Source organism: Spirosoma fluminis, assembly GCF_054778895.1.
In genome coordinates, this window is sequence record NZ_BAAGZD010000030.1 from 1 (window position 1) to 52,751 (window position 52,751).

45 protein-coding genes and 1 pseudogene are annotated in these 52,751 nt (G+C 48.7%); 32 read left to right on the forward strand and 14 right to left on the reverse strand.

The window, feature by feature from the left end; translation table 11 throughout:
- Positions 1-89 precede the first annotated feature (89 nt).
- Entirely contained in the window at positions 90-551 is a 462-nt protein-coding gene (locus ACYVBJ_RS20545) for an SMI1/KNR4 family protein (RefSeq protein WP_460984183.1), read from the reverse strand.
- Positions 552-1,157: 606 nt separating this feature from the next.
- Here ACYVBJ_RS20545 and ACYVBJ_RS20550 point away from each other — a divergent pair.
- Positions 1,158-2,069, forward strand: coding sequence for a hypothetical protein (locus ACYVBJ_RS20550; protein ID WP_460984184.1), 912 nt, complete (start codon positions 1,158-1,160; stop codon positions 2,067-2,069).
- On the opposite strand, the gene ACYVBJ_RS20555 is transcribed toward ACYVBJ_RS20550, so the two are convergent.
- On the reverse strand, positions 2,059-2,181 hold the full coding sequence (locus ACYVBJ_RS20555) for a hypothetical protein (protein WP_460984185.1): 123 nt from the start codon (positions 2,179-2,181) through the stop codon (positions 2,059-2,061). The two genes, ACYVBJ_RS20550 and ACYVBJ_RS20555, sit on opposite strands and share 11 nt — an antisense overlap.
- Before the next feature lie 181 nt (positions 2,182-2,362).
- Here ACYVBJ_RS20555 and ACYVBJ_RS20560 point away from each other — a divergent pair, with 181 nt between their 5' ends.
- The 6 genes from ACYVBJ_RS20560 (at position 2,363) to ACYVBJ_RS20585 (ending at position 7,290) form a co-directional block, all read left to right on the forward strand.
- Positions 2,363-2,788 (forward strand): EthD family reductase, encoded by a 426-nt coding sequence (locus ACYVBJ_RS20560; RefSeq protein ID WP_460984186.1) that lies wholly within the window; start codon positions 2,363-2,365, stop codon positions 2,786-2,788.
- Between the two features lie 218 nt (positions 2,789-3,006).
- Positions 3,007-3,843 (forward strand): alpha/beta hydrolase, encoded by an 837-nt coding sequence (locus ACYVBJ_RS20565; protein ID WP_460984187.1) that lies wholly within the window; start codon positions 3,007-3,009, stop codon positions 3,841-3,843.
- Between the two features lie 345 nt (positions 3,844-4,188).
- The gene (locus ACYVBJ_RS20570) at positions 4,189-5,124 is read left to right on the forward strand and encodes a PLP-dependent cysteine synthase family protein (RefSeq protein WP_460984188.1); all 936 of its coding nucleotides are present in this window, start codon (positions 4,189-4,191) and stop codon (positions 5,122-5,124) included.
- Positions 5,125-5,364: 240 nt separating this feature from the next.
- The gene (locus ACYVBJ_RS20575; protein WP_460984189.1) at positions 5,365-5,709 is read left to right on the forward strand and encodes a cupin domain-containing protein; all 345 of its coding nucleotides are present in this window, start codon (positions 5,365-5,367) and stop codon (positions 5,707-5,709) included.
- Between the two features lie 340 nt (positions 5,710-6,049).
- Positions 6,050-6,469 carry an LIC_13387 family protein gene (locus ACYVBJ_RS20580; RefSeq protein WP_460984226.1) on the forward strand — a complete coding sequence of 140 codons (420 nt, stop codon included), beginning with the start codon at positions 6,050-6,052 and terminating at the stop codon, positions 6,467-6,469.
- A gap of 500 nt (positions 6,470-6,969) precedes the next feature.
- Positions 6,970-7,290, forward strand: a complete 321-nt coding sequence (locus tag ACYVBJ_RS20585; RefSeq protein ID WP_460979688.1) for a hypothetical protein — start codon at positions 6,970-6,972, stop codon at positions 7,288-7,290.
- A 124-nt stretch (positions 7,291-7,414) separates the two neighbouring features.
- On the opposite strand, the gene ACYVBJ_RS20590 is transcribed toward ACYVBJ_RS20585, so the two are convergent.
- From ACYVBJ_RS20590 to ACYVBJ_RS20620, 7 genes are all read right to left on the reverse strand, one after another.
- Complete coding sequence (locus tag ACYVBJ_RS20590; RefSeq protein ID WP_460984190.1) at positions 7,415-8,155, reverse strand: nuclear transport factor 2 family protein; 741 nt, start codon at positions 8,153-8,155, stop codon at positions 7,415-7,417.
- A gap of 366 nt (positions 8,156-8,521) precedes the next feature.
- Positions 8,522-9,433 carry an SAM-dependent methyltransferase gene (locus ACYVBJ_RS20595; RefSeq protein WP_460984191.1) on the reverse strand — a complete coding sequence of 304 codons (912 nt, stop codon included), beginning with the start codon at positions 9,431-9,433 and terminating at the stop codon, positions 8,522-8,524.
- Positions 9,434-9,482: 49 nt separating this feature from the next.
- Entirely contained in the window at positions 9,483-10,565 is a 1,083-nt protein-coding gene (locus ACYVBJ_RS20600) for a fatty acid desaturase family protein (RefSeq protein WP_460984192.1), read from the reverse strand.
- Complete coding sequence (locus ACYVBJ_RS20605; protein WP_460984193.1) at positions 10,555-10,902, reverse strand: winged helix-turn-helix transcriptional regulator; 348 nt, start codon at positions 10,900-10,902, stop codon at positions 10,555-10,557. The genes ACYVBJ_RS20600 and ACYVBJ_RS20605 overlap by 11 nt, the downstream gene beginning before the upstream one ends.
- A 483-nt stretch (positions 10,903-11,385) precedes the next feature.
- On the reverse strand, positions 11,386-12,210 hold the full coding sequence (locus ACYVBJ_RS20610) for a sterol desaturase family protein (RefSeq protein ID WP_460984194.1): 825 nt from the start codon (positions 12,208-12,210) through the stop codon (positions 11,386-11,388).
- 80 nt (positions 12,211-12,290) lie between these two features.
- Complete coding sequence (locus ACYVBJ_RS20615) at positions 12,291-12,833, reverse strand: DUF4833 domain-containing protein (RefSeq protein WP_460984195.1); 543 nt, start codon at positions 12,831-12,833, stop codon at positions 12,291-12,293.
- 100 nt (positions 12,834-12,933) lie between these two features.
- On the reverse strand, positions 12,934-13,152 hold the full coding sequence (locus tag ACYVBJ_RS20620; protein ID WP_460984196.1) for a hypothetical protein: 219 nt from the start codon (positions 13,150-13,152) through the stop codon (positions 12,934-12,936).
- Between the two features lie 305 nt (positions 13,153-13,457).
- On the opposite strand from ACYVBJ_RS20620, the gene ACYVBJ_RS20625 reads away from it, so the two are divergent.
- Positions 13,458-14,165: a head GIN domain-containing protein gene (locus ACYVBJ_RS20625; protein WP_460984197.1), complete on the forward strand. Its 708-nt coding sequence runs from the start codon at positions 13,458-13,460 to the stop codon at positions 14,163-14,165.
- Between the two features lie 59 nt (positions 14,166-14,224).
- Here ACYVBJ_RS20625 and ACYVBJ_RS20630 read toward each other — a convergent pair whose 3' ends face one another.
- The gene (locus ACYVBJ_RS20630) at positions 14,225-15,898 is read right to left on the reverse strand and encodes an MFS transporter (protein WP_460984198.1); all 1,674 of its coding nucleotides are present in this window, start codon (positions 15,896-15,898) and stop codon (positions 14,225-14,227) included.
- A 184-nt stretch (positions 15,899-16,082) separates the two neighbouring features.
- Here ACYVBJ_RS20630 and ACYVBJ_RS20635 point away from each other — a divergent pair, with 184 nt between their 5' ends.
- The 4 genes from ACYVBJ_RS20635 to ACYVBJ_RS20650 all read left to right on the forward strand — a co-directional run bounded on the left by ACYVBJ_RS20635 (position 16,083) and on the right by ACYVBJ_RS20650 (position 21,030).
- Entirely contained in the window at positions 16,083-16,718 is a 636-nt protein-coding gene (locus ACYVBJ_RS20635; RefSeq protein WP_460984199.1) for a 7-carboxy-7-deazaguanine synthase QueE, read from the forward strand.
- Positions 16,673-18,664, forward strand: coding sequence for an OmpA family protein (locus ACYVBJ_RS20640; protein WP_460984200.1), 1,992 nt, complete (start codon positions 16,673-16,675; stop codon positions 18,662-18,664). The genes ACYVBJ_RS20635 and ACYVBJ_RS20640 overlap by 46 nt, the downstream gene beginning before the upstream one ends.
- Before the next feature lie 258 nt (positions 18,665-18,922).
- A complete protein-coding gene (gene trxB / locus ACYVBJ_RS20645) occupies positions 18,923-19,879 on the forward strand; it encodes a thioredoxin-disulfide reductase (protein WP_460984201.1) in 957 nt (318 codons plus the stop codon).
- Positions 19,880-19,965: 86 nt separating this feature from the next.
- On the forward strand, positions 19,966-21,030 hold the full coding sequence (locus ACYVBJ_RS20650) for a peptidoglycan DD-metalloendopeptidase family protein (RefSeq protein ID WP_460984202.1): 1,065 nt from the start codon (positions 19,966-19,968) through the stop codon (positions 21,028-21,030).
- 133 nt (positions 21,031-21,163) lie between these two features.
- Here the strand turns inward: ACYVBJ_RS20650 and ACYVBJ_RS20655 are convergent, their stop codons facing one another.
- Positions 21,164-22,588 carry a glycoside hydrolase family 30 protein gene (locus tag ACYVBJ_RS20655; RefSeq protein ID WP_460984203.1) on the reverse strand — a complete coding sequence of 475 codons (1,425 nt, stop codon included), beginning with the start codon at positions 22,586-22,588 and terminating at the stop codon, positions 21,164-21,166.
- Positions 22,589-22,770: 182 nt separating this feature from the next.
- Here ACYVBJ_RS20655 and ACYVBJ_RS20660 point away from each other — a divergent pair, with 182 nt between their 5' ends.
- From ACYVBJ_RS20660 to ACYVBJ_RS20680, 5 genes are all read left to right on the forward strand, one after another.
- Complete coding sequence (locus ACYVBJ_RS20660) at positions 22,771-23,247, forward strand: MarR family winged helix-turn-helix transcriptional regulator (RefSeq protein WP_460979705.1); 477 nt, start codon at positions 22,771-22,773, stop codon at positions 23,245-23,247.
- Between the two features lie 59 nt (positions 23,248-23,306).
- The gene (locus tag ACYVBJ_RS20665; protein WP_460984204.1) at positions 23,307-24,644 is read left to right on the forward strand and encodes a TolC family protein; all 1,338 of its coding nucleotides are present in this window, start codon (positions 23,307-23,309) and stop codon (positions 24,642-24,644) included.
- A 23-nt stretch (positions 24,645-24,667) separates the two neighbouring features.
- Positions 24,668-25,723, forward strand: coding sequence for an efflux RND transporter periplasmic adaptor subunit (locus ACYVBJ_RS20670; protein ID WP_460984205.1), 1,056 nt, complete (start codon positions 24,668-24,670; stop codon positions 25,721-25,723).
- Between the two features lie 100 nt (positions 25,724-25,823).
- Positions 25,824-28,955 (forward strand): efflux RND transporter permease subunit, encoded by a 3,132-nt coding sequence (locus tag ACYVBJ_RS20675; RefSeq protein WP_460984206.1) that lies wholly within the window; start codon positions 25,824-25,826, stop codon positions 28,953-28,955.
- Positions 28,956-29,088: 133 nt separating this feature from the next.
- The gene (locus tag ACYVBJ_RS20680) at positions 29,089-29,391 is read left to right on the forward strand and encodes a GIY-YIG nuclease family protein (RefSeq protein WP_460984207.1); all 303 of its coding nucleotides are present in this window, start codon (positions 29,089-29,091) and stop codon (positions 29,389-29,391) included.
- A 2-nt stretch (positions 29,392-29,393) separates the two neighbouring features.
- Here ACYVBJ_RS20680 and ACYVBJ_RS20685 read toward each other — a convergent pair whose 3' ends face one another.
- From ACYVBJ_RS20685 to ACYVBJ_RS20695, 3 genes are all read right to left on the reverse strand, one after another.
- Entirely contained in the window at positions 29,394-29,972 is a 579-nt protein-coding gene (locus ACYVBJ_RS20685; protein ID WP_460984208.1) for a TetR/AcrR family transcriptional regulator, read from the reverse strand.
- A 154-nt stretch (positions 29,973-30,126) separates the two neighbouring features.
- Positions 30,127-31,428, reverse strand: a complete 1,302-nt coding sequence (locus ACYVBJ_RS20690) for an amidohydrolase family protein (protein ID WP_460984209.1) — start codon at positions 31,426-31,428, stop codon at positions 30,127-30,129.
- Positions 31,429-31,507: 79 nt separating this feature from the next.
- Complete coding sequence (locus ACYVBJ_RS20695; RefSeq protein WP_460984210.1) at positions 31,508-34,609, reverse strand: amidohydrolase family protein; 3,102 nt, start codon at positions 34,607-34,609, stop codon at positions 31,508-31,510.
- Between the two features lie 1,092 nt (positions 34,610-35,701).
- Between ACYVBJ_RS20695 and ACYVBJ_RS20700 the strand changes: the two genes are divergently transcribed.
- From ACYVBJ_RS20700 to ACYVBJ_RS20770, 15 genes and pseudogenes are all read left to right on the forward strand, one after another.
- Positions 35,702-36,775 (forward strand): hypothetical protein, encoded by a 1,074-nt coding sequence (locus tag ACYVBJ_RS20700; protein ID WP_460984211.1) that lies wholly within the window; start codon positions 35,702-35,704, stop codon positions 36,773-36,775.
- A 41-nt stretch (positions 36,776-36,816) separates the two neighbouring features.
- Positions 36,817-37,521, forward strand: coding sequence for a hypothetical protein (locus ACYVBJ_RS20705; protein WP_460984212.1), 705 nt, complete (start codon positions 36,817-36,819; stop codon positions 37,519-37,521).
- Between the two features lie 210 nt (positions 37,522-37,731).
- Positions 37,732-39,570 (forward strand): YjbH domain-containing protein, encoded by a 1,839-nt coding sequence (locus ACYVBJ_RS20710; RefSeq protein WP_460984213.1) that lies wholly within the window; start codon positions 37,732-37,734, stop codon positions 39,568-39,570.
- 17 nt (positions 39,571-39,587) lie between these two features.
- A complete protein-coding gene (locus ACYVBJ_RS20715; protein ID WP_460984214.1) occupies positions 39,588-40,394 on the forward strand; it encodes a polysaccharide biosynthesis/export family protein in 807 nt (268 codons plus the stop codon).
- A gap of 11 nt (positions 40,395-40,405) precedes the next feature.
- Positions 40,406-42,736 (forward strand): GumC family protein, encoded by a 2,331-nt coding sequence (locus tag ACYVBJ_RS20720; RefSeq protein WP_460984215.1) that lies wholly within the window; start codon positions 40,406-40,408, stop codon positions 42,734-42,736.
- A 67-nt stretch (positions 42,737-42,803) separates the two neighbouring features.
- Complete coding sequence (locus ACYVBJ_RS20725; protein WP_460984216.1) at positions 42,804-43,472, forward strand: sugar transferase; 669 nt, start codon at positions 42,804-42,806, stop codon at positions 43,470-43,472.
- 11 nt (positions 43,473-43,483) lie between these two features.
- A complete protein-coding gene (locus ACYVBJ_RS20730) occupies positions 43,484-44,257 on the forward strand; it encodes a WecB/TagA/CpsF family glycosyltransferase (protein ID WP_460984217.1) in 774 nt (257 codons plus the stop codon).
- A 165-nt stretch (positions 44,258-44,422) separates the two neighbouring features.
- A complete protein-coding gene (locus ACYVBJ_RS20735) occupies positions 44,423-45,496 on the forward strand; it encodes an NAD-dependent epimerase/dehydratase family protein (protein ID WP_460984218.1) in 1,074 nt (357 codons plus the stop codon).
- A 73-nt stretch (positions 45,497-45,569) separates the two neighbouring features.
- Positions 45,570-46,883: a flippase gene (locus ACYVBJ_RS20740; RefSeq protein ID WP_460984219.1), complete on the forward strand. Its 1,314-nt coding sequence runs from the start codon at positions 45,570-45,572 to the stop codon at positions 46,881-46,883.
- Positions 46,880-48,184: a hypothetical protein gene (locus tag ACYVBJ_RS20745; RefSeq protein ID WP_460984220.1), complete on the forward strand. Its 1,305-nt coding sequence runs from the start codon at positions 46,880-46,882 to the stop codon at positions 48,182-48,184. The genes ACYVBJ_RS20740 and ACYVBJ_RS20745 overlap by 4 nt, the downstream gene beginning before the upstream one ends.
- Before the next feature lie 49 nt (positions 48,185-48,233).
- On the forward strand, positions 48,234-49,460 hold the full coding sequence (locus ACYVBJ_RS20750; protein ID WP_460984221.1) for a glycosyltransferase family 4 protein: 1,227 nt from the start codon (positions 48,234-48,236) through the stop codon (positions 49,458-49,460).
- Between the two features lie 70 nt (positions 49,461-49,530).
- On the forward strand, positions 49,531-50,079 hold the full coding sequence (locus ACYVBJ_RS20755; protein ID WP_460984222.1) for an acyltransferase: 549 nt from the start codon (positions 49,531-49,533) through the stop codon (positions 50,077-50,079).
- Positions 50,060-51,265, forward strand: coding sequence for a glycosyltransferase (locus ACYVBJ_RS20760; protein ID WP_460984223.1), 1,206 nt, complete (start codon positions 50,060-50,062; stop codon positions 51,263-51,265). Before ACYVBJ_RS20755 ends, ACYVBJ_RS20760 begins: the two co-directional genes overlap by 20 nt.
- A gap of 13 nt (positions 51,266-51,278) precedes the next feature.
- The gene (locus ACYVBJ_RS20765) at positions 51,279-52,436 is read left to right on the forward strand and encodes a glycosyltransferase family 4 protein (protein WP_460984224.1); all 1,158 of its coding nucleotides are present in this window, start codon (positions 51,279-51,281) and stop codon (positions 52,434-52,436) included.
- Between the two features lie 105 nt (positions 52,437-52,541).
- Positions 52,542-52,751: pseudogene (locus ACYVBJ_RS20770) on the forward strand (IS982 family transposase); the annotation flags it as partial.

The window sequence follows — 52,751 nt, forward strand, 5'->3', positions numbered from 1 at the left end:
AGCGCGAAAACAATCTGCGCTTCGGTGAATTTGGTCTTCTTCATAAGCGATTATTGGTTGTTAAAGTACCGAAAAATCGCCCGATCTCTCTACTTTAGGTTGGTCCAGTTTACTGGGAGGAGGTCAAGGCATACGAATACACTAAAAATATTAGTTTCAGCAATTGGGAGCAAATGGCCCGTGTGACAAAATGCATTCCATTCAACCTCTATTGTGTTTGGTATATAATCATTATGTACATCTTCTATTTTATCAATAGGGTAAAATGCTGCGAAGTAGCCCATGTACTCTGGTAAGTCACACAGTTGAAAATGGGTACCTTGATAGCTAATCAAAAAGTCTATTTGTTCCTTAGATAAACGAACATTCAGCTTCTGCTCTAAAGTTTTTATTTGTTCCATGGTGGCCAGTTGCTCTGGAACGGATTTAATAAGTTTATCGAATGCCGTGTGTTTCATGTTTTGAAGGTTGGTACTACCAGCAATTTGCAAATTTTTAGCTTTGTCAATTAGTTTCCCGGTGACAAGGTGCTCGCCGGTTGGGAAGCTCAACAGCCCAACATGGCAAGGGTGTAAAGGTTGACGCTACGTTTGTTTGTCTATCTTGTTCACTCATCCATCAGCCCTCGGGGGCGTTGTACGGAGATGCTCCCTACCTCCCCTTGCTTTTGTCCTATTTTTGGGCTAGCTTGTTGGCGCGGGGAAGCTCGCTTACAAAGCACCAGACAAGCTAGCCCAAAAATGCACGGCCAACCGCTTCAGCCCATCCCCCGGACTGGATGGGTGTAACCGGACAGTCAAGCTGTCGGTCGAGCCGGTCGACCGTCGTACAACAAGCGCAAGGGTGTAAGCCGCTGTCGCTACGCTCCCCGGCTTCAGCCCTTGCGGTCGTTGGGTGATTTATCTGAGTGGGCGTGCTCGGCTGCTTCGGTCGACAAATCGCACTTGATTGATAGGAAGCTTTTACGTCATAACTTGTGCTTTGGTCGACACGCCAAACACTTCGATGGATTCTATTTGACAACCATGCATACTTTTTGTTGACAAAGTGACCACTTGATAAACGGAGTTGTATCAAAGTGCATTAATGGCTTACTTAAGTTTGACAACAGTAAATATGAATGCGAAACAAGAATTTGCTTCTGATTAATATTGATTATGAGATACGTAAATTTTCTTCTTGATTCCTTGAAAGAAATGTTGGATATGCATCCTTACTGCCATTCCGATAACTATCATGTAATTTATAGTGTGCTCAATCATATTGATCCGACATATAGAGGAAAAAATGTTATTATTCCCAAAACAACGTATAGTATTCACGAGTCTGTTTTCAAGCCAGAAACAGAACAAAGAATTGTTGAACTTATTCTGCTTCTCAAAAACGAGATTGTAGATACAAACTGCATTGCACAGATAACATCTATGAAGACATCGTTACGTAACTGTTATAGATATGTTTCTACTTATTCAAGCGATAAAAGAAATCAAACCATAGTCTCAGTTACTGAAATAAGAGATGTAAATAATAAGTCAAAATGTATGATTGATGTTGAGGCAATTTTGTATTGTTGTCAGAAAACAAGCATACTCAACACAGAGACTTGGCTGAGATTGTTTAATATTTTCAGCAGATTATCTGATCCTTTAAAATACAAGCCGGTTAGGGAACCAATGTTAAGCTTAATAGTAAATGAAGATTTAGATTACAGCGCCGAATCCTTTATTTCCGATGTTATTGATAGCATAATAATTAATCAAAGTTCATCATTTATTGATGCGAAAGAAATTTTATCTACGTATCAAGACATTGTTGATACTTTGAAGAGTATAAATGTTACAAAGCGGAAGATTGACAAATCAAAAATTATCAGCATGAATAAATCTTCCTCTCGACCAAAGCTAGCTATGAATAGCAATGGGTTACGCGAGAAGAGTTATGTGGAAAGAAGCCAGAATGAGAATGATTATTTTAATGACGGTTCTTATGGCGATAATAATTATAGAGAAGCAGGCAGATATATTTCCAGTCCCAGTTACGAGAATATGAGAGAAGATTCTATGCCATAAGCAGGTATAGAATCTCGCTCTGCGTGGGGTCACTCACGGGCGACAGGGGGCAGGCCGCTGAGGTCAGCCGAGTCAGCCCAACCGGCAGGGGGTGTAAAGGCGGGCGAGTCATTTGCCCGTTTCAGCTAGCTTGCAGGGCCATCAACCCCCTGGTTCGTTGGGCGACCAGCCAAAGTAGTTGCTTCCATTTGCGGTTCGGAGTGGCAATGTGATTCTTCTGGTATTTGTCTCGATAAAAGCAAAATTTTGTTACGTTGTAATTAGATTTACTTTGAACACTTAAAACCACCAGTATGAAAAGTAAACTTGTATTAGCTGTCGCAGCCCTTGGCTTATGTTTTTCAACATTTGCCCAACAAAAAAACGCTCCTAAATCCGAAAGCAAAGCAGACGTTGCCGAAAAAGGGTTAATTAAAGTGTCCGTTTTTTACCCGTATGCAGAAGGTAAAACCTTCGATATAGATTATTACGAGAAACGTCACATGCCCTTTGTAGCCGGTTTGTTAGGGTCTAATCTGGTACGCTATACCATAGAAAAAGGGGTATCGAACGGAATGCCCAACTCGCCATTGCCTTTTATGGCAATCGGCAGTTTTTACGTTAAAAGTCTACCTGAATATCAGGCGGCTATTGCGCCGAATAGAGACGCAATACGGGCAGATTTCCCCAAGTATACCAATATCACGCCTACTATACTGATCAGTGAGGTGATAAAGTAATTTTCCAGGTTGCACAAATACCTATGCAATTCAAACGATGAACCGGAGTGCGTAATTTGGTACAAGCCTCGACATTTGTAATTCTATTGGGCTTTGGCTCATAATTCAAGCTGACGTTTTTCACTTGTCTCTTCTTCGCCAATAGCCAAATCGTTATTAGCAATTTTGAACGAGACATTCCTTGATTTATACACTTTTACCAGATTTTCGTCAATGTTATGAAGTACTTTATCGTATTCTTTATATTTCTTACATTACAGGCAACAGCCCAAGTACCAAAGTTATACAATCATATTGCCAACGATGTCCATTTAATTCATTCCCGGGTACTAAATCAAGACCGTCAGATATACATTAACGTTCCAAAACTCGATTCTACGGATATAGGTAAGGCATTGCCTGTGCTGTATCTCTTGGATGGGGAGAACCATTTTCACATCGTTTCTGCATACGTAGAATATCTGAGGCATTGGAAAGTTATTCCTCCTGTAATAGTAGTAGGGATTGTTAGTTTAGACCGGGTAAAAGACCTTACGCCCACTACTAGTTTAATCGACTTTGACGGTAAAGTTGATTCTAAATACAAGACATCTGGTGGCAATGAACAGTTTCTAAACTTTATTCAGCAGGAATTGATGCCTTATATAGAGACTACTTACAAAACAAGTTCTTTCAAAATATTTGCCGGACATTCCTTCGGTGGTCTTACAACTATTAATTGTATGCTTACGCGCCCTGCTATGTTTAATGCTTACATTGCGATAAGTCCTTCGCTATGGTTCGGCAATAAATATTTATTATCGTTGGCAGAAAAAAAGCTACCAAAATTACCAATAAGGGATAGAAAACTTTTCTACAGCGTAGGAAATGAAGACGGAGATTTTCGAAATGATTTATTGAAGTTTGATAAACTCGTTAAACAGAACCGTTTGAAAACATTCCAACACAAGTATAAATATTACCCTGATGAAGACCACATGACAGAGCCAATTCTTGCCTATTATGATGCGCTACGATTTGTGTATAGTGATTGGAAAGAGAATGCAGGGAAGTGATATATTTTGAAGAAGTAAGTAACCTAAAAAACTATCATAACCAGGGTATTACGATAAGTGTGGTACTACGTTACCGACTAGGCAGACGAATTACTGATCAGTGAGGTGATAAAGTAAGTTTCCAGGCTGCTACAGACGGCCCCTGCAAGACGAATTTGACAAGCCCATCGGGTTGCGCGCGGTTATGCTAGCCAATTTTCGGTGACTGTTCATAGGCTTCTACATACGCACACGTTGCATATGTCTGGGCACCGCTACCGGGTTCGATACATTCCGAGGAACATACAGCCAAGTCTTTCATACCGACAGAGCAGATTTTGACCCGTGGTAAGCCCTTATAACCTTATGCCTTCAACGACACATTCTGCCCTTTCGGCGATTGGAAATACACCATTCGTGCGCTTACGTAACATCGTTCCCCAACCGTGTGCCGCTATCTACCTGAAATTGGAATACCTGAACCCTACCGGTTCCTTCAAAGATCGCATGGCACAGGCAATCATTGAAGAAGCGGAACAACGGGGTACGCTCCGGCCTGGCATGACCGTAGTCGAGTGCACGGCCGGGAGTACAGGCACAGCACTGGCCTTCGTCTGTGCGGTGAAAGGGTATCGGTTTCGGGTGATCTCGTCAGATGCTTTTGCGAAAGAGAAATTGCAGTCAATGCGGGCTTTAGGAGCCGAAATTCAGCTTGTACCGAGCGAAGGCGGCCAAATTACGCCCGACCTGATTCCACGGATGATTGGCTTAGCGTCGGAGCTTGGCCAACATCCGGAGAACTACTGGACGCGCCAGTTCGAGAACCGCGATGCCATAGAAGGGTATCGAAAAATGGGGCAGGAAATTATTCAACAGTGTCCAGCCGCGGTGGATGTTTTTGTGGCAGCTGTTGGCACCGCAGGCATGCTTACCGGTGTGTCCCAGGAACTGAAACAGGCCCGTTCTCAAACAAATGTAGTGGCGCTTGAACCGGCCGAATCGCCCGTGTTGACGCAGGACACCAAAGGAAACCACAGTATTGACGGTGTGGGCGTGGGTTTTATTCCCCCAATGTTGTCGACTGATCATTACGACGAGGTACGTGCTATACCTGAAGCCCGCGCCCGCGAAGTAGCAAGGCTCCTGGCCGCTCGTGAAGGTATCTTTGCCGGGACATCTACTGGGCTTAACGTAGCCGCAGCGCTGGATATCGGTTGTCAGTTGGGTCCTGATCACACGGTTGTGACGGTTGCCTGTGATTCGGGAATGAAGTACTTGGCCGGGGGCTTATTTGGCGGGTAGGAGCTTCACCGCCCATGGGTCAGTTTTCCGCTGACAAGTCGCGGGATGAACGTACCATACCAACCAGTTACGTTTTCTACCATCAGTATGCAAAAGTGCTGAGCGCTCCATCCAATGATGTGAATGTTCTGACAAGATATAACAAAGACTGTCTGACCCGACTTGTCTGGTAAACAAGCTAAAAGTGACCCTGGGCAAGCCAAACGGCTCAGATCGTTACCTACTAAATTAACACTGCTTATGAATATTGCTCCCCTTACTGTTATTGATATTCAAAAATTAACAGATGCGGTCAAGACCAATTACGCCAATTCCTCTTTAGCGCTGGTCAATGACCACGTAGTAAAGGTGAGTGTGATGACCCAGAGCTATTACTGGCATTATCATCCCAATTCGGATGAGACCTTTATCATGATCGAGGGCGTTTTGTTGATCGACCTCGAATCAGAAACAATCGAGCTACTGCCGGGGCAATTGTTTACCATTCCTAAAAACGTTGTCCACAGAACCCGGCCGAAAGGTGAGCGTTCGGTTAACCTAACCGTTGAACATGCCCAACTTGAAACGGTGCAGGTGGCTATATAAACAGGAAGCCGGCTCAATGGTAGTAGCCAGACGGCAATCCTGCCTTCCCCTGTCATTTGTTTTGCCGATGGTGTCGGAGCCTGAAGGATGGCACAAGGAACGCAACGAGTCGGCGGCTTATACATGTCTGCACGAACCATGTTCCCTGAAAAGTTGTGGGCATCAACAGGGATAACGTTCGGTACGTAAAACAGGGTGAGTCCTGTCAGGTATGTTCACCTCGTTTCTAGAACAGCAGTAGTTACGCAAGTCTGCTGAACAGATTGCAAGTCCCTCATCCGGGGCCTCAATACGTAGTAAGAAAGGATAAAAGCGGATTGGGTGATTTAAAAACAAGATGATGCTGGCAAAATATCTTTGGATTACAGGATCAGCCGTAATGGCTCTGTTAGGATGTATTCACTTATATCTCACGTTTTTCACGAACGCATTTTCTTCGGGAAACGGAAAAATGATTGACGACATGAAATCGTCTTCTCCCCTTCTGACCCCAGATATAACCATGTGGAAATCGTGGATTGGGTTCAATGGCAGTCATAGCGCGGGCGTGATTTTTATCGGCGCGATCAATCTGTATCTGGTCCTTCGCTATTTCCGAGTGCTGCCATCCGACCACCTCTTCTTTGTTATCAATATCCTTACCATTGGCTTTTATGTCTGGCTGGCCGGAAAGTATTGGTTCAGTGCTCCCCTGATTGGGCTGTTACTAACATTAGCCTGCTACCTTACTGCCTACATCCTGACTTTTATCAGTAAATGATGTGAGGTCTGAATATTAAGCAAGCTAATTCTCTGCAATTCAGATAACTAAATAGGATTTTTTGTCATCCCGACGAAAGGAGGGATCTTCAGGCGAGAATTATATTTCCTCCGGCTCTCGAAGATCCCTCCTTTCGTCGGGATGACATAAGTCGCTCATTTGAGGCCAGAGGATAATACATATCTCACGTTAACAGTAATCCGATACGCTGTTCGCCCGCTCCAAGTGTCCACCCGAACGCGTTTGCATTATACTACGTAGGCACATACAGCATAGGTATGATCGTTTGCCATACCTGAATTCTTATCTAACTCACCCTCAGGCAATTTTAAGGTAAATTTAAAGTGAGATTAAGTCCTGCTTAAGGTACATAGCTTTGCTTTGTAACGCCATCCTGCAACAGGAGTGAGGGCAACATTCGGAAGCGTCAGGCTTCATATTCCCGTCGGAAGCTGTAAACCAGGTCGCTTTTATTTATCAACCCTTTAATTTATCAAGTTATGAAAAAAGTAGTAGCCGCCAGCGCCTTCTTCATCGCGCTCGCCACGTACACAGCCAATGCCCAAACGACCAACACAACCAATTCATCGACCAGCGGCACTTCTGTAGGTACCCAAAGCTCGACCAGTACGACTGGAACCACTTCGGGAAATCAGGGAACCATGAGCAGCGGATCGATGTCCACAAATTCTTCGGCTACGAGAGATACGACCCGGAAGTCGGGATCGAGCTCGTCTTCGGGTACGACAAGTGGCAGCACTTCAACCCCTGCCACGCAAACTCCGCCCAGCACGACAGGTGCTAAACCACCGCGCCGGTAATCTTATCTTCGCTTTATCCAAAAAAACAGGTTTGGTCGCAGGCTTCCCTCATGCAACCAAACCTGTTTTTTTGGTATATGCCAGCTACCTGATAACCCAGTTGGCAACGTATTGAATGGATTAGCTACTCGATGAGCTGTTTTACGGACCAGTGTTCAACGAGCTTCTGCTCCTGTACCCGGAAGATGTCAAAATACATTCGCAGCTCCGTGTTCACGCGCCCCTCCGACTGAACAACGACAAAATCACCGTCGCCAATAACGCGATGCAGCGTTCTGGCCGGCTGGGTATGCCCCCATTCCAGTAAATACCGGCTTAATCCATCCAGACCGTTACCGATTTCGGGCGTGTGCTGGATAAGATCAGGGACTACAAAATCGGACAGTGCCGCAAATCGTCTCTCAACGAATACGTCCTCGAAAAATCGGGTCACCAGTTGCTTGTTAATTGGGGTCAGCTTGGCGTCATCCGTCGGCATGGGTCCATCCATCAGCGCATGGCCATTTAACGACGTTTCGGGGTAATCCTCAACGGCATCCCAATGTTCGGCGATCTGTCCGTCCTGAAACCTGAACAAGTCAACAACGGCTTTCTTCCTGCCGCCCCAATCAATACTCAGGTTCGTAACTACATAATCCCCTTCGGCAAGTAACCGCATAAACGGGGTTGACGAGCTGGCCGGTTTGGGCAGTTGCTTCATGTAGGCCAACGCTTCGAGCACACCGGCTTTCCCCGGTTTCAGGGCTGTACTGTGCTGGATATAGTCGTCGGCAAGAATTTGACTGGCAAATTCAAGATCGCCCTGCCCAACGGCTCGCCGATAAAAATCACGTATGATGGTTTTATTAGTTACTGCTGCTTGCATGATCTGTCGTCATTTAAGTGTCTTATTCGACATGAGGGCTCGATGCGATACGAACTGGAACCAGTACGCACAGCAAACCCAGGATGAAACGTTTGTTTTCATCGACTAAAAAATGAATAGAGGAATGGATGTACAGGTCGCCTAAAAGAACCTGCCGTTGCTGTAGCTACAGCAACGTAAGAGAGCCGTCCGCCCAGGTTGAGGTGCGGATAGTCGGCGGTGGAGCGTATGTGATGAGATTACGTTTCAGCGAGACAAACGTACTATTTTTTTTGAATACAGGAAATTACGTTAGCCAGGAGAAACCAACGCAGCACCCGTTGCTTTGGTTGAATAGAGCAAACACTGCTCCCCAACCGGGTTGGGTCACGAGGGGGTAACCTTCTCGAATACCAGTCGATAATGATCCATCGTTTCCTGCTGAAAACACACCCGATTCGGGCTAACTCTGAATACGGCGATCAGGTCCCGGAAGGACTTGTTGGTTAGCAGCCGGGGCAGCAATGAAGCATACAGCCTGTATTTACGCGGGTGAAACGCCCGGAAGCGCTTCCGCCACTGTCCGATTGTTTCAATATAGTCGAGCCGGCCGCTGCTTTGAGACAGCAGCTTGAAGTTTGGAGCGGCATTGCGAATGACCTGCTCCGGCCCGTAGGGTAACCAGGAACCCGGAAACTGCGCAATCATCAGCGCCAGGGCGTACGAAGGGGAATCTTTGGGCGCTTGCAGACTGATTTTCTCGAATGGTATCATATTCTTGCTGAACACCATCGTTTGCATGTAGAATCGTCCCCCAACAGGCAGCAGATCGTTCAGCGTACCGAAAAAATCAGCGTACACCTGATCCTGTTTACCGGCCTGGTACTGTTCAACGGAACAAAAATGCTCCATACCCCCGATGCAGCTAATCCCGTCGAACGTACCGTAATCGGCCGGGGTGATCTGCCGACAATCCTTTACGTCGACCTGCAGACCATTGACCCGGCAAGCCTCGGCCTGACCACGCGAGAGCGTAACGCCACGGGCATCGGCACCGCGCTCCCGAAGATAGTTCAGAAACGGGCCCCAGCCACAGCCCATGTCCAGCACCCGCGATCCGGGTCTCACCTGTAGGCTATCGGCAATGAATTTATGCTTTTGCCGCTGAGCTTCCTCGAGGGTCATCGAGAAATCGCCGTTGTACATGGCCCCGCTATAGTCGCCGGTTTCGCCCATGCTCAGCCGGAAAATTTCGTCAATGGTCGTGTAGGTAAAGTCTAAATCCTGTTGGGTTGCCATAGCTTAAAGAGAAAGGATTGAGGATGAACATGACATGCGGTTGCCCAATCTATACGGGCCGTCCTAATTTCTGGAGTACCCGGTAATGCGACGAAAGGGCGGACCCGAAGCTTGCGTTCTCCATATAAGGCAAGCCAAACTCTTCGGCCGTTTGCTTGACAATCGCGGTAATGGCCGGGTAATGAATGTGGCAGACTTTCGGAAACAGGTGGTGTTCGATCTGGCGATTCAGCCCCCCACAGAAAAAAGCCGCCACCGCGCTCTGGGGCGCAAAGTTGGCCGTTGTCTGCATCTGATGAACGGCCCAGGCTCCCTGCATATCGCCTTCTTCGTTGGGCAACGGGAACGTAGTACCTTCCACTACGTGGGCTAGTTGAAAGATCAACCCCAGTACCAGTCCTTCGGCCAGGTGCATCACAATAAAACCAATAATGATCTGCCACCAGGCTGCGTCAAGCACCAAAAAAGGTATAACCAGAAAGAACACGTAATAAATGGCCTTGGAGGCAAATAGCTTGATGTATTCCCGACGGGGATGCGAAGACGTATCGTGCTGCCCAATGCGTTTCTGAAAAAATTTAACGTAGTCCTTCCGAAATACCCACGAGAGCGATGCCAGCGCGTATAAGGGGAAGGTGTACCAGTGCTGATACCGGTGCCAGGGACGTAATGTTTCGTCGGGGTCAAGCCTGACCAGCCCCGGTGCTACCTCAATATCTTCGTCATGACCGGGAATATTAGTATAGGTGTGGTGCACTACGTTGTGCGTGATCCTCCAGACGTAAGGGTTGGCGCCCAGCAGGTAAAAACTTCCGCCCATTAATCGATTGACCCAGTCGTGGGCCGAAAAGGCACCGTGCAGGGCATCGTGGGATACATTGAATCCGATAAAAGCGGCAAACATGCCTAGTAAGATAGCCATGCCCAGCATCGGCCAGATCGTAAACTGATTGGACAGAATCAACCCGTAGAGTACGGCATACCCCGACAGAAAGAAAATGGCTTTGGCCCACATAGCCCCGTTGGCGTGGGGCGAAAGGGCCTGTTCACTGAAATACGCGTCCACTCGCTTTCGAGCCGTAACGAAGAATGTGGAGCGGGTGGTGTTCTTAAACTTTAGCTTATTGCTCATCGGTTGATTCCTGGTTAAATAATTTGCCTAGTTCCTGCACCGCCTTTATGATAGGCAGGGCTAACTGGCCTTTTTCAGTAAGTGCATACTCGACTCGTGGCGGCACCTCGGCGTATACCTTGCGCGTCAACACGCCGAGAACAACGAGTGCTTTTAACTCGCCCGCCAGCACTTTATGACTTATGTCGGGTAGTTTTTCGTTCAGCTGACTATAGCGAAGCGTACGTTTATCGAGCAGCAGGATGATGTACAGCCGCCATTTGCCATTCAGAATGGTCAGGGCTTTATGAATTAATGCGGGGTCGAAGGGGTCTTCGTTCTGATCGGTTTGTGGCATCGCGTGTAGTCATATACCGGACCGAATCAGGAAAGCCCAAGCCGAGACAGTGTAAAGTAGTGCCGTTGATCGTCCATCGAACGTCCTTAGCGAAGTTGGCTAAAGCCAATGGTGGATCTTGTCAGCAACAGGGGTAAGCGTAAGTTAAAAATTAAAAATAGGCGTTGAACTAAGGGGTAACAGAAAATGGAAGCGTAAAAAGTGAGGGCAATCCGCTGTCGTGTATAGTCTCGACAGCACTGTGAAGCATGAAGAGATGATCAGAAAAGAAGTAGCACTATAATTAGTAACTAACTTTCAGGCTAGTAAGTTTCTTTTTTGGGTAACCACTGAACGAAGAGCAAGCTGTGTTAAAGGTACTGGAAAGTGGCAATAAATAACGGGTACCCTATCCAACTTAGCGGAAACCGGTTTTTTCAGCTGGCCTTTTCCTGGAGTCAGCCAGCTATAAAAAACCGGTTTACATCCTAAAAAAATATACTGTCAGGGCGGGCCGAACAGAATACCGATCACCTCGCGGGCGGATTTGCTCTTCCGAACGTCCTGCCAGATAGCCGCCCACTCGTGAAAATTAAGGTAGATGACATTATACGACTCGACAGGCTTGGTCAATCCGTATACAGGTGGCTCGGTTTCTTCCTGGAACGTACCAAATAGCCGGTCCCAGATGATGAACGTGGTACCAAAATTTTTGTCGATGTACTGCGGATTGCGGCCGTGGTGAACCCGGTGGTGCGAAGGCGTAACAAACACATACTCCAGCCAGCGGGGCAGTTTAGGCACTACCTCCGTATGAATCCAGAACTGATACAGCAGGTCGAGCTGGTAGCAGGTGAAAATAATGGCCGGATGAATGCCCGTTAGCCAGACCGGCACGAAGAACACGATTTTCAGGTATTGGGTCCATGAATTCCGGAAGGAGGTGGACAGATTCAGGTGCTCGGAGGAATGGTGCGTTACGTGCGTTGCCCACCAGATCCGTTGCTTATGGGCTACGTAATGAGCCAGGTAATTACACGCGTCAATGCCCACGTAAGCGACCAGCCAGACCCACCCGGTGTTGGGCAAGCGCCAGGGAAGGTGTTTATAAACAAACCAGCAGAGTCCTACCGTGATCGCTTTCAGAACGGCGTTAATGACCAGACTACCGATTCCGATTCCGAGCGATGCCTTGAAGTCACGGCTATCGTATCGACGATGATCGTCGTGGCGAGTGAACCACCACTCCAGGGCTACACAAACCACAATAAGTGGCACGGCATACAGCAAAACAGGCTGTGTGCCAGGGTTTACTTCAGGAAATTCCATGATTTAATGGGGATAAAAAGCCGCCACGGCCCGGCCCGTCAGACCAGTTCTACAGGCGCGTTATGGTGTATGCGAGAGTGTTATAAAGTAATCCGTTCGTGAACCGGCGTACCCCGCTGGGGGTCGATGCCATACATATCGATGAACTGAACCCGCGGGATCACGCCAGACTCCGGGTCGACCTGCACGAATACTTTCTGAAGATGAGCGCTCCGCCCGTTGATGGAGGTAAAGGCCATCGGCTTACCCTGGCTGTACACTACGTTAATGGGGCGTTTTCGAAACGCATTCAGGCATATATCGTACCCCTCGGCTGCCGACTGGCGATGTTTATAGCCGTAGGCCATTTGCCACTGAAACAGAGTAAGGTCTTCGCGCTGCCCTTTATCCGCGTAACGAATCCAGTAGACCGTCACAGGTTTTCGGGCATTCAGCCGCCCGTCGGTTGTCAGATTGGCGTCATACACAATCGTGTTGGCGTCTTTGCTGCGCTGGATGTAGAATAACCGCTGCTGAGAACCTGGGGGCGTTGGAAAAGCCGGTTCGCGGGCCTGAGCCGGCGAATGGCCCTGTACGAAAAAGCCGGTTAGCACGGCCAAAAAAATTACTGATTTCAGGTTCATAATCGCTGTCGGTTTACTTGTACGCTGCGGTTTGGGCAATAGCGGGCCCTTCCGCTTTTTACGCGTGGATGAATAATTCGGAAAGGAGACAAAATTGACCTTAGCTCATGCGTTTAGCACAATGCGCCAGGCGGCACGTAGCACAGGCTGAGGACGAAGACACGGGCACTCCTAAAACCGACCGCTCGATGGCGCTGCGTTCCAACTGATCGGATGGACTGGTTGGGGGAATATCAATCGGTGATTGCCGTGCATAGGCAGATGGCCTGGTGGTGGATGAGGCTGACTGGACGGTTACGTTCAGGTTGTATGACTGCATGATTTCAATGGTGTTTACTGTTGTTTAACAGCCGTATGACAACCGCTACAGCTCCTCCCCCTATCCGGTAGCCAAAAAGTTTTCAATGCCCTTCCGACAAACGTTTCCGCCGACCTAGCAGCAGCGTCACCTGCCCAGCCGCCTGAACTGAGGCCCGCGCAATAGTCACATTTTTTTTTGCGCAGCATGTAGGGGGAAGCGCACAACGAGCTGTCTTTATCCTGCTGAGCGATTAGAAGCTGGTGTTTACCCGCCGAATCTCAGCCTGAATTGAGTAGTAACCAGTAATCCAATCACGCAAAATCATGAACCGCTTTTTTTCGTATTTAGCCAGCTTATCGCTTCTCTTTTTCGCCCTGACGTCCTGCATTCGCGAAGACGTTGGCCCGTACCAGGACGGTCAGCAAACGTATGCCCTGACCAACTTCAACCGCCTGGATATGGGAAGCGCCTTCACCATTACGGTTGTACCCGGCACTACGTTCAACATCATCGCGAACGGTGACCGGCGTAATCTCGACGATCTCGATGTTTATGTACGCAACAGTACGTTGATTGCTCAGTATCGAAACAACCGCAACCGCAAATACGGCACCAGCTTTACCATTACCATGCCCACATTACGGGGCGTATCGTTCTCGGGGGCCAGCCAATCGACCATCCGGGGGTTCTCGAACCTCGACCAGCTCGATATTGAGCTGACCGGTGCCTCAAAAGGGAATTTTGACATTGAAGCCGCCCGGACCACCATGCGCCTTTCGGGGGCTTCGGTGCTGCGCGTAGATGGAGAGAGTGAGACGTTGCAGGCCGACCTGTCAGGTGCTTCAAATCTGGATGCGTTTAATTACCCCGCGCAACGGGCAGACGTTGAAGCATCGGGGGCCAGCAAAGCCAGCCTGAGCGTAGGATCATCGCTGGTAGTCAACGCCAGTGGAGCCAGCGTTGTGCGTTACCGGGGTAATCCAACGGTTCAACAGCACGTAAGTGGAGCCAGCAAGGTGCAACCCGATTAATCAGCCGGGCTCGACTCGTTGTTTATCAAGTGAAGAAGCCCTGTTCTGTGAATAGGGCTTTATTGCTGGCCTTCGAGGGTAGCGGCACTTGGAGCGGCAGCGGGTGGAGCCAGTGGGTTATCAATCCGATCGGTCTGGGCCACAAAGTGCGTAACCAGCGGTGGGTTCGGGCCCAAGTGGAATTGCTTGACCATCCGTTCAATCGCCACGTCTTCCTGCGTAAACCGCTGATGCTGGCGGAGGTGTTCCGCCCACGACGCGACCATGAAAAACTCGACCTGCCGGGCGGGCTGGGCAATATCTGTAAACACCCCCACCCGAAGCGCCCCGTCGCGCAGCCGGATGCGTTTCAACTGCTCAACCGCCCTCAGAAAGCTGGACAACATGGCCGGATCAATCCGATATTCGATCATAACAATTACCGGCCCTTCGTTGGGGCTCACCTGAGCGTGATCGTCGGGGTCAGCCCAAGGGTTAGCGGGCGAGAGATTCAGGCGTTCGCTCTGCCGGATCGGGAATGGGAAGACCAGCAGCGTACTGACCAGCAGCCAGGCCGCGGCCATCAGTAAAGCGGTCTCCAGGCTGAACCGACTGGCCACGCTCCCCCACACCAGGCTCCCGAAGGCCATTCCGCCCTGAAACACCAGCAGGTAAATGCTGAGCACCCGGGCCTGCACCCACTTCGGCAGGTGCAATTGCACCGATACGTTAAAACTCGTAAGGGTCAGCAGCCAACTGACGCCCGCTACGTACATCATGGGATAAAGGAACGTAATGGAGGGCAATAAGCCCAGTGCTACCGTAGCCATCGAAAACCCAATCAGGCCGACAATGATCCGTTTGTTGGTCGACAGCAACTGCCGAATAGGATCCATAAGCAGCGCCCCGGTCACCGCCCCAGCGCCCAGGCAGGAAAGCATGGCCCCGTAGGCACTCGCATCGAGGTGAAACTTTCGCGCGATCACCAGCGACAGCAAGGCCCACAAGGCACTACCACCGAATGTAAAGGCCGAAGCCCGAATCATGATGGCGTGAATCGACGGCGAAAACTGAACGTACCGAATGCCAGCGCGGAGCGCACTCACAAAATTCTCGCTCGGCAGGTTCGATGGGGTATCCGTTCGCTTCCATTGATACAGCACCCAGCAGGTACCCAGAAACGATAAGCTATTAAGCAGAAAAACGTAGCCCGGTGAATAGTGAGCGATAATTAGTCCCCCCAGCGCCGGACCAACCGCCCGGGCGGCATTGATGCTCACGCCGTTGAGCGTCAGCGCAGCGGGCAGTAAATTCCGTGGTACCATCTCCGACGCTACTGTTTGCCAGGCGGGTGCATTAAAAGCCGCTCCGATACCCAGCAGAAACGTCAGGAACAGCACGGATACGCTCGTCGATAACCCCATCAGCGTTGTAATTGCCAGAATAGAAGCGGCCACCGCCATAAACAACTGCGTGATCAGCAACAGTTTGCGCCGGTCCAGCAGATCCGCGATCACCCCGGCGGGTACGCTGAGCAGAAAGACGGGCAAACTGGTTGCCGTTTGCATCAGGGCCACCAGCACCGCCGAATCGGACAACGTGGTAATGAGCCATACCCCAGCCGTGTTCTGCATCCAGGTCCCGATATTCGACACAAAGGCGGCAATCCAGATCGCCCGAAACATACCCACCTGAAAGGCCTGCCAGATCGTTGGCGGCTTATCAGTAAGCACATCACTAGTTACAGCACTCATACTCGGTCGTCAGCAATTTTACAGAATCAAGCCAGCAGCAGGTTGGATTCCTTTCAGATAACCGCCAAAACCAGCCGAACGTTTGGATTCGTTTCGTGTATACACCCGCTTCCTCCTTTTGCGGGAACGTAGCCGAGCAGGCGATACGCATAGCCATTCCGCCGAAGCTTGCGTATCTTTGTCTATGCGTTTAGAACAGGAACAACCTTTAGTAATGACTCACACCTTACCCGTTATGGAAGCGTTTTATACGTTGCAGGGGGAGGGGGCCCACACGGGCAAAGCGGCTTACTTCATCCGACTCGGCGGCTGCGATGTTGGCTGCCACTGGTGCGACGTAAAAGAGTCGTGGGATGCCGATGCACATCCAAAGCTTCCCCTTGATACCATCGTAGAAGGCGCGTTACGGTACCCCGGACGGATGGCCGTTGTTACCGGTGGCGAACCGCTTATGCACGACCTCACTGATCTGACGGCCTCCCTGCACGCAGCGGGTTTTCAAACCAACATCGAAACGTCGGGCGTGTGCCAGCGCGTGACCGGCTCGTGGGACTGGATCTGCTTTTCTCCGAAGAAATTCAAAAAGCCGAATCCAGCTATTTTCGACAAAGCCGATGAGCTCAAAGTAATCATCTACAACGCGTCGGATTTTGCCTTTGCCGAATCGTTTGTTCCTGATCTGCGGCCCGGTTGCAAACTCTTTTTGCAAACCGAGTGGGGTCGTTCCAATGAAATGCTTCCTCGCATCGTTGAGTATGTAAAAGACCATCCGCAATGGCAAATTTCGTTGCAGACACACAAATATCTGGATATACCGTAGAAGGGAAAAAAGACGGACTGGGAAGATGGAAAAAGGGGGTTTGCCGATGGCTCATTATCCCGTTCTTCCCCTTACTCCTTTCTTCCCTTTCTTCCTTTGCACAAAACGCAAAAGCCAAAGAACTCTACGCCCAGTCGATCAAACTGTTCGGCGAACGCAAGGCGAACGAAGCAATTCCGTTCATGGAACAGGCGGTTAAGCTCGATCCTGACTTTTCGGATGCCTACCTCAAACTGGGGCAGTTGTATGAGTTTACCAAACGGTTCGAGCCCGCCATAGCCGCGTACCGAAATGCCATCAAACTCCAGCCCGATAATGCCGCTTCCGGGGCGGCTTATCAGTCGCTGAGCAATACGCTGCTGCGGCTGGGCCGCTACAGCGAGGCCATTCCGTATCTCGAAAAGTTTCAGACGATGTTTGCGCCCCAGTCGGCGCAGGCGCAGCGCGTTGGTCGCCAGCTCGAAACGGCCCGCTTTGGGCAGGAGGCTCTCCAGCGTCCCCAGACCGTCGACCCCAAGCCGCTTTCGTCGGTCTTGCAGACCACCCCGTCGCAATACTTTCCGGTCCTGACGGCCGATGAACAAACGCTGGTGTTTACAGCCTTGAAACCCGAAGGCGACGAAGATCTGATGACGGCCACGTTTAACGGCGAAACCTGGTCTCCTCCAACCTCTTTATCGCCCAATATCAATACGCCCGACAACGAAGGCACGGCGAGCCTGTCGGCCGATGGGCGCACGCTGGTGTTTACAGCCTGCCAGGGACGTAAAGGATTTGGCAGCTGCGATCTGTATTTAAGCCGGAAAACGGGGCCCGACTGGTCGGCCCCCGAAAATTTAGGGCCAATCGTCAATACGCGCTACTACGAATCGCAGCCGTCCCTGTCGGCCGATGGGCGTCGGTTGTATTTCGTGTCCGATCGTCCGGGGGGTAAAGGTCGGCGCGACATCTGGCGCAGTGACTTAACCACGGATGGCAGTTGGGCCGACCCGGTTAACATAGGCGCTCCCGTCAACACCGCGTTCAACGAAGCCTCACCGTTCATCCACGCCAATGGACAGAGCCTGTTTTTTGCCTCGGAGGGGCACGTCGGTATGGGAGGGTACGACCTGTTTGTGAGCGATACGGGTCCATCGGGCACCTGGTCAGAACCGACTAACCTGGGCTATCCAATCAATACGTCGGAAGACCAGGCGTCATTATTTGTGGCGGCTAATGGCACCCGCGCCTATTATTCCTACGAAGAGCAGAAAGATGGGGTTTCGCAGAAGTCGAGGCTATATACATTTGATCTACCCGAATCGCTCCGCGAACGGATCAAATCGGTCAGCTACCTGAAAGGCGTCATTGCCGATGCCAAAACAAAAAAGCCCCTAAACGCTACGGTTGAACTGATCGATTTAAAGACGAATCAGGTCGTATCGCGCGTACAGGCCGATGCCCAGACAGGTCAATATACAGCCGTTCTGCCCAGCGGGGGTGAGTATGCGCTTTACGTAAGCGTACCGGGGTATTTATTCAAAAGCCTTTCGTTTGATTTTACGCAGAAAACCAAAGGAGACGGCATGTCGCTGAGCGTTCCACTGGAGCCAGTCACAACCGGGTCGGCCGCGAAAGAAACGCTGAACAATCTGTTCTTCGAATCGGGCCGGTACGATCTGGCCGACAAATCACGGACTGAGCTCGACCGGCTGTCGGCGTTCCTGCAAACAAATCCGGGGGTTAGCGTTGAAATTGCCGGTCATACCGACGACAAGGGCGATGCAGCGGCCAACCTGACCCTGTCGCAGAAGCGGGCGCAGGCCGTTGTCGCGTACCTGACGCAGGCAGGCATTGACGCCAAACGGATCCGGGCGGTGGGGTACGGAAAAACCCGACCAATTGCACCGAACACAACCGAAGAGAATCGACGGCTGAACCGGCGAATAGAGTGGCGGGTGCTATAATCACCGGGCATGCGTTGTTTATTCGTCATTAGTCTCATCTGCTGTTCAGTACCTGTTTTTGTGCTGGTAAGGACAGCAAATGACTCTGTGATCAGGACCAGTGAATGACCAGGAGCGATGAATGGCTGCCTTTGTTCAGTAAACCCATTCTTTGCTTTCCTACGGGATTTTTTTCAATTTTGTGTATGTTGTTCGAATGGATTCACGGTTATACCGAGTCTATCTATTCAGTTTTAAGACAACATCGCGCCTATCGCAATGACTTCTGAACACGTAAAGTGCCTGATTATCGGCTCCGGCCCCGCTGGCTATACAGCGGCTATCTATGCAGCCCGGGCGAACATGCAGCCCGTTCTTTATCAGGGTGCTCAACCCGGCGGACAATTAACCATCACGACTGAGGTCGACAATTTCCCTGGTTATCCCGACGGTGTTCAGGGTCCCCAGATGATGCAGGATTTAGAGAACCAGGCGCGTCGATTCGGCACAGACGTACGGTACGGTATGGTGACCAGCGTTGATTTTTCGGGTCACCCGCACCGCGCCATCGTCGACGAAAAGCATGAAATAACGGCTGACAGTGTCATTATTTCGACGGGCGCTTCGGCCAAATGGCTTGGTTTACCGTCGGAAATGCGGTTGAACGGACGGGGCGTATCCGCCTGTGCCGTTTGCGATGGATTCTTTTTCCGGGGCCAGGATGTGGCTATTGTTGGCGCGGGCGATACAGCCGCCGAAGAAGCCAGTTATCTGGCCAACCTTTGCCGGAAGGTGTATATGCTCGTGCGTCGGAATGAAATGCGGGCGTCGCGGTTCATGCAGCAGCGCGTCAAAACCGCTCCAAACATCGAAATTCTTTACAATACCGAAACGCTGGAGGTCATGGGTGACGAAGAGGTTTCGGGCGTGCTGGTGAAGAATAGCGTAACCGGCGAAGAGACTGTTTTAAACGTGACCGGCTTTTTCGTAGCCATTGGCCACAAACCCAATACCGACATTTTCCGGAACTACCTCGACCTCGATGAGCATGGCTACATTCTGACCGAGAAAGGCAGTACCCGGACCAATATACCCGGCGTTTTTGCCTGCGGAGACGCCCAGGATAACATCTATCGTCAGGCCATTACGGCAGCCGGCACGGGCTGTATGGCCGCCCTTGACGCCGAGCGTTATCTGGTCACCCTGGAGATGCAGGATCAGGAGCTTGTTCATTAACTAAAAACCAATGGGTAGTACACCGTATTTCATGGCTGGATACGATCTGGCCGGCCATTACGGTGTACCGGCCATTTCAATATACGATGAGAGAAACCGCTACACGATGGCTGCTGGCCATTGGGTGCCTGTGCATTACCGTAACGGCCCAGGCTCAGGAGCGCGGGCGATTCAAGAATAACCTGCGCATTACGCCCAAAAATCAGTCAAATCCCAATGCCACGGTCATTGAACAGCCTCGAAAAGCGGATGACCAGTTTGATCAGGAAACTACTCAGCTTCGCTTCAACAGCCAGTTTGAGCCTAAAAAAGAATTAAACCCGGTCGTCAGCGAAGACACCAGTATGATCGACCAGGGCGAAACCAGCGTAGTAGAAGTCATTGACTCCGTGCTGGTTGGTAACGAATGGGTCAAGATTGCCGATTATTACGCCGTTTGGGACTCCCGCCACATCGACCCTTACAACATTAACCCCTTAGAATTTAACGAAGCCATCGACATCAAGCTGTACGATCCGCCAGCCAACCGCTACTGGTCGGCACCGCTGAATGAAGGCAAAATGACCTCGAATTTCGGGTATCGGTGGGGGCGCTGGCATACGGGTACTGACCTTGACCTGGAAACCGGCGACCCGGTATACTCGGCCTTTGATGGTATTGTCCGGGTTGTGGGCTGGGACGGAAACGGCTACGGTCGCTACGTACTGGTTCGGCACTACAACGGCCTCGAAACCCTGTACGGCCATATGTCGAAGCAAACGGTTGAGACGAATCAGTTAGTGAAGGCGGGGGACCAGCTTGGTTTAGGTGGCAACACGGGCCGTAGTTATGGCGCACACCTTCACTTCGAAACCCGTTACGAAGGCAATCCCTTTAGTCCGCTGACTATCTATACCTTTCCGGCGAATACGATCAACTCCGATCATTTTCTGCTGACGGGCAGCGTTTGGGACTACCTCCGGGGCGGGCGTTCATCCGATGTGGTGAGCAGACCCCGCTTTAAGCGCACGGTATTGCACCGGGTTCGGTCGGGCGAAACGCTGAGTTCGATCGCCAGTCGATACGGTATGTCGGTTTCGGCCCTGACGCGCAAAAATCATCTGTCGTCCCGGTCAAGAATCAGACCCGGTCAAAAGTTACGGGTCAATTAAGTTTCGTTCAGAACAGCTCCTGCTTATCTGCCTTTTAGGCAAAGCAACGGCCGACTGTCTTCGATACCTTCGGGTTAGAGACAGTCGGCCGTTGCAGTGTACGTATTAACAAACAGTTACTGCATGCGTTAGGCTACCAGACATACGTACCAACGGCTCCTTCCGGCAGCGACGTATTTACTACGTTCCCTTTATACCGGATGCTAAACGACTGACTGGCCGAACCGTTGTTGAGGACAATCAGCACCCGCTTGCCACCTGGCGTACTGAACGCTACGTTGGGCAGCGACTCAGACGCAGTTGAAACAATCCGAACGGAACCGGGACGAACGAATTTAGAAGCCACCGCAATCACGTAATAGCCGGGGTTCCTTGTTACGGTGTTTCCATCAATGGTAAGGGCTCCCAGGCACTGGTCACACCCACCTTCGGTATGCGGTTGCAGCTTCGGGTCGGCGGCTACGTTCCACTCCAGTACCGTGCGGCTCCAGTTACGCGTAGCGCCGATGATGAGCGTTCTGACGTGCCAGTTCAGATCACCTTTCCAGTTTCCCGGCGCACCGATCCATTGCTCGGTGAAGTAAATATTCTTCTCCGGGAAAGCATTGTGCACTTGCGTTAAGGCGTCGACCGAGCCACCGTACAGATGAAAGGCCGAACCGTCTACGTATTGCCTGGCCTCCGGATCGTTTAAGATCGAAATCGGATAGTCGGGCCGGTCCGCGTTGTGATCATACAGCAGGATTTTGGTATCAATCCCAGCGGCCCTGAACGCTGGTCCCAGACTCTTTTTGATGAATTCGGCCTGCTGTTCGGGCAGCATCAGAAGGCTTGGGTTATTGCCAGGATGCAGCGGTTCATTCTGAATCGTAACGGCGTCGATGTGGATGCCTTCGGCTTTCATAGCCTGAATATATTTCACGAAATACTGCGCATAAGCCTCGTAAAACTCGGGCTTCAGGCTCCCGCCTTTCGACTGACCATTCGTTTTCATCCAGGTCGGCGGTGACCAGGGCGAACCCAGAATCTTAATGGCCGGGTTAATGGCTAAAATCTCTTTGAGTACAGGAATCAGATGCGTCCGGTCGGGATCAAGGCTGAACTTGCTCAACGTAGGGTCCGTCTGCCCCTCGGGAAGGTCGTTGTAAGAAAATACACGCCCATCCAGGTCCGAAGCACCGATACTCACTCGCAGGTAACTAACCCCAATTGCCCGGCCTTCCGTGGCAAACAACTCACGCAGCAACTGGGCTCTTGGCTGGGCCTCCATGCGGTGCATAAGCATGGCACTGCCGCCCGTCAGGGTATAGCCAAAGCCATCAATCAACTGAAACGTTTGTGAGTCATCCACATCCAGGGTTAGTGGTTGGGGAGTGGTGGGCGAAAAAGCCAGCGCAGCCGGTTGCTTCTCGAATAAAGCCGATCTATCAGGATTAGTTAGCCAAATCTCAACGGCTTTTGTACCAGCCGAGTGGTTCAGACTTCGGCGGCACTGCGCATTGAACACCAGTAAAGCCAGGGCGGCCAGTACGTATAAACGGATAGCGGGGAATCTCATTTTCGGCCAGCATTAAAATTTAGCTCAATACTACGTGAATCTGCGCTGATGTTCAGTAAGGTATTGACTAACATGGTTTTCAATTAGCTTAAGCCCTCGTATGGCTTCTATTATATTTCCGGGATGAAAACTTTTCATCAGTAAAATTAGTTGATATATCAACAGTGTTATACATTTGCACCATGATTGGAGATAAAGGATCGAAAATACAGCAAAAGTTTTCGGAGCGAATGGGCCGATTGTCCATCTTTATGATCAGCCACGTAGGCCATCTGATGGGTCGTCAGTCCAATCGCGAATTATCGAAAGCCGGCTTTTCGCTGCAGATTGAGCAATTCCCGATACTCTTTGTCATCTATTTTTCGGGTGACGATGTGTTGTCGCAACAGGAGATCGCCAATATGCTCCAAAAAGATAAATCGGGTATTCAGCGCTCTATACGAACCATGGAGCGCGACGGGTACCTGAAAATTGTCGCCGATAGTGTAGATCGCCGAAAGAATCTGATTCAGTTGACACCAGCCGGAAAACTGGTCATTGAGAAAGCCATTGAAACTGCCGAAACCATTGATAAACAAGTAACCAGCCACCTGACCGCCGAGGAACTAACGTCATTTCTGAAGACGTTACGTAAAATCGCGGACCTCATTGACAAGTAATCTATTTTTTTAATCAACTAGTTGATACGTCTACAGTTGATACATCAACTTTTGCATTTATGAAACGTAAAATTGCACTAGGCTTATTTTTTGCACTTACCTTACCACTAGCAAGCTGGGCTCAGGCCCCGTCTGCGTTTCGGTTGAAGGACTGCATTGACTATGGCCTCAAGAATTTTGGCTCGATCCGGATTGCGCAGAACCAGGTCGAAACGGCGAATCAGCAGGCGCGCCAGGCGTTAGGCTTGTACCTGCCGCAGGTATCGGCTACGGGTACGTCAACGGACAACGTCAAGCTTCAGCAGAGCGTCATTCCGGCCGGGGTGTTTGGTCCGGAGCCACGGGTGTTTATCATTGGTCAGAAGTATCAGACCAACCTGACCGCCCAGGCATCTCAGACGCTGTTCGACAAGTCTCTTCTGCTGGGCATCAAAGCGAATAAGCCTAACCAGCAATTAGCTGCGCTTAATACGCGTCAGACGCAGGAAGACGTAATTTACAATATCGCCAGCAACTACTATCAGGTGTTTGTGGCGCAGCAGCAGATCGGGTTACTCCGCGACAACCTCGAACGAACGCAGCAGGTCTTGAACATTCTGAAGCTCCAGCGCGACAACGGCGTTATTCAGCCGGTCGATTATACGCGGACGGAGGTGAGCTACAACAGTACGCAGTCGCAGCTGGCCCTGGCCGAAAACGATCTGAACCTGGCCATGAACCGCCTGAAGTACCAGATGGGCATGACGCAGGATCAGAATCTGGTATTGTCGGATTCAACCCTGCTGACGAAGCTGCCGACGGTGGAGCAAGGCAATTTCGACCCGAAAAATCTGGTTTCGTTTCAACAGGCCGAAACCAACATCGTTCTGCAAGACTTGCAGCTGCAACGTATCAAGGCGGGCTACCTGCCCACACTTAGCCTGACCGCAAATTACGGTACGGTGAACCTGGGGGCGCAAACCATCGACAGGCTATTCAGCAACTTCGTCGGCTTCGGCAGCTTCGGTCTCCGTCTGAGCATTCCTATTTTCGACGGGTTTCAGCGCGACGCCCAGGCCAAGCAACAGCGACTCACGCTGCTGACCCAACAGGAGCAGCAGAAGCTGAATGTGTCGGCCTACCGGCTTCAGTTCAACAGTGCTCAGTCGCAGATCCAGCGGGCGCAGACCAGTCTGCAAAACGACGAACGTAACGTCAGGCTGGCGCAGGAAGTGTATAACATCACCACCTTACAATACAAGCAGGGAACGAAGCTGCTCACGGACCTGATCAACGCGGATAACTCCTATCGCGAAGCCCGAACAAATTACATCAACTCCCTGATTAATCTGTACCAGGCCCGCCTTGATCTTGAACAATCGCAGGGGCAACTTCTTACGTTCTACAACAAACTTTGATCAATACAACCGCATACTAGATCATGAAAAAGACAACGCTAATCGTCGTCGCAGCCATACTAGCCATCACGTCTCTGATTGGCTTCCGATTGTCGTCTAACAAGAAAAAAATTGATGAGCAGAAGAAACCGGTCGTTAAAGCAAACGTGGCTATACCGGTAACCGTTGCTCAGGTTTCGGAGGGCACGGTGAGCCGGCAGCTCGTTAAAACCGGCAACCTGATTCCCTATAAAGAAGCAGACATTATTGCCACCACGGCTGGTAAGGTAGCGTCGGTAAACTTCAACCTGGGTTCGACCGTACGGCCGGGTGCTACGTTGGTGAAGCTGGACAACCGACTGAAGGAACTGTCGCTGGAATCGACTCAGCTGACGATCGACAAGCTCAGAAAAGACGTAACGCGGTACAACACCCTGCTGGCGGGTAACGCAACGACGGAGCTTCAGGTAAACGAAACGAAGTACAACTACGAGAGCGCTCTGAATCAGGCCGATCAGATCAGAAAGCAGATCGCCGACGCTAACGTAAAAGCGCCCATTGGCGGCCGGATCGTGCAGAAAGATATCGAGCCCGGCGAATACATTACGGTGGGTAAGGTACTGGGCCGCGTGCTGGATGTTGCCCGCCTGAAAGTGCAGGTACCGGTCAACGAAAGCGACGTGTATCAGCTGCGCGAAGGCCAGTCGGTGAAAGTAAGCGCCGACGTGTTTCCGGGCCGGACGTACAATGGACGCATCACCTACATCGCCCCGCAAGGCAGCGAAGAGCATAATTATCCGGTTGAGATCACGGTCGACAACGCCAATGGTCTGAAAGCCGGTACGTTCGTTAACGTCGATTTCTCGCAGAAGTCGAACCAGAAAGCCTTGCAGATTCCGCGGGCTGCGCTGGTCGAAAGCATCAAGAATCCGTACGTATATGTCATCAACGGCAACGCAGCCACTCGGCGCACGATTAAAGTAGGCCGGGATTTTGGCGATTCGATTGAAGTGCTTGAAGGGCTGTCGGCGGGTGACCAGGTCGTAACAACCGGTCAGTTGAACCTGAGCGATGGCAAGCCGGTGCAAATCACAAAATAAACAGCGAACGAGTGAATGCATAACGGCGCGGGCAACGTACTAAGTCGCTCATTATTGACGCCCTTTCACTCATTCGCTCTTTCACTCATTAATTACAACTATGTCAGTATCTGAAATAGCGGTTAAACGGCCCCTGCTGGTCACCACGATCTTCACCGTTCTGATTTTGTTCGGCGCGTTGAGTTATCAGCAATTGTCCTACAACCTGTTGCCTAAGTTCGAAGCCAACGTGATCAGCGTCATGACCACGTACCGGGGCGCTTCGGCCGACGAGGTAGAAACCAACGTAACGAAACGGATTGAGGACGCGATTTCGGCGCTGGAAGGCCTCGACCGCATGACCTCAACCTCGCAGGAAGGCGTATCGAGTGTAATCATTCAGTTGAAGAATGGGGTGAACACAACTCTGGCTCAGCAGGATGCCCAACGTAAGATCGAGCAGATTATCAACCTCCTGCCCGACGGTGCGGATCGGCCCATTCTGAATAAATTTTCGACCGACGAAATTCCCGTATTACGGATGGGGGTTACGGCCAATCTGTCGCCGACGGCCCTTTATGACCTGATCGACAACAACATCAAACCCCAGCTGTCGAACGTATCCGGAGTTGGCCAGGTTAACATCATCGGTGGGAATGAGCGGGAAATCCAGGTAAACGTAAATCCCGAAAAGCTGCGGGGCTATGGCGTTACAATCGGCCAGGTGTCGCAGGCCATCAACTCGGCAAACGCCAGCTACCCGGCTGGTCAGCTGGAAACGCGCGAGGCTCAGTACTCGATCCGGTTCGATGCGTCGGTACAAACGGTAAAGCGCCTGCGGGATCTGATTATTGCCCAGCGGACCGATGGCAGCCAGGTACTGCTCAAAGACGTAGCCGAAGTGGTTGACGCCAGCACCAAGCCGACGGCCATCAACCACATCAACGCCCAGCCGTCGATTGGTTTGCAGATTCAGAAGCAGTCGGACGCGAATGCGGTATCGGTTAGCCAGCTCGCGCAGACCAAGATTACCCAGCTGGAAAAGCAGTTCAGCAATGTAGGTCTGAAATTCAACATTGCCTCCGACCAGTCCGTCTATACGCTGGCTTCGGCCCACGCGGTGGTTGAAGATATGGGACTCGCCGTGGTGATCGTGTCGCTGGTGATGTTGTTGTTCCTGCACAGTTTCCGGTCGGCTCTGTTTGTACTGGTGGCCCTGCCTTCGTCGATGATTCCGACGTTTGCCTTGATGTACCTGATGGGCTTTTCGCTGAACCTGATGACCCTGATGGCTCTTTCGCTGGTGGTTGGTATCCTGGTCGATGACTCGATTGTGGTCCTCGAAAACATCAACCGACACCTGGAGATGGGCAAAGACAAGCGGTCAGCCGCCCTGGACGGTCGGAGCGAAATCGGCTTTACGGCGCTGGCGATTACGCTGGTCGACGTAGTGGTATTCGTACCGCTGGCCATGACCGGCGGGCTGATTGGTAACATTCTGCGGGAGTTCGCCTTGGTGGTTGTGTTCTCAACCCTGATGAGCTTACTCGTGTCGTTTACCTTGACTCCGTTGCTGGCGTCGCGTTTCGGAAAGGTGGAAGTCCTGAATCCCAAATCGCTGTGGGGTAGCCTGAACCTGGGCTTCGAGCGCTTCCTCGACCGTCTGACCGCTTATTACGGCCGTATTCTGGCCTGGGTATTGGGGCACAAACGGTGGATATTCCTGGCGGTCATCGCCTTGATGGTGGGCAGCATCGCTCTCGTACCATCCGGTTTCATTGGGGCAGCGTTTATGCCGCAAAGTGATCAGGGTGAAATGAGCGTGCAGATTGAGCTGGCTCCCACGGCTTCGATCTACCAGACCAACACCGTAGCGCAACGGGCCGAGCAGATCATCATGAAGCACCCCGAAGTGACCAACGTATTCACGAATGTGGGCTACAGCAGCAACGGGCTGGCAACGGCGTCCAACAGTAACCTCGCTGACGTGAACGTGAAGCTGGTTGACAAAAAACAGCGCACCCTTTCGACGGAAGCCTTTGGTCAGATGCTTAAAGAAGAAGTCGGTCGGATTCCAGGCGTAAAAGTAACGGTCAGTCCGGTTGGTATCGTGGGCGCATCGCAGGCACCGATCATGATCGCGGTAAAAGGTACGAACCTGGCCGACATCCGGAAAGCCGCTGAGCAGGTGAAACAAGTAACGACTTCCGTGCCGGGCACGCAGGACGTGAAATATTCGGTGAAAGATCCGAAGCCCGAAGTGACGGTTAACCTCGACCGGGAAAAGATGGCCCAGTTGGGCATCAACGCGGCCGAAGTTGGTATGGCCTTACAGAACGCCTTCCGCGGCAATGACCAGTCGAAGTTCAAGCAGGGCGGTAACGAGTACGACATTCTGGTGAGTCTGGATCAGTTCGACCGGATGCAGCCGACGGATATCAGCCGCCTTACGTTCATGAACAACAAAGGGCAAATGTTTGAGCTGTCGCAGTTTGCCAAGGTACAGGAGCAGATCGGCGAAAGCGTGCTGGAACGGATCGACCGGCTGTCGTCCATCACGATTAATTCGCAGGTGGTTGGTCGCCCGGTGGGTACGGTAGGGGCTGACATTCAGGCGAAGATGGCGCAGGTAAAACTGCCCGAAGGCGTTTCGATTCAGTACCTGGGCCAGTTGCAGCAGCAATCCGATGCGTTCGGTAGCCTGGGACTCGCGTTACTGATCGCCATTCTGCTGGTGTACTTCATCATGGTGGCCCTGTACGAAAGCATTGTGTATCCGTTTGTGGTCTTGTTCTCGATTCCGGTCGCGTTGATTGGTGCTTTGCTGGCCCTGGCGCTGACGATGGAAAGCCTGACGGTATTCTCGATCGTAGGAATGATCATGCTGCTGGGTCTGGTAGCCAAGAACGCGATTCTGATCGTTGACTTTGCCAACCAGTTGAAAGCCGAAGGGCACGACGTCATCGACGCCTTGATCGAGGCCGGCAAGGAACGGCTCCGCCCAATTCTGATGACGACGCTGGCTATGATTTTGGGGATGCTGCCGATCGCTTTGGCCAGCGGTGCCGGTGCTGAAACCAAAAACGGCATGGCCTGGGTAATTATCGGTGGTCTGACTTCGTCGATGGTCCTGACACTGTTGGTGGTACCGTCGATGTATCTGGTCGTTGACCGGCTCATCACCCGCTTCACCCGCAAGAAGGTAAGGCCGAAGAAACCACAGGAACTCGAAGTCGCGAAAGCAATCGGTTAGAGTCTCGTCTATTTTTCCTCATCTTTTTGTCATCCTGACCAAAGGAGGGATCTTCTGTAGCTAGTATGACTATTGCTATTAGAGAAGATCCCTCCTTTGGTCGGGATGACAAAAAATAGATATAGCTCTCGTAATGTCGACCTATTCGTTTTACATATACATCACAACAAATTCCGAGAAGAGTGTACTGTATATTGGTATGACGAACGAATTAATACGTCGTTTAGACGAGCACTATCAGTCCAGAGGCCAAGCTGATAAGTTTGCTGGACGGTATTACTGTTGTAACTTAATTTATTGGGAGCATCACCGCTATGTTCAGAATGCCATCGATCGCGAAAAAGAACTAAAAAAATGGAGTCGGGTAAAGAAAGAAGCCTTGATTGCCTCATTCAATCCTGAATGGCGATTCTTGAATGAAGAAATCAAATCCTGAAATTAGTGAATTAGCGTTTCATACAAGGCTAGTCCGTTTTGCGTCAGAAGCCCTCGAACAAATTGGTGTTTGAGGGCTTCTTTATAGGGCGCTGCCGGTACGTCCCATTGGCTTTGTTCAGCCCATAGCCAGGCCAGGACGGGTTTGTCCAAATCGGCCCGGTAAAGCCCCTGCTCAATACCTTCCTGAAGATTTGCCTTAAGGATTGTATCGATGTACTGGGTCCGGAATTCCTGAAAGAAATTCCATACTGTTGGATAATGCCGTTCGATGTCCCGCAGAAGATTAGGGTTCACGGTTTGGCTGTACCGAATCAGCCGGTCCCATATCTGCAGAGCACCCACAACGGCATTGGCCGCCTGGCTGTGAATAACCGTAGCTTCAGACAGGTTTTCGTTCAGCTGATCCTCCAGCATGAGCCGGACCAGTTCTTCCTTATCGGCAAAATGCTGATACAGCGTCTTTTTGGAAATGCCCAGTTGATGCGCAATATCATCGAGCCTGACGGTTTTCACGCCAAATTGACTAAACAACTGTCGGGCTTCCGCTATGATCCGTTCTTTTATCAACTGTGGCCGCACAGGGTTTCGCCTGTAATAAAGATTGAGTACTTGATATAGTCTATGCTGTTTAATGCAAAACGGGCACAACGCAATAAATCACGCGGTGCCCGTTTTGTTTCAGGTTTATCTCACGTCTGCTTTCCCACAACAAGAATAGGGAAGGCTTGTACACTTATTTCTGCTGGTACTTCTCTTTGTACGTGTTGTAGAGCCGCTTGTGCCGGTCGTCCAGATTTACGCTTCGGCCCTGAATAAACACCCGCTCTACAACGTTGGTCCGCATATCCAGCGCATCACCGGCCGATACGAACAGTGTCGCCTGCTTGCCCCGTTCAAGCGTTCCCACGACGTTATCGACGCCCAGAATTTTAGCGGTGTTCGACGTAACCATTTTCAGGGCTTCCTCCCGGTCTGTTACGCCAAAGCCAACAGCAGTACCCGCCAGAAACGGCAGGTTACGCGTCCGCCACCACTCATCGGCATAACTCAGGCTCACCAGTACACCCGCCTTCTGTAGAATCCCCGGCAGCCGATACGGTAAGTCAACGTCTTCATCTTCGCGGTTCGGCAGCCGGTGCAGGGCGCTCAGGATGACCGGTACGTTGTTATCTTTCAGGAACGTAACGACCCGATTGGCTTCTTCTCCACCAACGATAACGACTTTAGGCACACCCGCCGACCGGGCGAACGTAACGGCTTCGATAATGTCTTTGCCGTAATCAGCCCGGACGTACAGGTTTTGCTTACCCGAAAATAAGCCCCGCATAGCCTCAAGTTTGAGGTTCATAACCGCCGGACTGGGCAGGGCGGCATACGCTTTGGCATCAGCAAACGTGGCCTGCAGGGCGCTAATAACTTCGTTCCGTTTCTCGTTTTTCTTGACGACGGTTGTAAAATCGGTGATGTCGAACTCACGCGCGAAGTAGGTCGGCCAGTTCAGCCAGATGCCGTCGTCCTTTTTCAGCACGGCATCTTCCCAATTCCAGCCATCGGCCATCATGACGCTCGAACTGCCCGACACGGTCCCGCCCTGCGGCATAGCCTGCGTTAGTAATACGCCGTTGTTACGTATCGTCGGAATAATCTCGGAATCGGTATTATAGGCAATCAACGTCCGTACGTTTGGGTTCAGAATGCCGGTTTCCTGTTTGTCGACCGTTGCCCGGACGGATGCAAACTCCTGTAGACCAACCGTCGATGCGGGTGAAATCAGACCGGGATAGATGTGCTTTCCCGCTACGTTGATTACGTCCATCTGGTCCATCGCCAGCCGAACGATGGTCGCATCGGCAACGGTCGAGATGATGCCGTTTTCAAAGATGATGACGCCGTTCGGAATCACCTGGCCATTGCCAATATGGATGGTTCCGTTCAGCAGGGCAATCGGCCGCGTCTGCGGTTTGGCCGGCGCAGGATTCTGACCGAAGCTCGTAAGCGAGGCCAGGGTAAGTATTGATAGAAAGAGTTTCTTCATCTGAATTAGTAGTTAGCTCGCTGGCATCAATTGTCGTTTTCTGTTCTTGCATCAATTAATGACAGGAAAGAATGACCCGTTAATGGCTGGTTTCTTCACCTTCGGCGATAACACCCTCAATATCTTCGCAGTGGAACATACGCGCCCGTTTGAAACCGGCCCGCTGCGTGGCTGACCCACCGGCTTTAGCCGCCAGCATCTTCTGAATCAGTCGGGCACGTTCAGCCTGCATGGCATCGCGTTTGAGTTCTTCGTCTTTCAGGCTGAAATAAACGGCTCCCTCGATGATGGTGTACTCCGGCCGGGCGTAAATGGCGAGCGGATTCGCATTCCAGAGCACCAGGTCAGCATCTTTCCCGACCCGGATACTACCCAGCCGATTGTCTAAGTGCAGCAGCTTAGCCGGGTTTAGTGTCACCATCTTCCAGGCATCTTCTTCGGTCATGCCCCCGTACTCGACGGTTTTAGCCGCTTCCTGATTCAGTCGGCGGGCCATTTCGGCATCATCCGAGTTGATCGACACCGTTACCCCCTGCCGGTGCATCAGCGCTGCATTGTACGGAATCGCGTCTTTTACTTCCATTTTATACGCCCACCAATCGGCGAACGACGAGCCCCCTGCGCCGTGTTTGGCCATTTTGTCGGCCAGTTTATAGCCCTCCAGGATGTGGGTGAACGTATTGACTTTAAACCCCAGCGAGTCGGCCACTTTCAGGAGCATGTTGATCTCCGACTGTACGTACGAGTGGCACGTAATGAACCGCTTGTTGGCCAGAATTTCGGCCAGAGCGTCGAGTTCAATGTCCCGGCGGGGTGCCACAGCAGCCCCTTTTTCTTTCGTACTCAGTTTGTTGTAAGCAGACCAGGCTTTGGCGTATTCCCGAGCCCGCGTAAAGTGATCCATATACACCTGCTCTACCCCCATCCGCGATTGCGGAAAGCGCGTCAATACGTTCGGATTCGGGTAATTGGCCTGCTTCACGTTCTCTCCCAGGGCGAACTTAATAAAGCCATCCGCACCTTTGATCAGCATTGCATCGGGTGCCTCACCCCACTTTAATTTTACGATCGCTGACTGGCCACCAATGGCATTTGCCGAGCCGTGGAGCAGTTGTGAGGCCGTAACCCCACCCGCCAGCTGCCGGTAGATATTTACATCTTCCGAGTTGATAACGTCCGACATGCGCACCTCGGCCGAACTCGACTGCCCGCCTTCGTTGATCGATAACAGGGCGATATGCGAGTGCTCATCGATGATGCCGTTGGTCAGGTGTTTACCCGTCCCGTCGATGACACTGGCACTGGCGGGAGCGGTCAGGCCCTTACCGACCTGCGCGATTTTACCGTTCTGCACCAGTACGTCAACGCCCGGCATGATTCCGTCTTTTTCGTTCGTCCAGACGGTTGCGTTGCGGATCAGCATAGTCTGCGCCTGTGGTTTTTTAGCGTTACCCATCCCAACGAACGGATACAGGAGCGTCGATTGAGCTATCAGCGACGTAGCTGTGGTCGATCGGCCAGCGGTTGCGGTGCCCGATGTAGCCGTAGTTGACTGCGGTATATCCCCTGTGCGGGTAGCCGACCACGTAACGACTTTGCCATCCGGCGTTTCGCCATCGCCGACAATACGGGTCGGGGACGTCTGGTAGCCCGTCAAACGTGTGGTTCCGGCCGGATCGCCAGCCCTCGTTTTTTTGTCGAGCTGTACCTGAATAGAGATCAGCTCACCGCTGACGGTAACCTTCGGAGTAACGTTGGTGGTATCGATCAGGATCTGGTAATCGAGCTTCTCCGGTGTTTTTCCTGTAATGTTCAGTTTCAGGTTGTTCGGGTTACGGCCATCCGGCCCGACAACTGCGAGCGTCCAGCTTCCCCGCAAGTCGGTTGCGTCTTTTCGGTTCACGATATACTGCTTCCCGCGAATCCAGTTCTCGTAGATTACGTTGTCGGCGCTGAACACATTCCCCGAGGTGATAATGAAATTAGCAATCCGGCCCTTCTGCAACGTACCAACCTGATCCTCGGCGTTGATCAACCGGGCGGGTACCGTTGTCAGGGCCTCCAGCGCTTTTTGTTCCGACAAACCACTCTCAATGGCTTTGCGCAGGTTGGCCCAGAAGTCGGCTTTCGATTTCAGCCCCGCCGACGTTAAGGCGAAGGAGACATTCGCGTTTGCAAGCCGACCTGCATTGGTCGGGGCCAGTTCCCAGTGCTTCATCTCAGCCAGCGATACGTTGTCCGCATCCCAGGCATCTTCCACATCGTAGGCCTGCGGAAAATTGAGCGGCACAATCAGCGACGCGCCCGTTGCTTTAATTTCATCCAGCCGCTGGTATTCGTCTCCCCCACCCCGAATGACGTATTGAATGCCGAACTCATCGCCGATCTTGTCGGCCCGCAGTACGCCGAGCTTATCCGAAGCCTCAAAAACAACGGGCAACGACCGAATGCGGCTGAACGCATCCAGCGACATATTCGCCTGTTCTTTCGCACCCACCCGTTTATACCAGTCGGCATCGTACATCGCCTGCCGCAGCAGGGCAACCGAGCCCATCAGCGAGTTGGGGTACGTCTGTCCCGAACTTCCTTTGCTGAATGAATAGTGCGCCGTAGCGTTGGGTTTCAGCACCAGCGTATTTTCCCGATCATCGGCGAGGGTCACGAGTGCGCCCGTACCCCGAACGATACCATCGTGCGGATGCGCCAGTACCGCGCCGAAACCCAGCTTACGCAGCTCATCGGCTTTTTTGGTATCAGCCTTGAACAAAACACTGGCATCGGTTTCGGGCTGGATTGCCTGGTTCCAGTAGTACGCGCCTTTCTTGTTTGATTCGTACTGGGGAGGAGCCGTAAACGCCCGGCGCTCGGCTTTTACCTCCGGCATACCGTAATCCGAGTCGATGTCGATAAAGGCCGGATAGATACGCTTTCCTTTGAGGTCAGCGACCACAACTCCGGCTGGCAGGTTGACAGTAGTGCCAACAGCTTCCACCCGCCCATTCCGGATTAATAAGGTAGCGTTTTGTAGGGTAGTCTGCGGGTCAACGACGATGGTTGCATTCGTAAAGGCGTATAGCCCTGGTCGATCGTCATACACGCCATTTCGGGGAAATGTCGTCTGGGCCATTGCCCCGCACGTCAGACCAGCGGCACAGAGTGTCGTCAAGAGTTGTTTTGTCATGAAGTCGGTAGAGTAAGATTTGGCTGAAGCGGTAAAAATAGCCAAACCCTATTCCTTGCTCAGAAAAAACAAACTTTTATTTCGCCGGAGTTATAAATTGAGGTAATCTTAAATAGACTGGCTTATAGTTATGCAGGACTAATACGGATTAGTTCGCGGGTTAATTTAGCCTGTAATTACCCATTCATCAGCCCTGGTTTTTTACGATGATGCGTATAGGGAATGAGCAGTATTTGAGTAAAAGCAAAATTTGTAACTGCACATATACTCATATAATAATTAACTATTCGAATCTGATATTGCACTATTCCATTAGAAGATATTTTAATATACATTAAAATTAAATTAAAAATCATGCTTGTAACTTAGGGTGACTCCTCAAATTACAACATTTTCTGCAACTCCAATCAAATATTTATATTAACATTCCTAAGTTTCATATTAATTATTTTAGAAACAAACAGATACATAATTGCAACTATATGATACCGTTTGCTTTATTCCGTAAATAAATAAGCTCCATTCAGCGGCTGGGTTATTACTAATAGTTTTTTCAGTATGTTTGCTAAGTCAATAAAATATCCCACGCAGACCTAAACGGACTGTTATATGACCATTAACGCATCAACTTCCTTACTATCAGCTCATTTTGTATTTAACCAAGGGGCAATGAGTCCCCTACCCAAAATTTGGGGTTGCAGAGATCATTGAGTCTGTTCTTCTGTACATACGATGGCTCTTGTCATCTGGATTTCTCAGGAAAATATTTTTTTTGATAAAATTTAACCGGAATTAAGCAATCTGTACAAGCAGCCTGTAGACCTCTGCGTCGATTACAGGGTTCGAGGTTACCTCTCTGCTTCCTGAATCAGCTTGCTGTTCTACGATTACTCGCATACGCTCAGGTAACCTATGTATCCATGCTCTAGAGAGTGGTGAAAACTACGGCCCTTACGTCAAACCTATAATCATACTAGACTATGTTCAGCTTATTATACAAATCGTTTTCTAACCCTTTTCTCCATGTCTAAACAGCACTCCGTTCATTAATTAACCATTATTCATAGCACACAACCTTAGAAAAAACTTTACATGAAAGCCGTAAAACCAAACTTTAAGCTGCTTGCTTCGGGACTGATGCTGGGCGCTACCCTGTACAATTGCAAGACAAAGGATGTTGAGTCGCTCACGCCCTTTACGTATACCTTCAAAGGTCTCGACGACGTGAAGCTGCCGGAAGTGAAGGCTACGGCTCCGGCCGCCGTTTCCGTTACTGCGGCTTCCGTAACCTCGTCTACTGCAGCCGCAGCCGTTACGTCCGGACTGGCTAATCTGACCGCAACGGGTCAGGTGCCAGCCGCCGTTCAGCAGGCAGCCGCCGATGTCAGCAAAGCGGTATCTCCGGAAAAAGCGGCTCAACTTGCTGCCAGCTTTACGCCAGCCGTGCTGAACACACTGTCTACAACGGGCGCGCTGCCCGCTAATTTACAGGCTGAGGTGAAAGCGATTACCAGCAACCCGGCCCTGAAAGCGTATTTACCCACCTTCACGTTACCAACCGTTAATGGTAAGCCCATCGGCGGTCGTTTACCCGCTAAACCAGCCAATACAGTGGTACCGGTAACCCCCGTTGCCTACTCGACGACAGATGACGACGCCTGTAAAGCTGCGGCTAATGCTGCGGCTAATACGGCTACCCAAAATCTGGAGGCCACCCGAACAAGCCAGGCCGCTGCTATTAACAGCGCCTATACGCAGAATACTGCCGGAGTTGCCGCAGAAGCTGCGCCTTGCAAGGCGGGTCTTCCGGCGAAATACGATCCGATGCGAGCCAGTGCACAACAAACGTTGAATGACGCATTAGCAAACCTGGAAGCTGGTCGGTCGATACTCGGTGAAGACTCTTACTCTTTGCTGAAAGCTTTTCAACTCGCAGCTTATTCGGATGCCGCAGGCATGTATAACACGCTGCAAGCGGCCGAAACAGCGGCCTGCGATGCAACGGGCGCGGCTAAACTGGCAAACGCACAGGCGGCTCGTGACGCTGACTTAGGGTCAATCACCAGCAACTTTAATGCAGCCGTAGCCCGGCTGACAGCCGCCCGGAACAGCGCGGTAGCCAGCTGCCACAACCAGGGCGGTGGCCGCAAGGGCGCAGACCAGTAACAACAGTTTTGTCAGGACCATAACCTCATTCAGCCGATATAATGAATACCAGATCTCTTTTCCTATCATTCGCTACGCTGGCCACCGGCTTATTCGTCGCTCCCATCGTTGCGCAGGCTCAGGTAAACCTAAAGAGCATCAGCGTTGGTGCCAGCTACTGGCAGCCTTCACTCGACTACTGGAACAACCGGTCTATCCTAACCGATTACAATGCCGGTAAAGGGGCTAAACTAGGCGGCAGCGTTATGCCGACAGCAGCCATTGAAGTAGGACTTACCAAAGGCCTGTCGATTGGCGGCCGGGTTGGCTACTGGAAGCAATCAGCGTCCAGCGACCTAAGCATTGCCGGGATCAACCGCTCCGAAAAGCTGATGCTGTCGATCATTCCCGTATCGCTCGACCTGAAATATACGCTCGGCAATCAGCCTACTGAAGGGAAAGCGCCGTTCCTGACGCCCTACGTGGGTGTGAGTGTGGCCCGTTATTTTATCAATAACAAATTCGACCGGCAGGTAGTGAACAACACAGGTTCACTGAACGAAACGCAGGCGGGTAACAACTACGGGGTGCAGATTTTTGTCGGGGCCGAAAAGCAACTGGTCAAGAAACTGTACGCAGGTCTGGATGTGCGCTATCATGTTGGCAGCTACAATCAGGCGGTACGTACCGAAGCGGCCAGCACGACCGAAAAGGTTAGCCTCAATGGGGTTGAAGCCGGGCTGTCGCTACGTTACAAGTTCAATTAATCCTGCTGACGTTACGTCTCTGACGCTCGGCCCTGCTCATGAGCAGGGTTGAGCAACCTGCGACTTGTTTTAGCGAATTACTTCTTTTTAATCAGTCCTATAGACTATACCATACAGGACGACTTGACGTATATGCATCTACCGTTCAAAAAAGCCCGACCAAACAGGACCACAGAAAAAGTTTTTCTGGGCCTCCTGCTTGCCGTCTGTTTGGGTTCGCCCATACGGTCACGGGCGCAGATGAACATATCCGGCAAACCGGGGCTGATGTATATACCGTCGGCAGAGGTGCTGGAAGATGGTACGTTCTCGATTGGGTACAACTACAACCCGAAACACTACGCCTTCCGGTTCAATAAAAAGAATTCGGAAAGCATTGGGTACGTCAATCTGTCCCTTTTACCACGGTTAGAGGTCAATATCAATCTCCTGAATCCGAACGGTCCGATCCGCTTTCAGGATAAAGGTATTGGGGATCGGCAGATTGATCTGAAGTATGCTCTATTCACGGAGAAGGCAAAGCGACCGTCCATGGCCGTCATTCTGTCGGCTCCGTTTGGCATTGACAACTCACTCGTTACGTACGCGCTGGTAGCTACCAAGCATGTTGCGCTGAGCAAGGCCGTAACGGCGGGGATTACGGCGGGGATGGGAAGCCCCTATTCCATTTATCGGGCAGGGGTTAAGAATGAAGAAAATTCAGACATCTTCTCGGGCTATACGCTACGTGACAAACGGGATCGTCCTTATCACTACTTAAGTGGTCCGTTTGGTGGCGTGAACCTCAATTTTGCCAGAAAAGGCGGGGTGATGGTCGAGTGGGATTCGCAGCACCTGAACGTAGGGGCTTATGCCTTACTGTTCAAGCACTGGACCGTTCAGGCTGGCCTACTGAATGCGGATCAGATCACCTTTGGTACGTCCTATTCGGTCTCCTTGCTTCGGTCGCTTAAACCGGCTAACCGGCTCGGAATGTCGGCGCAGGAGCCTGAACCGATCGCGCAGAAGCGGGATGTCTTGCTGGACTTTGAGAATCTGTCGGTAGACAGTGCCCAACACAGCGTCTCCTTCGAACAGCGGCTGTACCGCAATCCGATGGTCGGGTTGCGGAAGTTGGCAGAATTGGTATCGGCGAAGGGCATCAACGAGTTTACACCACTCTACCAGGGTGTGCCCATAGCTCGTTACCGCCTGTCGTCTCAGCTCAGCACCAGCCTGCTGGCGAAAGCCGAACGGAGAGCGTGGGCGAAAGCGCATAGGTTTGACAGTCGGACCTACAAGTTTGATTTTCGGTTACAGCCCGAGTTCATGGCGCAGTTCGGCTTTCGGGAACAGACAGTGGAAAGCAAAACAAATCTCTTGCTGCAAAGCCAGTTGTTCCTGAATCGGGGGTTGGTGCTGAACTGGGGGGTATTGCTGCCGATCGTCAATAAACTGGATAACCAGGACTTGAACGTTCGCCCGGCTCCTACCTTCCTGAACCAGTTTCTGGCGCTGGGCGGGGCCAACTTTATGGGTCTATCGGCGGGTCTGTTTTATAATGATCAGTATGGGCTGAACGTCCAGTACCGCCATGCGGACCTGACCAAAAACTGGTCGTTCGGTGTAGAAACGGGTTTGACCGGCTTCTATTTCTTCCCGGCCAACGGTCTTTATTATGAGGCACCCGATCAGTTGCTGTTACTCGCCGACGCAGCGTACCGGATTCCCCGGCGGGATATTACGGTAAAGTTGTCGGGGGGTCAGTACATGTACCATGACCGCGGGGTACGGCTAGACCTTATCCGGCAGTTGGGGAACGTAGAGGTTGGCTTTTATGCCCTGAAAACCAGCAATGGCGGCACGGGTGGGTTCAACTTTGCCATTCCGATTGCGCCCGGCCGTATCGTCCAGACGCAACGGTTCCGGGTACGTAGTACGGAAGAGTTTCGCTGGGAATACAATTACAGCCGGGGGTATCGAATTGGCACCCGGTATCGGACGGGCAATCAGCTGGATGCGCTCCTTCGCCAGTACCATAACAGTTATTTACAGAATCAGTATCGTTAGTTTTTAGAGTTACCAGAATGACAATACGTATAATGCATAAACAGGTGGGGCTTTGGTTTATTGGCTTGTGTGCGTGCCTGTCGAGCTGCATTTCCAGCAAAGAGCTGGTTTTGTATCAGGGCAGTGGTTCCAGTGACAGCACGATGGCGATCGCTCCCCGTTACATTCCGACCATCAAAGCCGGCGATGTTCTCTCCGTGCAGGTAAGCAGCCTGAGCCCGGAAGCTACTATGTTTTTCAACCCCTACGCAACGATTTCGATGGCCGAACGGGGGGGATCGACACAAACTCCCACCCCAACAACGCCTATCCCATATACCCCCGGCTACCTGGTCAACGAGGAAGGTCAGATCGAGCTGCCACTAATTGGGAAACAAACCGTTCAGGGGCTGACGAACACCAAGGCTGCGGCTCAGATCCGGCAGAAGCTGCTTGATTATTTGAAAGAGCCAACTGTTAATGTCCGTAACCTGAATTTTCAGATTTCGGTCTCCGGTGAAGTAACCCGCCCGTCGCTGTTTTCGATTCCCAACGAGCAGATTACGTTACCGGCGGCCCTGGGGCTGGCTGGCGACATTACCATCTATGGGCGCCGGGACAACGTGCTGATCATTCGCGAAGAAAACGGCCAGCGAACCTTTAACCGCATTGACCTGACCAAACGGGATGTGTTTAAATCGCCCTATTACTACTTACGCCCCAACGACATTGTATACGTAGAGCCGGGCAAGGCCCGCGTGGCCAATGCCGACCGAACGTACCAGGTCTTACCTATTATGCTGAGTGCCCTATCCGTCATCGCCATTATTGTCACCCGCCTTTAATACCAACGAACATGGTTACGAATAACCCATATACCCCCTATCAGGCCTACGAAATCGAGCCACAGGTTAACCTACGGGCCATGCTCATGCGTTACGTGCGCAACTGGCCGTGGTTCGTGCTGTCGCTGATCATAGCGGCCGGAGCCGCTTACGTCTATCTGCTCTATCAGCCCCCTGTTTATAACGTAAAGGCCAGCCTGCTGATCAAGGACGAGAAGAAAGGCATAACTGGCGAAAGCCTCATGAAGGAAATGGACCTGTTCAGCTCCAGCAAGGTGGTGGAGAACGAAATGGAAATCCTGAAGTCGTTCACCCTTATGGACCGGGTCGTCAACAGCCTGGGGCTCGACGTGCGTTACTATCATCCGACCAGTACGGTTAAGAAAGAGATCTACGCGGAATCGCCCATTCGGCTGCTCGTTGAAAAGCCAACCCCAGACCTGTATACTACGGATTTGGAAATCAGCTTCGTGGACCCTAAAACGGTGAGCCTGAACGGGAAATCATACCCAGTCAACCAGAGTACCCAAACGCCCTACGGCCAGTTGCGCGTGTTCACCCGCAAGCCCCTCAACGCTACACTAGAACCCGTTGTCGTTACGGTGTCAGACCATACGGGTACGGTGGAGGATTATTTAAAAAACTTAAAGGTTGAACCAACGGCCAAGCAATCGACCGTGCTGGTGATGAATCTGGAAGAAGCGGTGCCGGATAAAGGAGAAGCCATTCTGAACCAGCTTATTCAGGAATACAACAAAGAAGCTATTGTCGACAAGAATAAGGAAGCCAGCAATACGTTAAGCTTCATTGAAGATCGGTTGGGCCTGATCTCGGGCGAGTTATCGAGCGTGGAGAAACAGGTGGAGCTGTACAAATCAACCCAGGGCATTACCGACTTAAGCGTACAGGCTCAAACCTTTCTCTCCAGCGTAAAAGAAAACGATACGCAGTTGAATGAAGTCAACATTCGGCTGAGTGCGCTGGAAGACGTAGCACGGTATGTGCAGAACCAATCGGGCGAAAAAGGCGTAGCGCCCGCTACGCTGGGGTTTAGTGACCCGATCTTGACAGGCTTGCTGACCAAGGCCGCCGAACTGGAGATGAAGCGGGAAGAAGTGTCGCGCACCATGTCGCCGAACAACCCCTTGCTGCAATCGCTGGATAGCCAGCTAAAGACCCTGAAGGCCAGTATCAACGAAAATATTCAAACGATGCGGCAGCAGTTGACCAGCAGCCGGAGCCAGTTGATTGCCAATAACCAGCGTATGGAAGGCATGATCCGCACCGTCCCTGGTAAAGAACGGGCGCTGCTGAACATTACCCGTCAGCAGGTCATTAAAAACGGGCTCTATACGTACCTGCTGCAAAAGAGGGAAGAAACCGCCTTGTCAGCCGCGTCTACCGTTTCGGATAGTCGCACGGTGGATGTTGCCCGAACGGGGAGCAAACCGGTGAAACCGGTGAAGATGATGATTTTCGCCTTATTTGCCGCTGTGGGCTTATTGTTCCCGATCGGTGTGATCACCGCTAAAGATGCCCTAAACAACCGCATTTTGCGTCGGTCGGACGTTGAAGAGGCTACGCAGGTTCCTATTTTAGGCGAGATTGTAAAAAGCAAACAGGTATCGGCCGACAATCTGGTGTTCAAACCCCGGATGCAATCGGTAATTGGCGAGCAGATTCGGGCGTTACGTACCAATCTCCAGTTCCTGCGCTCTGACCCGGACAAAAGCCAGGTGTTGTTGTTTACCTCCAGCATTAGTGGCGAAGGCAAGTCGTTTATTTCGCTGAACCTGGGCGCTAGCCTGGCATTGGTCGACCGGACAACGGTTATTCTGGAAATGGATATGCGCAAGCCTAAACTGCACAAGAGCCTGCACATGGAGAACCGGGCGGGCTTGAGCAATTACCTAATCGGCGAGGCCACGATTGATGAGTTGCTGCGTCCGATTCTTGGTTACGAGAACTATTACATCATTACAGCTGGGCCATTACCCCCAAACCCATCGGAGTTGCTAAGCTCTCCCCGACTAGCGCAACTGTTCGAAGAGCTGAAAGCCCGCTTCGATTACGTCCTGGTTGACTCACCACCGGTTGGCTTGGTAACGGACTCCCAATTGATTGCTCCTTTTGCCGATGCAACCATGTTCCTAGTGCGCCATGATCATACTCCCAAAAACTCGATGAAAATGGTCGATGTATTGTACAAGGAACACCGCTTTCAGAAGCTAAGCATTATCCTAAACGGCGTAGGCGAAGGCGAATCCTACTATTATAACTACGGCTATGGCGACTATTACGGAGGATCAGACAAAAATCGTCGCTTAGGAGGAACCGCTTAACTAAACGTTTAGTGTAACCATTTTCTGAATTAACCTCAAATAACCACTTTACGTAAACTTAGCTTTTATGCTTAGTCTTGACTCACACTACAAAAGTTTGTACGTGTACGCTGAGCCACGGACCCGGCACAGTGAATTCACGTATCAACATCGAGGAAAACGCATATTCGATATCTGCTTCTCCTTATTAGTAATCGTATTGATCTTGTCTTGGTTGGTGCCCTTATTGAGTATTTTAATCAAACTTGATTCTTCGGGCCCTACCTTTTTTATACAGAAACGCACAGGATACCGGGGGAGCTGGTTCTACTGTTTCAAATTTAGAACGATGAAGTTTGTGCCCAATGCTAGTTTCAAACAGGCAACTAGGCAAGACAGTCGAGTAACGCGCTTAGGACGTTTTCTGAGAAAAACAAATTTGGACGAAATGCCTCAGTTTTTAAATGTACTTCTTGGAGAAATGAGTGTTGTTGGACCAAGGCCCCATCCCATAGAATTAGATGCACAATATTGGAACACATTACCCAAGTACAGGAGTCGCTACCGCACAAAGCCTGGTATAACTGGTCTAGCTCAAGCACGTGGATGCCGGGGAGAAACGGATGAGGATATAAAAATGGCACACAGGATCAAGTACGATCGGCTGTATAATCGTAAACAGTCCTTTAAGCTAGATGTCTTCATCTGCTTATTAACTATAAAGAAAATGATCAGTGATAATAAGAATGTTTATTGAGAAATACGATTATGGAAAATGCCTACCGAACCAGAAAACTATTTAATAAAGTTAATTACGCTATTGTTGATTATAATTTAGCTTCAAATGTGATAATTGAGAACGCCCTAAACCATCTTTCATTCGGAGTATCGGCTTTAGCCGTTCATGGATTGATGGAAGCATTTAATAGACCAGATTTAGAAAAAGCTCTGAGTAAAATACAACTTATAGTGCCAGATGGCCAACCTATTCGTTGGGCGCTTAACGCTTTTTTCGGCGTGGGTTTAAAGGATCGAGTCTACGGACCTAAGCTAGTACTAGATGTACTGCAAAAAGGGCAAGAGCACAAGCTAAAAGTATATTTATATGGTAGTCATATACATACGCTTATTAAGTTGAAAAGATTTATCGAGTTGCAATACCCTAGTATAATTGTGTGCGGTTTACATGAAGACCGCTTTAGAGAGGCTACAGAATTAGAGGATCTTGAAGATATTAAAAAAATTAATGATTCAGGAGCTAACATAGTACTAGTGGGTAGAGGTTGTCCAAGGCAAGAAACATGGGTTAGTAACCATGTGGGAAAGATAAATGCAGTAATGATGGCTGTTGGGGCGGCCTTTGATTTCCATGCAGGTAATGTAAAACAAGCGCCAGCATGGATGCAAAGAAACGGCCTGGAATGGTTGTACAGACTTGGCAAAGAGCCTCAACGGCTCTGGAAACGCTATCTATTTACAAATACTCACTTTATATATTTATTTTTAATAACAAAACTAAAATTAACTAATAACCAGTACTAAAAAACAATAATTAACATTACATCATCAGTCGTTTATTTCGACGACCGGCATTGAGTTTTAATTTTGATAGAATCAAAATGCCGGGAATCTATAAGTGACAATAGCACGGTAAAATAATTATTACAGGCGCACCTAGTCATTTATAAAAACAAAACTCATACAAGAATGCGTATCGCTTTAATTACCGGATCGGCCGGACTGATTGGCAGTGAAGCTGTCAGTTTTTTCGCTGATAAATTTGATATGATTATTGGTATTGACAACAACATGCGTCAATATTTCTTTGGCAATGAAGCCTCTACAGACTGGAACCGTAACCGGATGGAAGAAGCCTACCCAAACTATGTACACCGCCCGGCTGACATTCGTGAAGTAAACCAGTTGACTCCTATTTTTAAGGAGTTCGGCACAGATATTAAACTGATTGTGCATACGGCGGCCCAACCTAGTCACGACTGGGCCACCCGGGAACCGTTCACCGACTTTACCGTTAACGCCAATGGTACGCTGAATATATTGGAAATGAACCGCCAATATTGCCCCGAAGCGGTCTTTATTTTTACCTCAACTAATAAAGTATATGGCGATAACCCTAATTACCTGCCACTAATTGAAACCGATACCCGCTGGGAGATTGATGAGAGTCACCCGTATTTTCAGGATGGCATTGATGAATACATGAGCCTCGATCATACCAAACACTCGCTATTTGGTGCATCTAAAGTAGCTGCCGACATTCTAGTACAGGAGTATGGTCGGTACTTTGGCATGAAAACAGGGGTGTTTCGCGGAGGCTGCCTGACCGGTCCTAATCATTCAGGAGCACAATTGCACGGCTTTTTGTCGTATCTAATGAAGTGCGCTATTACTGGTACACAATATACCATTTTCGGGTATAAGGGTAAACAGGTACGTGACAATATTCACAGCTATGATCTGGTAAATATGTTCTGGCACTTCTACCAGAATCCACGGTCGGGTGAAGTTTATAACGCCGGAGGTGGTCGTCATGCCAACTGCTCAATGCTGGAAGCCATCGCACTTTGCGAGGAAATCTCGAGCAACAAAATGAACTACACGTACTCAGAGACAAATCGTATAGGGGACCATGTCTGGTACATATCAAATCTAAATAAGTTTAAAAAGCATTATCCAAGCTGGAACTGGACATATGACTTAAAGCAAACTATGGTTCAAATTCATGATAGCATGGTTGAGCGGTTTGCTCGGATAGTGTAATTCGTTACAGGCCTACTTTGAAAAAGCGAGTTCATACGTTAGATAGTCCAAAACAACTATATAGACTGTATAAATGAAATCAAAGGAGTCGGCTAAGTTCAAGAAAAATTTATTGTCAATGGGGCTTATGTATGCAGCGAATTATGCGCTGCCGCTAATTACTATGCCCTATGTAGCTAGGATACTTGGCCCCGATAAATTTGGTTTAGTTAACTACTCACAGGCGTATATTCAATATTTTGGGTTACTTGTTAATTTTGGCTTTGAGTTATCGGCCTCCAGACGTGTTGCCGCAAATAGGGAAGATAATAATCAGATAGAGGCTATCTTCAACGAAACGCTATTTACCAAAATAGCTTTACTACTATTAGGAACTGTACTTTTCGGCCTTATTACATTAGCGGTTCCATCATTTCGGACAGAAGCATACCTACACTCTGCTACCTTTATTACCTGTGTTGCTTATTGTCTGTATCCAACGTGGCTTTATCAAGGCATGGAGGACATGACCAAAACCGCCGTGTTTAACGTCATAATGAAGCTTTTATTTACAGGGCTAATCTTTTTGCTTGTTCATACCGAAAGCGACTATGTTTATCATAATCTGTCAATCAGCGTTGGACAGGTAGTTATTGCTTCAATTGCTTTGTTTGTAGCCATACGAAAATATGGCATTCATTTGCAAATGCCGGGGTTCGCTAAAATTATTGAGGTAATTCAGAAGTACAAGCTATTCTTTTTCAGCACGGTAGTTGTCAACCTTTACACCGGAACAAACGCGTTCATATTAGGTTTATTAGCAGCTCCAGAACACATTGGCTACTTCTCTTCGGCTCATAGAATCGTTATGATAGGATGCCTTTTCATAACGGGCGCTTTTGGTCAGGCGTTTTACCCATACATTGCCAGAGAATTCTCAGTAAGTCGAGAAAACGGAATCAAGATAGTGAGTAAGGCACTTCCACGGCTTGTTTTATTCACTGTCCTAATGTCAATCTCCATTTATTTTCTAGCGGACTTCACAATTAACCTTTTGTTTGGAAAAGCATTTAAACAGGCAGTTATTATCCTTAAAATCTTAGCCTTTCAGCCATTAATCATTAGTGTAAACAATTTACTAGGAGTTCAAACAATGCTCAACATACAGCTCGAAAGATACTTCTATCGAATAACGTTAGGAGGAGCCGTAATAGGAACGATGTTGAATTTTATACTAGTCCCTTACTTCTTCGAAGTAGGAACCGCCTATGCTTGGCTAATAACAGAATTGTTCATTTCTATATGTATGTATTTAATTTTACAAAGTAATGGCGTTAGAATTCTTCCACAAAGTTTTTCCATGATAATGAAAACTAAAGTTAGCTATCCTAAAACTATCAAGCAATGAGCACTTATTTAGTAACAAATAGAGAGTTATTAAGCTATGGCAAACCTAAGCTTGAAAAATGGGATCTCTTTTGGGTACTCCTATTGCTTTGCATTTATCAAGGCCAAATTCAATATTTTCAACCAAAAGGTTTTAACATAGTTAAGATCACGATTGCAAGCGCACTGATAATCGCCTTCTTTTTGATTATTCGTATTATAAAAAAAAGGCTTAGGAAAAATACTACTTTTTCTTTTTTCATTAACCTTTACCTAATTATATATTTATTTTATTCATTAATTACAGTATTTCGCTGCTTTAAGGTGGACGTGCAAGTAATAGCTAATCTATTAGGAAATTATTCAACAGGAATTGGATTGCTTGTACCATTGATGGTTTTTATAGGCGATAAAATTAAAAATCACGATATACTAATTCGCACAGGGTTAAAGTTGACACTTATAGGTATATTTTTGACCCCGTTAGGATTAATTAATGGAAGAATGGGTTTCTTTGCAAGCCCGTTTGTGCAAGTAAGCTATCTATTAATTCCATTTTGGCCTTATATCAATAAAAAACAAAAGCTAATAGTAGTATTAGGATTAATAGCTTGTTTACTAACTGGTTTGTTTACAGATGTTCGGTCCGTTATACTACGTGAAGTGTTAATAGTTAGCATCTACACTTTATATACTACACTTAGACAAAAATCAGTAATATCTTACTTAACTACAATTATAGCATCCTTAACTATTCTAACCTTAGTGATGTATGCTGATGATATTGTAAGTTTATATGGGCAGCGCGAAATAAATGTATTCGGTGTCAAAATCGATAACGATCAAAATAGAGCTTGGATGTATGAAGAGGTAATAACAGATTTAAAAAAAGGCAATGACATATTTTTTGGGCGAGGGGCATTAGGAAAATATTTTAGTAGTTTTTTTTACTCTGTGTATCAGCAGCAGGGTGAAAGTGCAGACGAATATAATCGTTATAATATTGAAGTAGGGCTACTAGCTTACCTTTTAAAAGGAGGAGTAGTATTACTATGTTCTACATTACTACTTTTACTTTCAGCAAGCTTTATGGCATTCTATAAATCTAAAAATTTACTAATCAAAGGCTTTGGTATTATAATTCTTTGCCACACATTAGTGATGATTGTAGAGAATCATCCGAAGCTTGGAGTTTATGACGTCATAGTGTGGTTCTTTGTTGGGTCTTGCTTATCAAAAACAATGCGAGCTAGTTTTAACCCATTTTTATCGTTAAATCCAAGAAATGTCGTGTCTAGTATAGAACCCCATGTGCCTTCTTAAGGGAAAAGCCTACTAATGCTTTTTTTAAAACTACTAATATACAAAAGGTATGAGTATTAAAAATATAAATAAAATTAACCAAACAAGAGTGTTATGGTTAACCAATTTTCCACTTTTGGAAGACCACAAGGGTCATGCAGCAAGTTGGATTACATCACTTGCTTCTTTAATAAAAAACGATGTTGCTCTAACTATTATCTCTTGGAAGCCTTCCATTAAAGAAAACATTACAATTCAGCGCGATGGTATTACTTATGTATATCTTAGAGCTCCTCGTGGCTCTATAGACTTACTAACGGGGTGTCAGTTAAAAATCAAGCGGCTTAAATCGTTTCTCAACGAATATGTATCTAATTACGATCTGATTCACATTCACGGTTCAGAAAATCAATATGTTGCTGCCTGCGCAGGATTTGACATTCCAAAAATATTATCCGTGCAAGGCATTATATCGGAATGCTACAAGATCATTCCGGAGACCTTTTCATACAGAAGGTTCTATTGGTTTTTAGCTGGTTATTATGAACGTAAGTATTGCCAAAAACTCAAACATTTTATGTGTAGAACTCATTGGGATACACAATGGGTAAAACAGCTTGCGCCAGCAGCGCATATACATAATATATGGGAAGTTATACGACCAGATTTTTTTTCAGTGACTGACAACTTTACGGCAAACACTAATTTGTTGTACGTTGGTGGTATGCAATCGATAAAAGGATTTAGAGAGTTATTAATAGCTTTCAATATTGTTAAGGTACAGCATTCTTCTATCAAGTTAATAATACTAGGTTCCAAACCGGCCAATCTTAATAAGGTTAAGCGTTTTTTAAAACGTGACCGCTTAACAAATATTTCGCTAGAAGATCTCGATTTTCGGGGGATGCAAGACGTACCGGGCATGATCAAAGCTTATAAAGAAAGCTTTTGTTTAGTACATCCCTCATATATAGATAACAGCCCCAACAGTGTCTGTGAGGCTCAGATTGCCGGCCTTCCAGTAATAGCCAGCAATGTAGGTGGAGTTTCATCATTAATCGAAGATGGCGTAACGGGTTTACTAACAAGCTTGGAGCCAGAGCAAATTGCTAAGCAGATAATTACATTATTGGTTAATCAAGACTTACAGCAAATGCTTTCTTCAAATGGCAGACGTATTGCACGTGAGCGGCACAGTTCAAACCGAATTAAACAAAATGTATTGAACGCTTATCATTCTACTTACGGTAAAAATACATATGAAATTGTACACAAATCCACTACGTCTCTTATTTAGAAGCTATTGGTTTTTCAGAACTAATATTACTCCAATCTATCACACAGTATGCACTAAACTGCTTTTTAAAATGAACGGTGTAGCTTATGGTAGCTTTTTTTTATCACGTGGTATACCATTAGTCAACGTGTCACTTAGAGGATCTTTTATAATTGGAGAAAATTTGACAATAAGTAATGGGCCTTACTATAGTAGAACCGGCCGGGTAAATCAATGTGAGTTTAACGTTAGCGATGACGCTAAACTTATAATTAGTGATAATGTAGGTATAAGCTCATCTACAATTACTTGTCAACATGATATATATATTGGAAATCATGTTATGATTGGTGGTAATACAGCAATTTACGACACCGATTTCCATAGTTTAAACGCAAATAATCGACTAAATTCTATAGTTGACAAAAAAACAACTAAAAAAGGGAGAGTTGTTATAGAAGATCACGTATTCATTGGAGCGCATAGCACAATAATGAAAGGGGTGACTATAGGCCATCATTCAATTGTAGGCGCTTGCTCGGTTGTCACAAAAAGTATCCCACCCTATCAAATTTGGGCAGGCAACCCGGCTCGATTTTTAAAAGAAATTAATCAGGCTCATGAAACAGTTAGCATGTGATTTAGGAGTTCAGGTTAGGGGTCATAACCTTGGTTATATCCTAAACATAGTTAAACTATTGGAACAGCATGAACTGGTCGATAGCCGAGAGATTATATTCCTCTTTAATTTAACTGTAAGTAGTTACCTTGAAAATATACATAATAAATATGTTAATATTTTATATATTAATGATGAAGAAAATACTTTACTGGAGCAGTGCCAACAGTTAACCGAACGACGAGCAGTTGAGTGGAAGCTTATCAAGAAATATGCTGGTGAGTACGCTATTGATGAGGTCATTATTTTAGAAATAGACCAGTATCAACTGTCTATTGGTTCTGAAACGACACCTTTTAAAGTCTCCGGTATATATTTCCGACCGCACTATCGTATTGAGACTATTGGCTCTGGCTTGGCCAACCGTGTTAAATATTGGCTCTGGCGACAAAAGAAACTTGCATTAGAATATTACATGTGTAGAAATAAAAGTTTGCATAACATTTATATTCTAAACGACGAACGAGCTGTGCAGGCGATGAATCAGCGAATATGTAACGTTTTTCGCTATTTGCCAGATCCAATATATAACTATGAGCCAGCTCTAATACCTATCAGCCAATTATATAATATTCCTCAAGATCGTTTCGTGTTTCTGATCTTCGGTGCCATTGATGAACGCAAAAACATCGAAATCATCTTTCAGGCATTTGCAAGATTATCACCTGAACAGGCCAGAAAAGCTACTCTATTAGTAGTAGGTCGAGTAAAGGCTGATTACAAAAAGGCTCTGGCTTCGGTGACAAACATTTTAACAAACGGCCAGCCTTCACTACAATTGATTACCGACGACCGGTTTATTGATAATAGTGAGATGGAAACCTTGTTTGCCGAATGTAATGTACCCTTATTGTTATATCGGGACTTTTTCGTCTCAAGTGGGCTACTAGGCATTGCGGCAAAATACAATAAGCCTGTCTTAAGCTCAACTTATGGGGTGTTAGGCGAACTAACCAAAAAATATCAGCTGGGTCATTGCTTATCGCCGAAAGACGTTGAAGGCATTGCATCATATTTAGTTCAACTACTTACTCAACGTTCACCCTTGCAAGTCGATGGGCAGCCTTATTACCTGTCACATACACCCAATGATTTTCTTAATAGGCTTTTCTCATTAAGTGAGCAAAACGCTAGTAACAATTATTAATAAGATTACGCAAATGAATATCTTAATAGCTGCGGTAAGCCGATATGAAAAACCTTCCGGAATTTGCCGATCAGCGGCAAATCAAGCAAATTCGCTAGCGACACATTCTGAAGTTTCACGCGTCTATTTGGCAGTAGCCGACTGGCAGGTGAACTATTATCGTAGTAATTTGAATATAATTTCTGATCGAATTGAGATTGTCCCAATAAGCATGAAGAATGCGCCAATTGCACGCAATTGGTGGTATCTAACCGGCTTGCCTGCACTTGCTAAGAAATTAAAGTGTTCACTCGTGCACCTTTCATTTCCAGCACCTACGCTTCGTTGGTTGTATTCAGTTCCTGTTGTTTCAACAGTTAATGACTTTTACCCATTTGAATTTCCTGAAAATTTTGGTTATCCTCAAGTGTACGGTAATCAACTATTTGCTAGGATTTGTATCGCTAATAGCGATGGAATTGTTAGTATATCACAACATACACTTGATCAGTTCAAAAAATATTTTCCAAAGTATAAAAGTCCTAAAACACTCATTTACCCATCGGTTGATTTTAAAGATATTGAAGCGTCTAAGCCCCGTCAACTATCTTTACAAGGCCCATATCTTCTGAGTGTTGCTCAACATCGAAAAAATAAAAACCTTGATTTGCTTATACAAGCGTTTTATGAAACTAGAGAGTCAGGAACTATTGCTGCAAACTCCTCTTTACTGATTGTGGGCAGCAACGGATCAGAGACTGAATCATTGCACCAACTCGTCCACGAGTTAAAGATATTAGATAAAGTATATTTTTTATCTGCCTTAAATGATTCAGAGCTTACTTGGTTGTATCAGAACTGCCACATCATGGTGCTTCCGTCTTCAGTTGAGGGATTGGGACTTCCGGTAGTTGAAGCATTGTATAATTCGGCAAGAGTAATCTGCTCCGACATACCGACACTGCGTGAAGTAGGAGAAGGTCAATGCCAGTTTTTTAGTCTCCAAGGTGACGTCTTGGAAAACTTGAAATTTGCATTAGCACATACTTGGAAAAGCTCTGATCGAACTAGTATCAAAGATCCTCGGTTTGACATGAGAATAATAGCAAATCAATTTGTTTCTTTTTACAGGGGTATATTGTTAGGCTCTACAGTCGCAATAGAAACCACCCCACCAGTAACTTTGCCATAGTTATTTATTCTTTGTATATTATAACCCAAGTTGTGTGGTAGTAGGTGGTTGTACAAAAAAGCATGGTCTGTGTAGTTTTAAGTCGCCAAACTTCCACTACTAACCATGCTCCACTTCGACACCGATGACTTACGCGATGTGTTCGTGTATGCAATGATAGAGGACTATCTCAAAACTTGCAACCACTCTAGCTCCACCGGCCCTTCAGCCAGCGGAGAACCGCCCAAACTGACCGATGCTGAGGTTTTGTTTGTCTTTGTGGTGGCCTGCATGGACTTTGGAGCCAACTGTCAACAAGCTATGCGCTCCATGAAA

What these genes read in the sequence shown, in the direction of transcription:
- ACYVBJ_RS20555 (WP_460984185.1), bottom strand. Translation starts at nt 2,181, where the DNA reads ATGACTCGCCCGCCTTTACACCCCCTGCCGGTTGGGCTGACTCGGCTG.
- ACYVBJ_RS20665 (WP_460984204.1), top strand. Translation starts at nt 23,307, where the DNA reads ATGAAACGTAAAATTGCACTAGGCTTATTTTTTGCACTTACCTTACCA.
- ACYVBJ_RS20590 (WP_460984190.1), bottom strand. Translation starts at nt 8,155, where the DNA reads ATGCAAGCAGCAGTAACTAATAAAACCATCATACGTGATTTTTATCGG.
- trxB (WP_460984201.1), top strand. Translation starts at nt 18,923, where the DNA reads ATGACTTCTGAACACGTAAAGTGCCTGATTATCGGCTCCGGCCCCGCT.
- ACYVBJ_RS20600 (WP_460984192.1), bottom strand. Translation starts at nt 10,565, where the DNA reads ATGAGCAATAAGCTAAAGTTTAAGAACACCACCCGCTCCACATTCTTC.
- ACYVBJ_RS20700 (WP_460984211.1), top strand. Translation starts at nt 35,702, where the DNA reads ATGAAAGCCGTAAAACCAAACTTTAAGCTGCTTGCTTCGGGACTGATG.
- ACYVBJ_RS20745 (WP_460984220.1), top strand. Translation starts at nt 46,880, where the DNA reads ATGAGCACTTATTTAGTAACAAATAGAGAGTTATTAAGCTATGGCAAA.
- ACYVBJ_RS20705 (WP_460984212.1), top strand. Translation starts at nt 36,817, where the DNA reads ATGAATACCAGATCTCTTTTCCTATCATTCGCTACGCTGGCCACCGGC.
- ACYVBJ_RS20720 (WP_460984215.1), top strand. Translation starts at nt 40,406, where the DNA reads ATGGTTACGAATAACCCATATACCCCCTATCAGGCCTACGAAATCGAG.
- ACYVBJ_RS20580 (WP_460984226.1), top strand. Translation starts at nt 6,050, where the DNA reads ATGCTGGCAAAATATCTTTGGATTACAGGATCAGCCGTAATGGCTCTG.
- ACYVBJ_RS20735 (WP_460984218.1), top strand. Translation starts at nt 44,423, where the DNA reads ATGCGTATCGCTTTAATTACCGGATCGGCCGGACTGATTGGCAGTGAA.
- ACYVBJ_RS20715 (WP_460984214.1), top strand. Translation starts at nt 39,588, where the DNA reads ATGACAATACGTATAATGCATAAACAGGTGGGGCTTTGGTTTATTGGC.
- ACYVBJ_RS20725 (WP_460984216.1), top strand. Translation starts at nt 42,804, where the DNA reads ATGCTTAGTCTTGACTCACACTACAAAAGTTTGTACGTGTACGCTGAG.
- ACYVBJ_RS20625 (WP_460984197.1), top strand. Translation starts at nt 13,458, where the DNA reads ATGAACCGCTTTTTTTCGTATTTAGCCAGCTTATCGCTTCTCTTTTTC.
- ACYVBJ_RS20675 (WP_460984206.1), top strand. Translation starts at nt 25,824, where the DNA reads ATGTCAGTATCTGAAATAGCGGTTAAACGGCCCCTGCTGGTCACCACG.
- ACYVBJ_RS20570 (WP_460984188.1), top strand. Translation starts at nt 4,189, where the DNA reads ATGCCTTCAACGACACATTCTGCCCTTTCGGCGATTGGAAATACACCA.
- ACYVBJ_RS20560 (WP_460984186.1), top strand. Translation starts at nt 2,363, where the DNA reads ATGAAAAGTAAACTTGTATTAGCTGTCGCAGCCCTTGGCTTATGTTTT.
- ACYVBJ_RS20605 (WP_460984193.1), bottom strand. Translation starts at nt 10,902, where the DNA reads ATGCCACAAACCGATCAGAACGAAGACCCCTTCGACCCCGCATTAATT.
- ACYVBJ_RS20695 (WP_460984210.1), bottom strand. Translation starts at nt 34,609, where the DNA reads ATGACAAAACAACTCTTGACGACACTCTGTGCCGCTGGTCTGACGTGC.
- ACYVBJ_RS20730 (WP_460984217.1), top strand. Translation starts at nt 43,484, where the DNA reads ATGGAAAATGCCTACCGAACCAGAAAACTATTTAATAAAGTTAATTAC.
- ACYVBJ_RS20690 (WP_460984209.1), bottom strand. Translation starts at nt 31,428, where the DNA reads ATGAAGAAACTCTTTCTATCAATACTTACCCTGGCCTCGCTTACGAGC.
- ACYVBJ_RS20620 (WP_460984196.1), bottom strand. Translation starts at nt 13,152, where the DNA reads ATGCAGTCATACAACCTGAACGTAACCGTCCAGTCAGCCTCATCCACC.
- ACYVBJ_RS20765 (WP_460984224.1), top strand. Translation starts at nt 51,279, where the DNA reads ATGAATATCTTAATAGCTGCGGTAAGCCGATATGAAAAACCTTCCGGA.
- ACYVBJ_RS20595 (WP_460984191.1), bottom strand. Translation starts at nt 9,433, where the DNA reads ATGGCAACCCAACAGGATTTAGACTTTACCTACACGACCATTGACGAA.
- ACYVBJ_RS20750 (WP_460984221.1), top strand. Translation starts at nt 48,234, where the DNA reads ATGAGTATTAAAAATATAAATAAAATTAACCAAACAAGAGTGTTATGG.
- ACYVBJ_RS20630 (WP_460984198.1), bottom strand. Translation starts at nt 15,898, where the DNA reads ATGAGTGCTGTAACTAGTGATGTGCTTACTGATAAGCCGCCAACGATC.
- ACYVBJ_RS20585 (WP_460979688.1), top strand. Translation starts at nt 6,970, where the DNA reads ATGAAAAAAGTAGTAGCCGCCAGCGCCTTCTTCATCGCGCTCGCCACG.
- ACYVBJ_RS20740 (WP_460984219.1), top strand. Translation starts at nt 45,570, where the DNA reads ATGAAATCAAAGGAGTCGGCTAAGTTCAAGAAAAATTTATTGTCAATG.
- ACYVBJ_RS20615 (WP_460984195.1), bottom strand. Translation starts at nt 12,833, where the DNA reads ATGAACCTGAAATCAGTAATTTTTTTGGCCGTGCTAACCGGCTTTTTC.
- ACYVBJ_RS20550 (WP_460984184.1), top strand. Translation starts at nt 1,158, where the DNA reads ATGAGATACGTAAATTTTCTTCTTGATTCCTTGAAAGAAATGTTGGAT.
- ACYVBJ_RS20680 (WP_460984207.1), top strand. Translation starts at nt 29,089, where the DNA reads ATGTCGACCTATTCGTTTTACATATACATCACAACAAATTCCGAGAAG.
- ACYVBJ_RS20660 (WP_460979705.1), top strand. Translation starts at nt 22,771, where the DNA reads ATGATTGGAGATAAAGGATCGAAAATACAGCAAAAGTTTTCGGAGCGA.
- ACYVBJ_RS20565 (WP_460984187.1), top strand. Translation starts at nt 3,007, where the DNA reads ATGAAGTACTTTATCGTATTCTTTATATTTCTTACATTACAGGCAACA.
- ACYVBJ_RS20670 (WP_460984205.1), top strand. Translation starts at nt 24,668, where the DNA reads ATGAAAAAGACAACGCTAATCGTCGTCGCAGCCATACTAGCCATCACG.
- ACYVBJ_RS20755 (WP_460984222.1), top strand. Translation starts at nt 49,531, where the DNA reads ATGAACGGTGTAGCTTATGGTAGCTTTTTTTTATCACGTGGTATACCA.
- ACYVBJ_RS20575 (WP_460984189.1), top strand. Translation starts at nt 5,365, where the DNA reads ATGAATATTGCTCCCCTTACTGTTATTGATATTCAAAAATTAACAGAT.
- ACYVBJ_RS20760 (WP_460984223.1), top strand. Translation starts at nt 50,060, where the DNA reads ATGAAACAGTTAGCATGTGATTTAGGAGTTCAGGTTAGGGGTCATAAC.
- ACYVBJ_RS20655 (WP_460984203.1), bottom strand. Translation starts at nt 22,588, where the DNA reads ATGAGATTCCCCGCTATCCGTTTATACGTACTGGCCGCCCTGGCTTTA.
- ACYVBJ_RS20640 (WP_460984200.1), top strand. Translation starts at nt 16,673, where the DNA reads ATGGCAAATTTCGTTGCAGACACACAAATATCTGGATATACCGTAGAA.
- ACYVBJ_RS20635 (WP_460984199.1), top strand. Translation starts at nt 16,083, where the DNA reads ATGCGTTTAGAACAGGAACAACCTTTAGTAATGACTCACACCTTACCC.
- ACYVBJ_RS20650 (WP_460984202.1), top strand. Translation starts at nt 19,966, where the DNA reads ATGAGAGAAACCGCTACACGATGGCTGCTGGCCATTGGGTGCCTGTGC.
- ACYVBJ_RS20610 (WP_460984194.1), bottom strand. Translation starts at nt 12,210, where the DNA reads ATGGAATTTCCTGAAGTAAACCCTGGCACACAGCCTGTTTTGCTGTAT.